Here is a 57,671-nt window from a genome sequence, read left to right on the forward strand (position 1 = left end):
GCAGATCGCGCTCTATAGCGAGATCGCCAGACGGGACATCGTCGCCGCGCGCGCATTCATCGCGGAGCGTGGCTATCGGCCCGTACCCGCGGACATTCGTCTCTGCCGGCAGGAATTGCTCGCCTGCGAGGACGGCATGCCGCTCAAGAACGTGACATTGACATCGGATTTCTTCAGCCTGAGCGACTGCCGCGACCTGCTGTTTCACGGGCAGGAACATCGCATGACACTGCCGCAGATCGAGCGGTTCCTGAAGGATAACGATCTGCGGTTTCTCGGCTTCGATGTCGACGTCGCGACGAAGCGAAAATATCGTCAGCGATTTCCTGCAGACATTGCCATGACCGATCTTGGGTCGTGGCATGTGTTCGAAACCGAGAATCCCTATACGTTCATTTCGATGTATCAGTTCTGGGTTCAGAAGATGTGATCCGTCGGAGCGAATCTCCGACGGTCATCAACGAGATATCCGGACGCTATCGTCCGGATATCTCGCGAGAGGACCGGCGGTGCCTACTTGCCCGGGATCTTGTCGTCGATACCCTTCACATAGAAGTTCATGCCGAGCACCTGGCCGGGGTCCAGCGCGTCGCCGCCCTTGCATTCCACTTCCTTGCCGTCCTGTCCCATGATCGGGCATTTGAACGGCTTCAGCGTGCCGGCGATGATGGCGGCTTCGGTGTCCATCGCCATCTTCTTCACGTCATCCGGCATGTTGGTATAGGGCGCCATCACGACCATCTTCTCTTTCAGGCCGGCCCAGGTGTCTTCCGACTTCCAGGTGCCATCGAGGGCCGCCTTGACGCGCTCGACGTAATACGGGCCCCAGTTGTTGGTGACCGCAGTGAGCTGCGTCTTCGGGCCGAACTTGATCATGTCGGAGTCCTGGCCGAAGGCGAGGGCGCCGCGTTCGGAGGCGACCTGCATGGCCGCCGGCGAGTCCGTGTGCTGCATGATCACGTCGGCGCCCTGATCGAGCAGCGCCTTGGCGGCATCGGCTTCCTTGCCGGGATCGAACCAGGTGTTGACCCAGATGATCTTGATCTTGATGTCCGGATTGATCTTCTGCGCGGCGAGCATGGTGGCATTGATGCCGGAGATCACTTCCGGGATCGGGAACGAGCCGATATAGCCGAGCACGCCCTTCTTCGACATCTTGGCGGCGATCAGGCCCTGGATGTAGCGGCCTTCGAAGAAGCGGCCGGAATAGCTCGACATGTTCTTGTCGCGCTTGAAGCCGGTGGCGTGTTCGAACATCACCTTGGGATTGCGCTTGGCGACTTTGAGCGTCGGGTCCATATAGCCGAACGATGTCGTGAAGATCAGCTGATTGCCGGCGCGCGCGAGCTGTTCGATGGAGCGCTCGGAGTCCGGGCCTTCGCTGACGTTTTCGAGATAGGTGGTCTCGATCTTGTCGCCAAATTCCTTGACGATCATCTGGCGGCCGACTTCGTGCTGATAGGTCCAGCCGAAATCTCCGACCGGGCCGATATAGACGAAGCCGACTTTCAGCTTGTCGGCGGCGACGGCTGCACCCAATCCGAGGCCGGTGGCCAGCAGTAGGGCGGCGGCTGCAAGTGCTTTCCTGTTCATACGCGTCTCCTGTTTGCGAGATAGTCTTGCGAGAATGTCTTTAGCGGTCGGGCACGAATACCGTGCCCAATGCTGCCGGCGCCGTGGAGCCGCCGCTGCGGGTGCGCGAGATCAGCACCAGCACGACGACGGTTGCGAGATAGGGCAGTGCGGACATTAGTTGCGAGGGCACGCCGACGCCCCAGCCCTGCGCATGAAGTTGCAAGATCGAGACCGCGCCGAACAGATAGGCGCCGATCACGAGGCGCCCCGGCAGCCATGAGGCGAATACCACCAGCGCCAGCGCGATCCAGCCGCGGCCGGCGGTCATGCCGGGTACGAAGAACGGCGTATAGGCCAGCGGCAGATAGGCGCCGGCCAGACCCGCGCAGCCGCCGCCGAACATCACGGCGAACATGCGGATCTTGAGCACGGGATAACCGAGCGCATGGGCGGAGACGTGATTGTCGCCGATGGCGCGGAGGACCAGCCCCGCCCGGGTGCGATAGAGGAACCAGGACATTCCGATGATCAGCGCGAGCGAGACGTAGACGAAGGCATCTTCACCGAACAGGATCTTGCCGACGAAGGGGAGCGTGGTCAGGCCGGGAATATACAGACGTGGCGCTGTGCTGATGCGTTCGCCGACAAAGCCGGCACCGATCAGGCCGGACACGCCGATGCCCAGGATGGTCAGCGCGAGACCGGTGGCGACCTGATTGACGGCGAGGCCGAGCGTCATCAGTGCAAACACCAGCGATAGCGCGACGCCGGCGAGAATGCCGCACAGCGCTCCGATGAAGGTCGAGCCGGTGGCCCAGGCGCCGGCAAAGCCGCAGGCGGCGCCGACGATCATCATGCCTTCGACGCCGAGATTGAGCACGCCAGCGCGCTCCACCAGCAACTCGCCAGAGGCGGCGAGCAGCAGCGGTGTCGACGCCGCGAGTACGGCAAGGATGATGGCTTCAAGCAGCTCCATCGGCGACCTTCCGCTGCGGCATGATGAGCTTGATCCGGTACAGGATCAGGCTGTCGCAGGCGAGCACATAGAACAGCAGGATGCCCTGAAACACCTTGGTGATATCGAGTGGGATCTTCATGGCGATCTGCGCTTGCTCCCCGCCGATAAATGTCAGCGCCAGGAAAAGCCCTGCAATTAGTATTCCAACCGGGTTGAGCCGTCCGAGAAATGCAACGATGATCGCGGTGAAGCCATAGCCGGGCGAGATGCCGGGCTGCAGATGACCAACGGGGCCGGCGACCTCGATGATCCCCGCGAGGCCGGCCAGCGCGCCGGAAATTGCGAAAGTCAGCAGCACGAGCTGGTTGGATGAGAAGCCGCCGAAGCGCGCCGCCCGCGGTGCCGCGCCGACCACGCGGATTTCAAAACCCTTGATAGTGCGGCCGAGCAGGACCGCAGCGGCAACAACGATCACCAGCGCGATGACCGCGCCGAGATGCAGCCGTCCACCCTCGAACAGCAGGGGCACGGTGGCGACCGGATCGAATTCGGCCGTGGTCGGGAAGTTGAACCCTTTGGGATCGCGCCACGGGCCGCGGACGAGATAATCGAGCAGCAGGTCGGCCACATAGACCAGCATCAGGCTGACCAGAATTTCGCTGGCGCCGAAGCGCACCTTGCAGAAGGCCGGGATCAACGCATAGAGCGCGCCCGCGATGGCACCGAGCAGCAGCATCGCCGGCAAGACCCAGACGCCGGCATCGGTGCCGTTGGTCTTCACCGCAAGCCAACTGCCCGCCACGGCACCGACGAGGAACTGTCCCTCCGCGCCGATATTCCAGACATTGGCGAGGTAACAAAGCGACAGGCCGATGGCGATCATCACCAGCGGCGCCGCCTTCACCGCCAGCTCCTGCAGCGAATAGGCGTCGGTGAGCGGCGTGATGAAATAGACGTTGAGCGCCGCGATCGGATTCTTGCCGATGATCACGAACAGGATGCTCATGGTTACGATGGTCAGCCCGATGGCGATAACAGGCGATACCAGCGCGATGATGGTCGATCGCTCCGCGCGCTTCTCAAGCACCAACTGCATCGGGCACGTCCTTTGGCGTGAGTGCGCTGCCGCCCATCAACAGGCCCAGCGTTTCCCTGTCGGCATCCGCCGTCATTAACGGCTCGGACAGGTGACCGTGGAACATCACAGCGATGCGGTCGGCGATATCAGCGAGTTCGTCAAGGTCCTGGCTGGTGACAAGGATGGCCGCGCCCGCAGCGGCAAGATCGAGCAGCGCCTGACGGATGACGGCGGCGGCGCCGGCATCGACGCCCCATGTCGGCTGGCTGACCACGAGCACGATGGGATTACGCAAAATCTCGCGGCCGACGATGAATTTCTGCAGGTTGCCGCCGGAAAGGCTGGCGGCTTCCGGATCGCGCTTGGCCTTGCGCACGTCGAAGCTCGCGGTGGCGCGGTCGACGGTCGCGAGCGTTGCCGCCGTATTGATGAAACCGTTGTGCACCATGCCGGATGCGGCGTGGCCGGTGAGCAGCGCGTTCTCCGACAGGCGCATGCGCGGCGCGGTGCCGTGGCCGAGCCGTTCTTCGGGCACGAAGGCGGCGCCGAGCTTGCGGCGCGCGGTGATCGACAGATGTCCGGCTGCGTGACCGTCGATGACAATGGTGCCGGGATCTTTGGCGAGACGCTCGCCGGAGAGCGCCGCGAAGAACTCGTCCTGCCCATTGCCGGCGACGCCAGCGATCCCCAGGATCTCGCCGCCCTTCAGCTCCAGCGAGATGTTTTTCAGATGCACGCCATGTGGTTCGTCGGGCGCGAGGCTGAGATCATTGACCACGAGCCGTGGCACCGTCGTCTGCCGGTTGGCGGCGGCTTTCACCTGCTTGATCTCGGTGCCGACCATCATGCGCGCCAGTGATGCGGCAGTTTCTTCGCGCGGCAGACAGGTCGAGATCTTCTTGCCGCCGCGCAGGATCGTGGCGGTGTCGCAGAGCCGCTTCACCTCGTCGAGCTTGTGGCTGATGTAAAGGATCGCGCGGCCTTCCGACTTCAGGCGCTCCAGCACGACGAAGAGCTGATCGGCCTCCTGCGGTGTCAGCACGGCGGTGGGCTCGTCGAGGATCAGGAATTTCGGATTCTGCATCAGCACGCGCACGATCTCGATGCGCTGACGTTCGCCGACCGAGAGTTGCCAGACCTCGCGCTTCGGATCGAGCGGCAGACCATATTGCTGCGACACCTGTTCGAGCCGCGCCGACATCGCTTTGAAGGATTCCTTGCCGTCGAGGCCAAGGGCAACGTTCTCGGCGACAGTGAGATTGTCGAACAGCGAGAAATGCTGGAACACCATGCCGATGCCGCGCGCGCGCGCATCATGCGGGCCGGCGAGGACCATCTTCTCGCCCTGCCAGAGCATCTCGCCTTCGCTCGGCTGGATCAGGCCGTAGATGGTTTTGACGAGCGTGGATTTGCCGGCGCCGTTCTCGCCGAGCAGCGCGTGAATCTCCTGCGGACGGATCGCGATGTCGATGGCGTCATTGGCGAGGAAACTGCCATAGCGCTTGGTCAGACCGATGGTCTGCAGAAGCACCGTCCCCGAACGCGCGTGTCCCGATCCCGAATCCAACATTCGCTACTCACGCGTGAAAAGGAGGTTTGCGGCAAGTGTGTGCCGGATTGGAATGCAGCGTAAATCTCGAATAAGCGCCAGCGTCTGCCTTATTTTTGGACTGGATCGCTTTCTTGGGCGATTCCTGTCGACGCAATGGCGTGAGGCTCGGTCTTTTCATTGATTGAATGACGTTTATTCGACTTTCGCATTGTATACTTGGTCTGAAGTGTTGCAGTTCTGGTACATGTGCAACGAATTCGAGATCCGGATTTTCTCGTGTGTTGAGAAGTTGGGCAGTGATTTTCTTGCGGTGCAAACGCGGAATCACAGTGTGAATTCACCATCTGAGCTTCGTTCGGAAACCTGCGACAGAACGTCGCAAAATACCAATCTTTACAGTCTCTAAGCGCGTGTCTTACACGCGCTCGCATGGTGTCATTTCACCATCCCGAAAACACGATGCTTCAAGCATAAAATACTGATTTCACTGGGCATCCCTGATGAAATCCGTGGCAACTATTGGAAAAAGTTGAGGCTTCTCACCCGGACTGATTGCAACAACTCTCTCGCGAGAGGCACGCAATCATTGTCAACAGGTGGGGGTAATTCCAATGGCCAATCTTTTCCGCGCAATCGCAGCCGCGACGTTGCTGTCGCTAACAGCCATGGTGCCGACAGGCTCGGCAGGCGCTGCCGACATGGCGGCCATGCCGGTCAAGGCAAAGCCGATCCCGGATCTGCCGTTCTTCCTGCTGATCGATAACCGTTTCACCTATGCCTATCAGTGGGGGGCGGTTGATCCCGGCGTCACCGCCAAGACCACCAAGCAGGTCTTCGCCTTCACCCACTTCGACGTGTGGACCTACGGCACCAACTTCTTCAACATCGGCCTCGAGAAGGCGGGCAAGAGCAGCCCGGCTAATCCGTGCGCCGATCCGCTGCGTCCGATCACGGGCTGCGAAGGCGCAACAGAAATCTACGGCCTGATCCGCAGCACGATCGGCTTCAACGAGGTCTTCAACACCAAGGCCTTCTCGATGGGCCCGCTGCGCAACGTGTCGTTCGTCATCGGTGCGGATGGCAGCACTGAAAACCGGTTCTTCTCCGCATCCAAGCGCGACGTCGTGACCGGTCTGCAATTCGCTTTCGATCTTCCCTACAAGGGCTTCTTCAACGTCAATCCGTTGTTCTATTACGAATTCGCCAACCGCAGCACCTTTACGCAGTGCGGTTACGCCGGCGCTCCCGGTCAAATCCCGGGCGTCTCGTGCAACATCGATGGCAACCGCCAGTTCAACCCGACCTGGGCCGTTGAACTCAATTACTACATGGATCTCGGCTTCCTGCCCCCGAGCATGGACTATTTCGCGATCAGCGGCCGGGCCGGCTTCTACGGGCCGAAAGGTTCGGAGAACGGCCAGATCATCGGCACGGCAACCAAGATGGAGATCAACGCCGAACCGATCCGTCTGACCTTCGACGCCAGCAAGGCGATCTGGGGACCGAAATACACTCACAATGTCGACGTGTGGGTGGCCTATCGGCTCTGGCGGAACAAGTTCGGCTTGGATGAGAATGCCAGCCTGCCGTGCACCACGTTTGCGCCGGGATCGTGCCGCGAGGACTCGCTCTATTCCGGCGTCACCGTCAAGTTCTGATCTGAGCTGACTTCCGGGGCTAATTCTCCAAAGCCAATCTCCAGGCTGATGGCGTCGCGATGTCCTCGCGGCGCCTTCAGTTTTTTGCAAGCTCCAGCGCGCGTGCCGCTAACGCAGCTGCGCCCAGAAATTCTCGTGTTGAGCGGCTGCCTCGTCTTCGAGCAGCGGTCCGACGACCTCGATGCTCTTCTGCCCGGCAGCAAAGACATTGCGGCAAGGCAAATCAAGTGTGGGATTCTCCGGATGTGCGCCGGTGATCGCCTTGAGTCTTGCTTCGCCGAGCCCATAAACCAGCCGTCCAATGCCGACCCAGTAGATCGCGCCCGCGCACATGGCGCAGGGTTCTGCCGACGAATACAGCGTGAAGGTCTTTAGCTCGGTCTCGTCATAGGCAATCGAGGCTTCGCTGCACAGCAGCCGCTCTGCGTGGGCGGTGCCGTCATGAGAGGGCATGAAGGCGTTACCGGCTTCCATCAGGACCTTGCCGTGCGCATCGACCAGGATCGCGCCGAACGGATGGTTGCCGCGCTCCACGGCTTTGCGTGCAGCGTCGAAAGAAAGCCTGAGAAAGGCCTCATCCCTACTCGACGAGTCTTGCTTTGGCATCAGGGGGCTCCTGTCGTCGGCGCGTCGAAATCTGCTAGTTTCCCGCGAGGCCGAGCGCGGATTCGCTTTGGCCCGCTGGCCGCACTAGTATTGACGATCTAAATCGTTCAAGTCCCAGCCGGGTCTGTGGTCTGAACAAAGAAGCATGATTGCGATGGAAGAGAAAGTCGTCGGAGCTTCCGGCCAATCGCTCGGCGGCGAGGTCGTCGAACGCATCAACGCGCTGGCTGCTATTTCGGAAGCGCCGGACAACATCACGCGAATATTCCTTACACCGGAACATCGTGCGGCCGCCGAACTGATCATCGGCTGGATGCAGGCAGCCGGTATGCGGGCGCGCATCGATGCGATCGGCAATGTCTGCGGACGCTATGAAGGCGACCAGCCCGGTCTGCCGTGCCTGATGCTCGGCTCCCATTACGACACCGTGCGCGATGCAGGCCGCTGGGACGGACCGCTCGGGATCATCACGGCGATTTCCTGCGTCGGCGACCTCAACCGCCGTGGCCTTCGTTTGCCCTTCGCCATCGAGATCGCCGCCTTCGCTGACGAGGAGGGTGTGCGCTTTGCGTCGACGCTGCTCGGCAGCCGTGCGGTGGCCGGGACGTTTGTCGAGAGCGTGCTCGGCGGCCGCGACAAAGCGGGCGTCTCGATGCGCGAGGCGATGATCACCTTCGGCCTCGATCCCGATCACGTCGGCGCCGCAGCGCGCGCGCCCGGCGAATTGCTCGCCTATCTCGAACTGCATATCGAGCAGGGGCCCGTGCTTGAAGCGCAGAAGCTTCCGGTAGGGGTCGTGACTGCCATTTCGGGTGCGACGCGGCTTGCTGTCGAGTTGCACGGCATGGCCGGTCATGCCGGCACGGTACCCATGGCGATGCGGCGCGATGCGCTGGTGGGCGCCGCCGAATGTATCGTTGCGATCGAGGAGTTCTGCCAGTCGGACCGCGGCGGTCTTGTCGGCACCGTGGGTTATATCAATGCGATGCCGGGTGCGACCAATGTCATTCCCGGGCTGGTATCGTTCACCATGGATATCCGGTCGCCAAAGGATTCCTATCGCAAGCTCGCCATCACCGACATGGTGCGTGAGATCGAGTCGATCGCCAAAGCGCGCAAGCTCGATCTGCAGATCAACATCACCCATGAGAATCGCACGGTGCCGTGTGCGCCCTGGCTGCAGAAGCAGATCGCCGATGCAATTACTGCCGAGGGTTATCGCGCGTTCGAGCTGCCGAGCGGTGCCGGCCATGACGGCATGGCGATGATCGATATTGCCGATGTGGCGATGCTGTTCGTGCGCTGTCGTGGCGGCATCAGCCACAATCCTGCCGAGCATGTGGACGATGCGGATGTCGAGGTCGGTGCGCGCGTGCTGCTGCGCGTGATCGAGAATTTCAAGCCGAAGGCCTGATGCGATGCCAGATTTCCACGGCGTGTTTCCCTATCTCGTCTCGCCCGCTGACGACGAGGGGCGTATCCGCACCGATGTGCTGGGCCGCTTGTGCGGCGATCTCATCAGCGCGGGCGTGCATGGCCTGACGCCGCTCGGCTCAACCGGTGAATTCGCCTATCTCAACCGCGAGCAGCGCAGGACGGTGGTGCAGGCCACGATCGAGGCGGCAGGCGGGCGCGTGCCGGTGGTGGCAGGCGTGGCATCGACCTCGACGGTCGATGCGGTGGCGCAGGCGAAGTCGTATCAGAAGCTCGGCGCCACCGGCATCCTGGCTATTCTCGAAGCGTATTTCCCGCTCAAGGATGCGCAGATCGAATCCTACTTCCGCGCCATCGCCGATGCCGTCGATATTCCCGTGGTGATCTACACCAATCCGCAATTCCAGCGTTCGGATCTGACGCTCGATGTTGTGGCGCGGCTCGCCGAGCATCCGCGCATCCAGTATATCAAGGATGCCTCCACCAATACCGGCCGGCTGTTGTCGATCATCAACCGCTGCGGCGACAAACTGAAAGTGTTTGCCGCCTCGGCGCATATTCCGTCAGCCGTCATGCTGATCGGCGGCGTCGGCTGGATGGCGGGCCCGGCCTGCGTCGTGCCGAAGCAGAGCGTCGAACTCTACAATCTCTGCAAGGCGCATCGCTGGGACGAGGCCATGGTCTTGCAGCGGCGGATGTGGCGGCTCAACGAGGCCTTCGCGCGCTATAATCTGGCGGCCTGCATCAAGACGGGCCTCGCGATCCAGGGCTATGAGGTCGGCGACCCCGTGGCCCCGCAGCCGGCTTTGACCGCGGACGAGCGCAAGGTGATCGAGGCTGTTTTGCGGGATGTCGGCTGATCGATGTCGTTGCCGCCAGACGCGCAAACGAGCAGCGCTCATGCACATTCTGTCACTCAGCCTTGTGCGGCTGGCCTGTTGGCTCACGCGGTCTTTCTGGGCTAGAAACCATACAGCCCGCCCGTAAGGCTCGCCATTGAAGGACGTCTGATGAACATTCTGCCCGGCAATCTGCGCTTCGGCGCCGGTCTTTCTCCCAAGCGCCTTGAAGATCAAAGACTTCTCACCGGGCAGGGCAAATTCATCGACGACAAGCCGGAAGACGGCGCGCTGTGGCTGCATCTGCTGCGCTCGCCGCATGCCCATGCGAAGATCACCGCGATTGACGTGGCCGCCGCCAAGGCGATGCCCGGCGTCGAGGCGATCTATACCGGCGCGGATCTCGTGGCCGACGATGTCGGCACGCTGCCGACGCTGCCGATCTTCAAGCGTCCCGACGGCTCGGCGGCGACCTTTCCGCCGCGCCGGCTGCTCGCGCACGAGGTCGTGCGGTTCGCTGGCGAAGCGGTGGCGGCAATCGTCGCTACGTCGCGCGCTGCTGCCCAGCTCGCGGCCGAGGCGATCGACATCAGCTATGACGTCCTGCCGGCGGTGGTCGATCCCGTCGAGGCGATGAAGCCCGGTGCGGCGGTGGTCTGGCCGGATGCGCCGGACAATATCGTTGCAGCCACCAGCTATGGCGATCCTGCCAAGGTGGAGGCTGCTTTTGCCGCTGCCAAGCATACGGTGTCGCTGGACATCGTGAGTCAGCGTCTCGTGCCATCGGCCATGGAGCCGCGCTCGACCATCGCTGAAGTCGACAAGAAGTCCGGCAAGCTGACACTGTACGTGCAGTCGCAGACTCCGGCATCGACCCGCGATATCCTTGCCGACGCGGTGCTCAAGCGTCCGAAGGAATCGATCCGCGTGGTGGTGGGCGATATCGGCGGCGGTTTCGGCCAGAAGACGAGCCTGTATCCGGAAGACGGCGTCGTCGCCTATGTAGCCGTGAAGCTGAACAAGACGATCCGCTGGCGCGGCGATCGCACCGACGAATTCGTTGGCGGGACTCATGGTCGCGATCTGACGTCGACGGCAGAACTCGCGCTCGATGCCAAGGGTCGGATCTTGGCCTATCGCGTCCGTTCGATCGGCGGCACTGGTGCCTATATGTCGGCCACCGCTGTCATCATTCCGTTGGTGTTGGGACCGTTCGTGCAGACCGGCGTCTACGACCTGCAGAACGTGCATTACGATATCAAGGCGGTCATCACGAACACCGCGCCGGTGGGCGCCTATCGCGGTGCCGGACGTCCGGAAGCCGTGTTCATCATCGAGCGTCTGATGGATGCCGCCGCACGGCAGATGGGAATGGATCCGCGCGCCATCCGCAAGGTGAATTACATCAAGCCGACGCAGTTTCCCTACAAGAACGCCGTCGGCCAGACCTATGACAGCGGCGCTTTCGCGCACATGCTCGACCGCGCCACCGAATTGTCGGATTGGGACGGATTCGCCGCGCGCAAGAAGGCGGCGAAGAAGAAGGGTCTTCTCTACGGCCGCGGGCTGACCAGCTACATCGAATGGACTGGTGGCCCGGGCACCACCGAGAAGGTCAGTCTGCGCGCCACGGCCAATGGCCGCGTTATCCTGCATTCCGGCACTATGGCGATGGGGCAGGGCCTGCAGACCGCCTATTCGCAGCTCGTCTCTGAAGCCCTTGGCATTGGCATCGACAAGATCGATGTGATCCAGGGCGATACCGACGTCATCGTCGGCATGGGTAGTGTCGGTTCGCGTTCGCTGTTCGTTGGCGGCACTGCCGCGGTGGTGTCGGCCGCCGACATGATCGCCAAGGCGCGCGAGAAGGCGGCCAATATGCTCGAAGCTTCGGTGGAGGACATCGAATATTCCGCAGGCTTCCTCACTGTCGTCGGCACCGACAAGCGCGTTGGCCTGTTCGAGATCGCGAAAGCCGAAGACGGCGAACAGCTCAGCGTCGAGTCCACCGGCGTGGCGGATGGTCCGACCTGGCCGAACGGCACGCATATCTGCGAGGTCGAGATCGATCCGGAGACCGGCATCACCAATGTCGTTCGCTATACCACGGTAGACGATGTCGGCGTGGCGGTGAATCCGATGCTGGTGACCGGCCAGATCCACGGCGGCGTGGCGCAAGGCATTGGCCAGGCGCTGTTCGAGAACGTTTATTACGACGAGGATGGCCAGCTCATCACAGCCAGCTATCAGGATTACTGCATTCCGCGCGCCGGTGACCTGCCACCTCTGTCAGTGACATTGGATGGTTCGGCACCCTGCGTCACCAACCCGATCGGCTCGAAGGGCTGCGGCGAATCCGGCGCGATCGGTGGTCCGCCCTGCATCGTCAATGGCGTGCTGGATGCGCTGCAACCACTGGGCATCACGCAGCTCAATACGCCGCTGTCGCCCATCAAGGTATGGGAAGCGATCAGGAGCGCAAGCGCAGCGCATGGCTGAGACCCTGCAGGATGGGTAGAGCGTCGTCGCGAAACCCATCATGATCGGGTTCTATGCGATGGGTTTCGCTTCGCTCGACCCATCCTGCGGATAACAAGAAACTTCAACCGGGAGAGAAAACATAATGAAGAGCTTCAAGGTTCTCGAATTCAACGAACCGCTCGGCGAGGTCGACGAGCAGACCCCGCAGCCGACCGGCACGCAGGTGCTGATCCGCGTGAAGGCTGCCGGCGTCTGCCACAGCGACCTGCACATCTGGGAAGGCGGCTATGAACTCGGTCATGGCCGTAAGAAGCTGTCGCTGAAGGATCGCGGCATCACGCTGCCGCGCACCATGGGTCACGAGACTGTCGGCGAAGTCATCGCCTTCGGTCCGGATGCGCAGCAGGAAGCCGGCGGCGTCAAGATTGGCGATATCGCATTGGCCTATCCGTGGATCGGCTGCGGCAAATGCGCGGTCTGTCTTGCTGGTGACGAGAATCTCTGCCTCGCGCCGCGCTGCCTCGGCGTACATTGCGACGGCGGTTATTCGGATCACCTCCTGGTGCCGCATCCGCGCTACCTGATCGACCTCAAGGGCATGGATCCGGTTATCGCCGCGCCCTACGCCTGCTCGGGCGTCACCACCTATAGCGCGCTGAAGAAGATCGAGAGCGATCTCGGCAATCCGATCGTGATCTTCGGGGCCGGTGGCCTCGGCCTGATGGCGCTTGAACTGTTGAAGGCGATGGACGGCAAGGGCGCCATCGTTGTCGATATCGATGCGCGAAAGCGCGAAGCGGCGATCAAGGCCGGCGCTCTGGCGGCCGTGGACGGCAATGCGCCCGACGCGCTTGAGCAGCTTGCCAAGGCTGCCGGTCAGCCGATCCTGTCGGTGATCGATCTGGTCGGCACTCCGTCAACGACGCAGCTCGGCTTCGACGTGCTCTCCAAGGGCGGCAAGCTGATCATGGTCGGCCTGTTCGGTGGCGGCGCCACCTGGGCGCTGCCGCTGATCGCCATGAAGGCGCTGACCATCCAGGGCAGCTATGTCGGCAATCTCCGCGAGACCAAGGAACTGTTGGAGCTGGTGCGCACCAAGAAGGTGCAGCCGATCCCGACGAGCCCGATGCCGCTTGCAAAGGCCAATGCCGCTCTGAACGACCTGAAAGACGGCAAGCTAGTCGGCCGCGCGATCCTCACGCCGGCGTAAGCTTGAAGCATTCGTTCTGATATCGAGAAGCGGCCTTCGGGCCGCTTCTTTTTTGTCCCGAAGGCAATTAGCCGGCCGTTACATCCACGAGCTCTTCACCATCCAACACACGCTTCGCCTTGGCATGGTCGAGATCGCCTTCCCATGCGCCGACCACGACGGTGGCAACGCAGTTGCCGATCAGGTTGCCAAGCGCGCGGGCCATGCCGATGAACCAGTCTACCGACAGCACCAGCACGAGGCCGATGGCGGGAATGCTCGGCACGGCATTCAGCGTCGCGGCAAGGATCACGATCGCTGAGCCCGGTACGCCGTGGGCGCCCTTCGACGTCACCAGCGAGACGCCCAGCACCAGCATCAGATCGCCGAAGGACAGCGGTGTATTCGTGGCCTGCGCGATGAACACCACGGCCAGCGTCAGATAGATCGAGAACGCATCGAGATTGAACGAGTAGCCTGTCGGGATCACGAGGCCGACCACGTTGTCCTTGACGCCGAGCCGTTCGAGCTTGCGCATGATCTGTGGCAGCACCGCATCCGAGGACGCGGTGGCGAGCACGATGGTGAGTTCCTCGCGCAGGTAGTTCAGGAATTTGATGATGTTGAGTCCGGCCAGCGCCATGACGCCGCCGAGTACGCCGAACACGAAGATCGCCACCGAGACATAGAACAGCACCACCAGCGAGACGAGTTGCTTCAGCGATCCGACACCGTAGCGTCCGACCGTATAGGCGACAGCGCCGAGCACGCCGATCGGGGCGAGGCGAACGATCAATCCCATGGCGCGGAACAGAACGGTCGATACGGCTTCGATGAAGCTCGAAATCCGCTCGCCCTTCTCGCCGCCGACCAGCGCCAGGCTGGTGCCGAAGAGGATGGCGAAGAACAGCACCTGCAACACGTCGTTGCGCGCCAGAGCGTCAAACGAGGTGGTCGGAATGATGTTGAGCAGGAAACTGCCGATGCCGCCGCCCTGCAGCTTGTGCGCGTTGTCTGCGACCGTCGTAAGTGCCTTGCCGTCGAGCGAGGCCGGATTGATGTTCATGCCGTGGCCCGGGCCGAACAGATAGGCCAGCACCAGGCCGACAACGAGCGCCAGCGTGGTCATGGCCTCGAAATAGATCAGCGCCTTGACGCCAACCCTGCCGACCTTCTTGAGGTCGCCGGCACCCGCAATGCCATGCACCACCACACAGAACACGATGGGGGCCACAATCATGGAGATGAGTTTGAGGAAGGCGTCGCTGAAGACCTTCAGGCCGACGGCGAAGTCCGGCACGGCGATGCCAAGGACGATGCCGAGCAGCAGGGCGACAAGCACCTGCACGAAGAGCGACTGATAGAGAGGCTTGCGGATTGGTTCGACGGCGGTAATCGTAGCTGTAGACATGGTTCGCTCCCCCTGAGGTTCACGAATATTCCAGCAACAACTGTGCCACCGCTAGGTGCAGACCTGCAAAAATCTCGCCGCGGTTACGGCGAGTTCTTTTCGTGTCGAGGGGGGATTGAAATCGAGCCGATCGGCGGCCGGGTCGCTCCGGCGGCCATGCGACGATTACTTCTCTTCGTCGGCAATCGCTTCCATCAGGACGACCATCTGGCGCTGGACCGTCTGGCTCTTGATGCGGCTGTACGCACGAAGCAAGCGGAGGCTGAAAGCGCTATCGAGAAACAGCAAGCTTTCCACTTCGCGGCTCTTGCCATCGCCATCGTAGAAGAAGGTGACCGGCACATCGAGCGCCGTCGCAATCTGCTGAAGACGCGCTGCGCCAACGCGATTGACACCCTTTTCGTACTTCTGAACCTGCTGGAAGCTGACGCCCAGCTTCTCGCCTAAATCCGCCTGCGAAATTTTCTGCTCAACACGACGCAGACGGATCCTCTTGCCCATCTCAATGTCGGGTTTGCCGGCGCTACGTTGCTTCATTCGTCACCATTCAGTTTGTTTGAATAAGGGAGTTTGGTTTTATTTTCTTGTTAGAGCTTCTTAGCCCGAGAGCCCTTAAAGCTAACTTTCAAAGGCATCTCTGTTATACACATCGTCATGACGATTGGGATGGCTGAAATCGTCGCGATGCTCGAATTGATCGACACGTAATCGCGAAGGTCATCCAATCGTACAAAAAACCTTGCGGTATTCCGTTGCTACTTCGCATTGCTTGCAAAACTTCCAACGAATACCGGAACTCAATTTCTATCGATACGGGCCTTGCAGCGGAAGCGAAAGTACAAGTTGGTCATCATGCTATACACATGTGACTTGCCTGACGCACGCAGGATAACTGAGAGTCGTTCGCATTCGTAAGCTGCAAATCTCTGGCATGCAGCATTCCATGCGATTTCCAGCTGCAATTTCGCACTTTACGATCTCCTATGTAGCACCGACGTAATATCACAATTCCGTGGGTGGTTGTTGCTACGTCGCATGCGCACCGGAAGTTTCATTCCAAATTCTCACTGAGAGAGAATTTCATTTGATTCGTGCTGAGCGCGACCGGTGCCTGGTGGCGCGCACCGACTGAGCAATATTGATCATACCGTTCGTTACTAAACATTGCTGTCGGTAATCGCGGAGTAGATCATGGTACGCAGCTCGCGCCGGATCGGATAGGCGCTCGATGGCAACAGCTGCGTCATAAAGATTGCGATCAGCTGTTCGGCCGGATCTATCCAGAATGCCGTGCTCGCCGCGCCGCCCCATGCATACTCACCGGCGCTGCCGGGGATCATGGTCTTGGCCGGATTCATCGTTACCGAAAATCCGAGTCCGAAGCCGATGCCGGCATAGCTCGCTTCGCTGAACATCGACTTCGACATTTCGGTGAGATCGCGGCCGCCGGGCAGATGGTTGCTGGTCATCAATGCGATGGTCTTTGGGGACAGCAAGCGCACGTCGCCAAGCGCGCCGCCATTGAGCAGTGCGCGGCAGAAGGTGAGATAGTCAGCGGTTGTCGAACACAGGCCGCCTCCGCCGGAGATCATCGACGGCGGGGACAAGAATGAACTCGTCGCGGGATCGTCCTGCAAAGTGAGACCGCCCTTGCCATCGGCGGCGTAGCAGGCGGCGAAGCGATGCGCCTTGTCGGAAGGCACAAAGAAACTGGTATCAGTCATGCCGAGCGGATTGAAGATGCGCTCCTGCAGAAACTGTTCGAACGGTTTCCCGGCGATCTTCTCGATGAGATAGCCGGCCACATCGGTCGAGACCGAATAATTCCACGCGTCGCCTGGCGAGAACTCCAGAGGGATTTTGGCGAGATCTGAAATCATTGACGTCAGTGTACCGGATTTCTCGACCTCGCCGATCTTGAGCGCACGATAGGCGGCATCGACATTGGTGCGTTGCTGGAATCCGTAAGTGAGTCCGGATGTGTGACGTAGCAGGTCGATGATCTGCATCGGACGGGCCGGTGGCTTCGTCAGGAATGGTGCCGTCACGCCAGCCTGAAATACGCCGAGATTTGCCCATTCGGGAATATATTTATGAACGGGTTCATCGAGCGCGACGCGTCCTTCCTCCACCAGCATCATGAAGGCCACTGTCGTGATCGGCTTGGTCATCGAATAGATGCGGAAGATCGTATCGTCCTTGACGGGGGCTTTGCGCTCCACATCGGCAAAGCCCTGTGCCGTGCTGTGCACGATTTCGCCGCGGCGATAGACCAGCAGGCGCGTGCCGGGAAGGCGGCCGGCATCGACATAGCGCTGTTTGAGATGCGCTTCGACGCGGGCCAGTGCCATGGTCGACATGCCGACCTGTTCGGGTGACGCAGACGAAAGGCTCAGGCTTTGGGACGACGGCATTGCAACATCACTCCGATGTGTGGACGCGGCTCGTTTCTATGGATGAAAATCGGCGGTTGTCCATATGGGTTTGTAGCGCGGCGAGCTTACGTGAAGCTCTGTTTGGTGTATCCTTAAAGATGTAATCGCGTCGCGTTGCTCAGGATGGAATTATGACCCAATTCAATGACACTGAACTCACTGCGGCCGTCATCCAGAGTTTCGACAAGACGTCCGATCCGCGCACGAAATTCCTGCTGCAAGAACTCGTGACGTCATTGCACGACTATGTTCGCAGGACCGATCTCACCTTCGGTGAATGGGAAGTGGCAATCGACTTCCTGACCCGCACGGGCCAGAAATGCACGCCGATCCGGCAGGAGTTTATCTTGCTCTCTGACGTGCTGGGCGTCTCGATGCTGGTCGACGCCGTCAACCACAGGGAGCGTGAGGGGGCCACACAGACGACGGTGCTCGGACCGTTCTATGTCGGCGAGCATCCTGTGATGGCGCATGGCGCTGATATCTCTCCGGGCCTCACGGGTGAGCGCATGTTCGTGCAGAGCCGCGTCACCGATCTCGATGGCAAGCCGCTGGCCGGCGTGCCGGTTGATATCTGGCATGCCGATGATGAGGGTTTCTACGACTCGCAGAAGGCCAGCTATGCCACGCAGGGCCCGTCGTCGCGCGCGCGCTTAATCACCGACAGCGATGGCCGGCTGTTTTTCCGAACCATTCTGCCCTGCAGCTATCCGATCCCGACCGACGGTCCGGCCGGAGATCTTGTGCTAAAAACTGGACGCCATCCGATGCGTCCGGCGCATGTGCATTTCCTGGTCGCCGCGCCCGGTTATGAGCCGCTGATTACCCACGTCTTCATCGAGGGTGACGAATATCTCGACTCCGATGTCGTGTTCGGCGTGAAGGACGATCTGATCGCCACCGTCGAGAACCGTAGCGATGCCTTTATGCCTGATGGTCAGCCTGCCACGGGGCCGTGGCATCTGATGACCTATAATTTCCGGATGAAGCCGGGCGAGGGCACGGTGCCGCAGCCGATGATGCCGGAAAAGGCCGAGGCGTAAGCGATCCCAGCAGTCTTGCGATCTGCGGTCAGGTCGCGCTCCAGTCGCGTTGCGAGAGTTCCTGCAGCGACTCAAGGAAGAACTGATCGAACAGAAACGGTGCGTCGCCGTGTGCGGCCGATGGCGCGATGAGGGTGACCATGCCTAACAGCGCGCGGCCGAGTTCGCCGATGCGCTCGGCAAACGCCTCGAGCCCGCTGCGATCAGAACTCTCGACGACTGCGTGGAGTGCGTTCTTGGTTTGTGCGATCTGTAGATCGACATCGTCGACGGCGCGATCGAGAGCATCGATATCGACATCCACAGTGACAGCGTTGTCTTTGGTCGGTATCAGCGCGTCCTCAAGGACAGCTTTTCGGAACATATGAAGTTGCCGTGAGACATCCTCGAAATGACCGAACGCTGCCGCCGCATTCGCTTCGAGGTCGCTTTTGCCCTGAGACAGGATCGCTGCCGCGGACACCACGGTCGCCGCCTTCAGGGTGCTGATTGCCTTTCGAAGCGACGAGAGGGCAGGTTCGGTGATCACCGGAATGGTCGGCATGAAGCGGTCCGTTCGCTAGAAATTGGATCCGGTTGATAGCACCGATCCACGGGTCGGCATGCCGATGAAGTCGGCAAAATAGTACCTCACAATTCGCTGCCTATTCCGCGTGCGTCGCACAATAAATGAGCGTCCCGCAAATTTTCGATGCGCGTGGTTCTCTGCGCTGGTCTCGTTGCCTTTAGGTAAGTGACTGCAATTTATCGAAATTTCCATCAGGCAGCGGTTGGCACGAACTTTGAATAGTTCTTAGCGACGCCATTGTAGCCGTCACAATCAATCACCAGCCAGCATTGCCATCATGGGGCTTCCCCCAGACGCGCCGCTATGTCCGTACGCCTTCGACCCAAGGTGCGCTGTGACGAGGGGCCAATGACGGTGCAGGCGATCCGAGGCGCGAAAGGACGACAGCAGCACATGACGAAGTCAGAGACCAACAAGCCGGGCCGCAAGATCAGCCGCCGTCAGCTTCTGAAAGCCGGCGCGGGAACCGCTGCCTTGCTCGCGGCCGCCCGACTGAACTTCCCCGGCGGCGCTTTCGCGCAGGATGCCGGGCCCGAAGTGAAAGGCGCCAAGCTCGGCTTCATCGCGCTGAGCGATGCCGGTCCGCTATTCGTTGCCAAGGACAAGGGCCTGTTCGCCAAATACGGCATGCCCGATGTGGAAGTGTCGAAGCAGGCCTCGTGGGGCACGCTGCGCGACAACATGGTGCTCGGCTCCGAAGGCAACGGCATCGATGGCGCGCATATCCTGACGCCGATGCCGTATCTGATCTCGTCGGGCAAGGTCACCCAGAACAATCAGCCGACGCCGATGTACATCCTTGCGCGTCTCAATCTCGATGCGCAGTGCATTTCGGTCGGCAATGAATATGCCGATCTGAAGGTCGGCCTCGATGTCGCGCCGCTGAAAGCCGCGTTCGAGAAGAAGAAGGCTGCGGGCAAGTCGGTGAAGGTGGCGATGACCTTCCCGGGCGGCACCCATGACCTGTGGATCCGCTACTGGCTCGCCGCCGGTGGCATCGATCCCGACAAGGATGTCGAGACCATCACCGTGCCGCCGCCGCAGATGGTGGCGAATATGAAGGTCGGCACCATGGACGCGTTCTGCGTCGGTGAGCCGTGGCCCGGCCAGCTCGTGCACCAGAAGATCGGCTACACCGCGGTGAACACCGGCGAGATCTGGAACAAGCATCCGGAGAAGTCGCTCGGCATGCGCGCGGCCTGGGTCGACAAGAATCCGAAGGCGGCGAAGGCCATCACCATGGCCATCATGGAAGCCCAGCAGTGGGCCGACAAGATGGAGAACAAGGAAGAGCTCGCCACCATCATGGGCAAGCGGCAGTGGATCAACTGCCCGGTCGAGGACATCCTCGATCGCGCCCGTGGCAAGTTCGACTACGGCACCGGCAAGGTGGTCGAGAACTCGCCGCATATCATGAAGTACTGGAAGGACTTCGCGTCCTATCCGTTCCAGAGCCACGACCTCTGGTTCATGACCGAGGACATCCGCTGGGGCAAATACGAGCCCGGCTTCGACTCGAAGGCGCTGATCGCCAAGGTCAACCGCGAGGATATCTGGCGTGACGCGGCGAAGACCATGGGCGTCGCTGCCGCCGAAATCCCGACTTCGACCTCGCGCGGCAAGGAGACCTTCTTCGACGGTAAGGTCTTCGATCCCGAAAATCCGGCAGCCTACCTCAAGTCGCTCGCCATCAAGCGCGTCGAAGCCTGAGACACACGTTTGGGACCGATGCGGACTAGCTGAAATGACGGAGACAGTGCGATGAACATGCAAGCTATCAAGACGGAGCCGGCAACGGCACTGGCGAAGCCGCCGGTGGCGAGCGTCGCACTGTCTCCCAAGCAGCCGGTAAGTTTCGACAGATACGCCAAGATGGCGAAAGAGACAGCGGCGCGGGTCATCCCGCCGCTGATCGTCGTCCTCCTGCTCGGTGTGATGTGGGAGCTCTTGTGCCGGCGCACCGGATCAACGCTCCCGCCGCCCTCTAAGGTCTACAAGGACACCAAGGAGCTGATCTTCGATCCGTTCTTCGACAATGGCGGTCTGGACAAGGGGCTGTTCTGGCATATCTCGGCCAGTCTCCTGCGCGTGGCCTACGGTTACTCGCTCGCTGCCGTCGTCGGCATCGCGCTTGGCACGCTGGTTGGCCAGTCGGTCTGGGCCATGCGTGGCCTCGATCCGATCTTCCAGGTGTTGCGTACCATTCCGCCGCTGGCCTGGCTGCCGCTGGCGCTCGCGGCCTTCCGGGATGGTCAGCCGTCGGCGATCTTCGTGATCTTCATCACCTCGATCTGGCCGATCATCATCAACACGGCTGTCGGTATCCGGAATATTCCGCAGGACTATCGCAACGTCGCCGCCGTGGTGCAGCTCAATCCGGTGGAATTTTTCTGGAAAGTCATGCTGCCGGCGGCTGCGCCCTATATTTTCACCGGTCTGCGCATTGGTATCGGCCTGTCATGGCTCGCAATCATCGCGGCTGAAATGCTGATTGGCGGCGTCGGCATCGGGTTCTTCATCTGGGACGCCTGGAATTCCTCGCATATGAGCGAGATCATCCTGGCGCTGTTCTATGTCGGCATCGTCGGCTTCGTGCTCGATCGCCTGATCGCCGCCCTCGGCAAGCTCGTCACCCACGGCACTTCAGTCAGCTAACATTTGGGTCAGCTAAGGAGAGATATCATGAAGGCATATCTGAAGCTCGACCACGTCGACAAGTTGTTCACCCGCGGTAAGGTCTCGTCCGAAGTATTGAAGGACATCAACCTCAGCCTCGGCAAGGGTGAGTATATCTCGATCATCGGCCATTCCGGTTGCGGCAAGTCGACGATGCTCAACATCATCGCCGGCCTGACGCGCGCAACGATGGGCGGCGTGATCCTTGAGGATCGCGAAGTCAATTCGCCCGGCCCCGATCGCGCCGTCGTGTTCCAGAACCACAGCCTGCTGCCGTGGCTGACGGTTTATCAGAACGTCCGTCTTGGCGTGGACAAGGTGTTTGCCAAGACAAAGTCCCGCGCTGAGCGCGACGAATGGACAATGCACAATCTCAATCTCGTGCAGATGACCCATGCCAAGGACAAGCGCCCCTCGGAAATCTCCGGCGGCATGAAGCAGCGCGTCGGCATTGCCCGTGCGCTCGCAATGGAGCCCAAGGTGCTGCTGCTCGACGAACCGTTCGGTGCGCTCGACGCGCTGACCCGCGCGCATTTGCAGGACTCGGTAATGGCGCTGCATCAGAAGCTCGGCAACACCATCGTCATGATCACCCATGACGTGGACGAAGCCGTGCTGCTGTCGGACCGCATCGTGATGATGACCAACGGACCATCGGCGACCATCGGCGAAGTCCTCGATGTGCCGCTCGCGCGACCGCGTCAGCGTCTCGAACTGGCGAGTAACCCGGTCTATCTCGACTGCCGCAAGCGCGTGCTCGAATTCCTGTATGAGCGCCACAAGTTCGTCGAGGCCGCGTAAGCATCTTGTTACCTCTTGACTTCCGAGGATAAACCGAATGAATGCGGCTCAGACTTTCCGGATAGCTGCAAATCATGAGTCGTTCGATAGGCCTGACGCGCGAAGAAATCATGCGCGTGCAATCCTCATTCGATCAGATGTGGCCGAACTCCTCGGTCATGGTGGATCTGTTTTATGCGCGGCTGTTCGAGACATTGCCGGAAACACGCCCGCTCTTTCGCGGCGACATGGCGCAGCTCAAGCACAAGTTCATCGCAACGCTTGCGGTGATCGTCGGCAGTCTCGACAACATCACAGGTCTGTTGTCGGTGATCGGCAAGCTCGCGAAAGACCACGTGCATTATGGCGTGGAAGCCGCGCACTACGAGTCTGTCGGCGAGGCGCTGTTCTGGAGTCTGGGGCAGGGGCTTGGCGAGCGCTGGACGCCCGAGGTCGAAGCCTCGTGGCACAAGGTCTACAATTTCCTGGCGGCGCGCATGATTTCTGCGGCCTATCACTAGAACCACATCGCATTTTATCGCGCGCTGAACATTTGCTCACGCGGCGCGACACACAAGCTCACCTTCCACTGCAAGGAGAGTTAGCATGAATGCGTCCGACGTCGCTCTGGTTCAGGATAGTTTCAAGAAAGTCGCGCCGATTTCCGATGTGGCTGCGGAATTGTTCTACGGCCGCCTCTTCGAGGTTGCCCCGCAAGTGAAGCCGATGTTTCGCGGCGACATGAAGGAGCAGGGTCGCAAATTGATGGCGACGCTTGGCGTCGTCGTCACCGGACTGACGCGACTCGAAACTGTATTGCCTGCAGCGAGCGCGCTCGCCAAGCAGCACGTGGCCTACGGCGTAAAGGCCGAACATTATCCGATCGTCGGCGGTGCGCTGCTGTGGACCCTGGAGAAGGGCCTCGGCGACGCATGGACGCCCGAACTCGCCGCAGCCTGGACCGCAGCCTATGGCACGCTGTCCGGCTACATGATTTCTGAAGCCTACGGCACAGCGCAGGCGGCCGAGTAAGGATATGACGTGAGCGAGCCGCTGGTCATCATTGGTAACGGAATGGCAGCGGCTCGGCTCGTGGACGAGCTGGCGAAATGCGCGCTCGGTCGATACGCCATCGCCGTCATCGGAGACGAACCACGGCTCGCCTACAATCGCGTCTTGCTGTCGTCGGTATTGGCGGGTGAGGCGACATCCCAGGAGATCGAGCTGAAGCCTGCTGCCTGGTGGCGCGACCGCGGCGTCACGCTGAAATACGGCGCAACGGCGACTGCCATCGATATGGCCGCGCGCGAGGTTACAACATCGACCGGCAAGCGTGTGCCGTTCTCAAAGCTGGTCATCGCCACCGGTTCATCTGCACTGCGGCTGCCGGTGCCCGGTGGTGATCTCAAGGGCGTGCATGTGTTCCGCGACAGCCGCGACGTGGACCTGCTGCTCGAACTCGCCGCGCAGAAGAAGCGTGTCGTCGTGGTCGGTGGCGGCCTGCTTGGTCTCGAAGCTGCCTATGGTCTCGCCAAGGCGGGCGCCGACGTCACACTGATCCATCTGATGGACCGGCTGATGGAACGTCAGCTGGATGCACCTGCAGCGAACCTCCTGAAGACGCTGGTCGAGCGCAAGGGCGTCAGGATTTTGCTCAATGCCAATACGGCGCGTATTCATGGCAGCGATTGTGTCGAGAGCGTCGAACTGGCCGATGGCCGCACGCTTGATGCTGATGCGGTGATCTTTGCGGCCGGCATTCGGCCCAATACATCGCTTGCCAGGGAAGCGGAAATCCCGGTCAATCGCGGCATTGTCGTCAACGACCAGATGGCAACCGGTACCGACGACGTCTTCGCACTCGGCGAATGCGCCGAGCATCGCGGAACCTGCTATGGCCTCGTCGAGCCCGCCTATGAGCAGGCCAGGGTGTTGGCGCGCCATCTCGCGGGCAAGGCCGCTGCCTATACGGGCAGCGTGCTCTCTACCAATCTCAAGGTCTCCGGCGTCAGCGTGTTCTCCGCTGGAGATTTCATGGCGGGCGAAGGCAGCGAGACGCTGCTGCTCAATGATGTTCGCCGCGGCACCTATAAGAAGCTGGTGATCGCAGATGGCGCGCTCACTGGTGCCGTGCTGGTCGGCGATACGCAGGATGCGCTGTGGTATCTCGAATTGATCCGCAGCGGCGCTGATATTTCCGATATCCGCGCCGAGATGATGTTCGGCCGCGCACTCGCCGTCCGCGCGGAGGCGGCGTGATGAACGCGGTCGATCCGCATCTGCACGCCACGCGCACCACATGCCCTTACTGCGGCGTCGGTTGCGGCGTGCTGGCGACGCCGGACGGCAACGGCGGCGCAGCGATTGCGGGTGATCCTGCGCATCCCGCCAATCTCGGGCGGCTCTGCTCGAAGGGATCGGCGCTCGGCGAAACGCTGAGCCTCGACGAGCGCCTGCTGCATCCGATGATGCGGGGCGACGATGGCGAGATGGTGCAGGTCGCCTGGGGCGATGCGCTGGATCATGTCGCCGAGGGATTTCGGAAGGTCGTCGCCGAACATGGGCGCGGTGCCGTAGCGTTTTATCTTTCCGGCCAATTGCTGACCGAGGATTACTACGTCGCCAACAAGCTGATGAAGGGCTTTCTCGGCAGCGCCAATGTCGATACCAATTCGCGGCTCTGCATGGCCTCATCCGTGGCTGGCCACAGGCGTGCGTTTGGCGCCGATACGGTGCCGGGGTGCTACGAGGATCTCGACCAGGCAGATCTGCTGGTGCTGGTCGGCTCCAATGCCGCCTGGTGCCATCCGGTGCTGTATCAGCGCATGCTGGCCAACAAGCAGACGCGGGGCGCGCGGATCGTCGTGATCGACCCGCGCCGCACCGACACGGTTGGCGATGACGATCTGTTTCTCGGCCTGAAGCCCGGCACTGATACCGCGTTGTTCAGCGGGCTGTTCGCCTATCTTGCCGATAACGGGGCGCTCGATCGCAGCTATATTGATGAGCATACGTCAGGCTTTGACGACGCGCTGGCGCGGGCCAGAACCATCGCTGGCAGTGTGGCGGCGACAGCAAAGGCGACCGGACTCGACGAGATCGATGTCGCGACCTTCTTCCAGATGTTCAAGGCGACGCCGCGCGTGGTCACGCTGTATTCGCAGGGCGTCAACCAGTCGGCGCAGGGCACCGACAAGGTCAATGCGATCCTCAACTGCCATCTGGCCACCGGCCGCATCGGTAAGACCGGCGCGTCGCCGTTCTCGCTGACCGGCCAGCCGAATGCCATGGGCGGCCGCGAGGTCGGCGGCCTCGCCAACCAGCTCGCAGCCCATATGGGCTTCACGCCTGTCGATATCGACCGTGTGCGCCGGTTCTGGAAGGCACCGCATATCGCCACCCATGAAGGCCTCAAGGCCGTGCAGATGTTCGAAGCCATCGGCCGTGGCGAGATCAAGGCGTTGTGGGTGATGGGTACCAATCCCGCGGTGTCGCTCCCGGATGCCGATGCCGTGCGGGCGGCGCTGAGCAAGCTCGATCTATTCGTGGTGTCGGAGAATGTGCGCTCCAATGATACCGTGAATGCCGGTGCGCATGTGCTGCTGCCCGCGCTGGCTTGGGGCGAAAAGTCCGGCACGGTGACGAATTCCGAACGCCGCGTGTCGCGGCAGCGCTCGTTTCTGCGCGCGCCTGGCGAGGCACGGCCGGACTGGTGGGCGCTGAGCGAAGTCGCCAAGCGCCTGGATTATGGTGCGTCATTTGCCTACACATCGGCTGCCGAGATTTTTCGCGAGCACGCCGCCCTTTCGGCCTTCGAGAACAACGGCAATCGCGATTTCGATATCGGCGGGTTGATGAAAGTCTCGGATGAGGCCTTCGACACCATGGCCCCGGTGCAATGGCCGGTGCGTCAGGGCACGACGAAGCCGCAGGCGCGCTTCTTCGCCGACGGCCAATTCTACGCCAATGACCGGCGCGCGCGTTTCATCGCGCCGGAGGCGCCGGAGCTGCGCACGCAGGTGTCGATCGAGCGGCCGCTGCGTTTGAACACTGGCCGCGTTCGCGATCAGTGGCACACGATGACGCGTACGGGCCTCAGCCCGCGGCTCGGCCAGCATATTCCGGAGCCCTTTGTCGAGATCCATCCGGACGATGCCGCGCAGTTCGGGATCGTCGATGGTGGCCATGCGCGGCTGACGACCGACTATGGCGAATGCGTGCTGAAAGTCATTGTCAGCGAACGCCAGCAGCGCGGCATGCTGTTCGCGCCGATCCACTGGAACGACGAGACCGCAGGATTCGCGCGTGTCGGTGGACTTGTCGCGCCGATCACCGATCCATTCTCCGGTCAGCCCGAGAACAAGGCGACGCCGGTGGCGATTGCACCTGCGGTGTTTGCACAGCGTGGTTTCGTGCTCTCGCGTAGTCCGCTGGAGATGCCGTTCGGCGTGCAATGGGCGCGCGTCGCAGTCACGGGCGGCGTCGGCTATCTGCTCTCGGACAATACCGATGTCGAGACCTGGCAGAACTGGCTGAAGCCGTTGCTGGGCGATGATGCCGCTGAATACGAAGACGCGGGCCAAGGTGTGTATCGCGCGGTGTCGTTCAAGGATGACGGGATCGAGATCTGTCTGTTCATCGGCCCGACGGAAGGGGCGCTCTCCTGGGATGCCGTGAAGGAATTGTTCGCGGCCGAGGCCGTGAGCGACGACCAGCGCCGTACGCTGCTCTCCGGAAAGTCCGCAGATGGTGCTGCGAGTGCAGGACCCATCGTCTGTGCCTGCTTCGGCGTCGGCCGCAACACGATCTGCGATGCCATCGCAGCCGGTGCGGGGACGGCAGCGGAGATCGGCGCGAAGCTCAAGGCCGGCACCAATTGCGGCTCGTGCATACCGGAGCTCAAGCGCCTGATTGCCGCGAGCGAAACTGCGCCCGATGAGCAGCGCAAGGTTGCTGCAAGTTAACTCGTCACTTCACCGCGCCCGCGGTCAGTCCCGCCACAATCTGCCTTTGTGCAAACATCGTCAGCAGCAGCACCGGCAACGTCACGATCAGGGCGGCCGCCGCCAGCGGCCCCCAGCTCAACTGATCGAACGAGATCATGTTGTAGACCGCGACCGGCAGTGTCCGCGTTTCCCGTCCCGCCAGTACGATGCCGAACACGAAATTGTTCCAGGAGAAGATCACCGAGAGGATGAAGGCAACGGCGATGCCGGAGCGCGCGATCGGCAGCGCGACGTGACGGAACACCTGCCAGCGGGTGGCACCGTCGATGATGGCGGATTCCTCGAGCTCCATCGGCGTCGTCTCGAAATAGCCGATCATGATCCAGATCACGATCGGCACGGTGACCACGAGGTGGATGATGATCTGCGGCCACAGCGTGCCGAGCAAGCCAAGCCACTGGAACAGCAGGAATAGCGGGATCAAATAGGACAGGCCGGGCGTGATGCGCGCGATCAGGATCACGATGGCCGATTTGCGCGCGCGCATGCGCGCGATGCCGTAACCGGCAGGCACGCCGATGATGAGAGCGAACAAGGTCGCCGAGCCGGTGACGATCAGCGTGTTGAAGAAATAGGTCATGAATCGCTTCGATTCGATGACGGCAGCGTAATTGCCCCAATTGATGCGGTCGGGGATGAAGACCGGCGGATAGGAGGCGTTGTCGATCTCGAATTTCAGCGATAGCGACAGCATCCAGAGGAAGAACAGCACCGCCGGCGAGACGATGACGATGAAGGCGAAGGTCAGGCCGAGTTTGTTGAGAAAGTCCCGCATGATCAGGCGCTGCCTCCGGCTTCGTTCCAGTGGGTGCGCTGACGCAGATGCAAGAGCGCGCCGGCGAGCGCGACGATGAGCGCGAAGAACACCACCACGATCGCGGAGGCGTAGCCGACGTCGTAATAGACGAAGGCGACGCTGTAGAGATACAGGTTGATGGTTTCCGAGGCGCTGCCGGGGCCGCCTTGCGTAATGGCGAAGATGATGTCGAAGCTCTTCACGGCGTCGATCATGCGGATCATCGCCGCAATGAACAGGAACGGCATGATCATCGGCAGCGAGATGTAGCGGAAGGTCTGCCACGGGGTCGCGCCGTCGATCTGCGCGCTTTCATAGGGCTCGGTCGGAATGGCGCTGAGGCCGCCGAGCACGATCAGCATGACCAGCGGCGTCCATTGCCACGTCTCCACCAGCACCAGCGACGGGATCGCGGTGGCGGGATGGAACACCCAGAGCGATGGCGGCAGGCCGAACAGCGACAGCAGATAGTTCAGCACGCCGAGCTGCGGGTGGAACATCATCGTCCACACCAGGGCGATGGCGACCGGTGTCGCCATCATCGGCAGGATGAAGAGCCCGCGGAAGAAGCCGCGCAGCGGAAACTTGTTGTTGAAGATCACTGCCGCCAATGTGCCGAGGATCAGCGGCAGCGCGACTGACAGCGCCGTGTAGACCAGGGTGTGCCCCACGGATTCCACGAAACGCGCATCGCTTGGCAGCCTGAGATAATTGGCGAAGCCGACGAAGGTCGGCGCTTGGCCGACCTTCCATTCGTGCAGGCTCATCCAGATCGTATAGACCCACGGGAAGATGATGACCGCCATGACGACGATCATCGCTGGGATCACGAACGGCCAATAGGAAATTGGCCGCCACTCGTTCTTTCCGGCCGTTGCCGTTTCGGCCGCGACCGTTGCGGTCGTTTTGGCGACTGCCTTTCCCGCTGTCAGTTCGCTCACGATTTTTCGCTGCGCTCCAGGATTGGCCGGAACTGTTCGTGGGCTTTCTTCAGCTCGGTAGCCGGATCTGCGCCTGCCAGGGTCGCGGTGACGGCGGCACCGACAAGATCGCGGAATTCGGCGACGGGTACGATGACCGGCAGGCCGAGCTTGCTGATCTTGGCCGAGGCGATCACCGAATCCAGCCACTCCTGGTTCTTGACGCCCTTGCGCACCGTCTCGTCATTGAGGATCGAGTTGCGGAACGGCACGCCGCCGCCGCTCTGCAACAGCCGGGCGCCCATGGTCTTCGACACCGCCCATTGGCAATAGAGATAGGCGGCTTCCTTCTTGGTACTGGTCTTGGCGATGCCGATGCCGTCGCCATAGGCGGCGGAAAATTGCCCCTTCGGCCCGGCGGGCACGACGGTGTAGCCGATCTTGCCGACCACGCGCGACGCATTGGGATCCTCGATCGGCGGCGCCCAGCCGACGCCGTCGATCCACATGGCTGCGCGGCCCTGTGTCAGCGACGCCATCGACTCCATCCAGTTGAAGCCGGCGACGCCGGGAGGTGCTGTTTTGGTGAGAAGGCGCTGATACATCTTGGTCGCTTCGATTGCCTCGGGCCCATCGGTCAGAATATTGCCCTTGGCATCGAGGAATTCGCCGCCATAGTTGAGGAAGAAGTTGGTCCACAGCGTCATGTTGGCGTTGCGGAGGCCACGCCCAGTGAAACCGTAGATGCCGTTGGCGGGATCGTTGAGCTTCTCGGCAGCCGCTGCCATCTCATCCATGGTCTTCGGAACTGCGACGCCCTTCTTCGCGAACATCTCCTTGTTGTAGTACAGGATGAAATAGTCCACCGACCACGGCAGCGAGTGCATCTCGCCCTTGTCGTTCTGGGCGAATTGCAGGCCGCCGGCGGAGAAGTCTTCCACTTTCAGGTCCGGCGCGGTCAGGTTCGGATCCTTCATGAAGCCGGTGAGATCGGCGAGCCAGCCGGCCTTTTCGAACTGGCGCTTCTGGACGTGGTAGCTGACATGCACGACGTCGAAGCTGGGCTTGCCGGAGGTGAGCTCGATCACGGCCTTCTGGCGCTGCTGCTGCTCCGGGATCACTTCGGACTCGACCTTGATGCCGGTCAGTTCCGTGAATTCGGAGGCGTATTTCTGCAGCAGTTCGCCGCGCGGACCCTTGATCAGATTGGCTTCAATCGTGGTGCCTGCATACTTCTTCCAGGCGGGATCGGCGAAAGCTGGAATGCCGGTGAGGCCAAGCGCGCTGGTGGCGAGCGCCCCCTGCACAAAGGCACGACGTGTCGGGCCGTAAAGAGCCATGTGTCATCCTCCCTCGAGCCGCCTTGACCGGCGGTGATTTTATGGTCGCTCCCCGTGGACCGGAGATGCGCCTGAGGGATCGTAACACGATGGACTGGGGCGACAAGGCCACGCGTCGGGTTGTCAGACAACTTTGCACGCTGCACGCATCTTACGCAGATTGCTGCGCTGCTCAGTCCTTGACGTCGCGGCCGAGCCGACGCGAGATCGCATTGGTGCAATCGAGCAGGGCGCTGGCGATTGGGCTGTTCCAGTTGACGTCGAACGTCCCGACCGCGCCCATGGCGGTCACGGCTAGGACCACCGCGCCGCTATGATCGAACACCGGTGCGGAGAAGGCATTGACGCCGCGCAAGGGCTCGCCGACGGCGCGGGCCAGCCCGCGCGTGCGAATGTCAGCGAGGATCTTGTCGATGGCCGGGCCTTTTATCTTCCGGTTCGGGTCGTAGCCGATCGACAGCCGATCGAGATCCTCGGTGAGCGCGGCATTGATGGTTGCAGGTGGCATGAATGCTGCGAATATCCGCCCTGTCGCAGTCTCGAGCAGCGATACCGTGGAGCCCACGCGCATGGCGATGTGCACGGGATGACTGGGCTCCTCCATGCGCACCACGGTCGGTCCATGGGTACCCCAGATCGCCAGCGAGACGGCGTGGTCGATGGTGCCGGCCAATGCCGTGATGGCCGGCGTTGCCACGCGGACGGCCGACAGGCGACGCAGCGTCACAATGCCGAGTTCGAGGGCGAGCGCACCGAATTCATAGCGACCGGTGGAGGGGTCCTGCTCGATCAGGCCGATGCGGGAGAAACTGGCAAGATAGGGATGCGCCTTGGCTGGTGACATTCCGGCCTCGCGCGCCAGATCCCGCAGCATCATCGGTTCACCATTGCGCACCAGCGCTTGCAGCAATTCACCACCGACCTCGATCGATTGTATGCCGCGACTCTCTTTAGCCATGCTTGCCCCAAACCAGTGCCGCGACACTACACGGCCAGGAAGCCTCCATCCACTGGCAAGGTGACGCCCGTGACATAGGACGCCATGGGGGAGGCAAGGAAGACGACGGGGCCGATCAGCTCATCGGGTTGGCCGACGCGGCCCAGCGGCGTGCGGCCGAGGAAGCCCGCCAATCGTGCGGGATCGTTGCGTGTCGCTTCGGTCATGGCCGTCTCGATCACGCCGGGCGCAATGGCGTTGACGCGCACGCCGTCTTTGGCGACTTCGCGCGCCAGCGCTTGCGTCAGCAGCTTCACGCCGCCCTTGGACGGCGAATAGCCGAGCGTATCGGCGACCCCGACGAAAGAGGCGATGGAGGCAAGATTGATCACGCTGCCACGCCGGGCGCGTAAGGCCGGCAGGAAGGCATGGGTGACGTTAAACACGCCGTTGAGATTGACGTCGAGTACGCGCCGCCAGTTCTCAACCGCGTGCTCGGAGTCGATGCCCTCGCGAATGATGATGCCGGCATTATTGATCAGGATCGAAATGTCGCCGGCACTCGCTTTGACGGTCTGTGCAAGCTCTCGGCAGGCATCGACGTCCGTGACGTCGAGATGGTGATGCCACGATCGCCGCCCTGTGGCCGCAATATCGTTGGTCGTCCGCGCAACACCGTCGCGGTCGATGTCGGTGACAACGACATCGGCGCCATGTGCAGCCAGACCCAGCGCAATCGCACGACCGTTGCCAGCGGCAGCACCCGTTACAAGCGCCAATTGACCCTTCAGCAGATCGGGTGCGAAGCTGGTCATCATGCTGCCTTTACCGGCGTGCCGGCGAGATGGCGGCCGGCGATATAGCCGAAGGTGAGCGCGGGGCCGAGCGTGATACCCGCGCCGGGGTAGTTGCCGCCCATGATGCTCGCCATGTCATTGCCGGCCGCATAGAGGCCGTTGATGACCTGACCGCCGGCATCGAGCGCGCGTGCCTGCGCATCGGTCCTGATGCCGGCATAGGTGCCGAGATCGCCGATCACCATCTTGATGGCATAGAACGGCCCTTGTTCGATGGGTGCAACGCAGGGGTTCGGCCCATGGTTGGCATCGCCCTGATAGCGGTTATAGGCGCGTGAGCCCTTGCCATAGGCGGGATCGCGGCCTTCGGCGGCAGTGTTGTTGAATTGCGCGACAGTGGTGACAAAGCCGCCGGCGTCGATGCCGGCCTTGCCCGCGAGTTCCTCGAGCGTATTACCTTTGATGAGATAACCGGAATTCAGATACTGGCCGATCGGCATCGGGAATGGCGGCACGGCGCCGAGCCCGTATTGCCGCAGCGCGCGATGATCGCAGACGAGCCAGGCCGCGATCTCCTCGCCGGGCTTCGCTGCCTTCATCATCTGCTGAACGAAGGCGTGGTAGGAGTTTCCTTCATTGGCGAAACGGGCGCCATCGCGCATCACGGCGATTACGCCGGGTTTGGCGCGATCGATGAAGTGCGGCATCACGCCCTTGCTGCCATCCTTGCGGTGGGTGACCGACACGGGGACCCAGGCAGCGGCATTCGGTAATGAATCCTCGACATGGGCGCCCACGGACTCGGCAAGACGAAGACCGTCGCCGGTATTGCCGGTCGGGCCGGGCGAATAGTGCTCTCGGCCGGTCGGCGCATGCGGAAACATCGCCTTGCGCCTTTCGATGTCGTGCGGGAAGCCGCCGCATGCGAGCACTACGCCGCGGCGTGCGAAGATGCGGATGCGCTTGCCGTTGCGTTCGATGATCGCGCCGCGGACCGCGCCGTTCTCGATGATCAGTTCACGCACCGGGGACGACAGCCACAGCGGAATCTTGAGGTCGAAGGCCGATTTGGCGAGCCGGCCGGCGAGGGCGTTGCCGTTGGTCAATGTCATGCCGCGGCCATAGCGCAGCACGTTCAGGAAATGCTTCGACAGCCGCTTGGCCACATAGACCGCCGAGGTCAGTGACTTTGTCGCGCGCATGAAGTGGATGATGTCCTTGCCGGAGCCAAGCATGATGCCGAACACCGTCAGTTCGGGCAGCGGCGCACCGATATCCTTGATGTGGTCGCCGAGTTCGCGTCCGTCGAACGGCCGGGCCACCATGGAGCGGCCACCCTGCTTGCCGCCGGGCGCCTCCGCATCGTAATCGGGAAAGGTCAGCGGCATGTCGAAGCGCACCGCCGTCTTGCTGGTGAAGAAGTCGATGGCTTCGGGCCCTGCGGCGAGAAACGCATCGACACGCGCGGCGTCATAGCTGTTGCCAGCCTCATGACGCAGATAGGTGCGCGCCTCATCAGGACCTTCATTGATGCCCCAGGCGCGCGCCAGTGACGTGCCGGGAATCCACAGCCAGCCGCCGGAACGCGCGGTCGTGCCACCAAACCGCGGCTCCTTTTCGACGATCAGAACATCGAGCCCGCTATGCTTGGCGGTGATCGCCGCCGACATGCCGGAGCAGCCGGAGCCGGCGACCAGCACGTCGCATTCGTAGAGCTCGATATTCGCTTTGGGATCAATAGCCATGAGACCTTACTTCTTCAGCAATGGGCATTTCGATTCAGAGATGGGCCGGAAGGCGTCATCGCCCTTCACGGTCTTGATGATGTCGAGATAGTCCCAAGGCTCTTTGGATTCCGACGGCTTCTTCACGCGGGCCAGATACATGTCGCGAATGACGCGGCCGTCTTCGCGCAGCTTGCCGCCATGCACGAAGGTGTCCTCGATCGGCAGCTCGCGCATCTTGGTCATTACCTTGGCCGGATCGTCGGTGCCGGCAGCCTTGATGGCCTGGAGATAGTGCAGCACCGAGCCATAGACGCCGGTCTGGATCATGGTCGGCATCACCTTGGTGCGTTCGAAGAATTTCTTCGACCATGCGCGCGTCTTGTCATCCATGTTCCAGTAGGACGCGGTGGTGAGGTAGGTGCCTTGGGCCGCCTCCAGTCCGATTGCGTGAACGTCGGTGTCGAACATCAACAGGCCGACCAGTTTCTGGCCACCCTTGACGAGGCCGAATTCACCGGATTGCTTGATCGAATTGTCAGTGTCCTGGCCGGCATTGGCGAAGGCGACGACTTCAGCCTTCGAGTTCTGCGCCTGCAGCGCGAAGGACGAGAAGTCGGCGGTATTGGTCGGATGGCGAACGCCGCCCAGCACCGTGCCGCCACTCGCTTTGATGAAGCGCGTCGCGTCCTGTTCAAGCTGATTGCCGAAGGCGTAGTCGGCCGTGATGAAGAACCATGACTTTCCACCGCCGGCGACCACAGCAGAGGCCGTCACCTTCGCAAGCGCATAGGTGTCGTAGGTGAAGTGGACCGTGTTGGGGCTGCACAGCTCATCCGTGAGCGTGCTTGCGCCGGGGCCAGACAGCAGCGCGATCTTGTTGCGGTCCTTCGCCAGATTATGAACCGCGATGGCGATGGCGGAGTTCGGGATATCGACCACGGCATCGACCTTGCCGGCATCAAACCAGTTGCGCGCGATCTGGATGCCGACGTCAGACTTCATCTGATGATCGGCGCTGATGATCTCGATCGGTTTCCCGAGAACGGTCGGGCCGAATTCGTCGAGCGCCATCTTCGCGGCTTCGACGGAGCCGGGGCCGCTGTTGTCGCGCCCCCAGCTTGAGAGATCGGTGAGAACGCCGATGCGAACGACGTCGTCGGAGACCTGAGCGGAGGCGGTGGATGTCCAAAGCGTGAGCGCGGCTGCGCACACCAGGAACTGGCGTGTCATGTGTTTCTCTCCCCAATGCGGCCTCGTGTCGGGCCATTCGTTCTCTGTTTTTCAATAATTAGATATTGGCGAAAAGGTTTGTCAATAGCGAATTCTCGCGTGGAAAGGTGCGAGCACGCGCCGCGATGCCGCGCGTGCGGTGCAGTATCAGACTGATCGAAGCAGCGGTCGAACTACGCGACGATCACGTCGCGGCTATTGCCGTCTGTGGCTCGCATTCACCGCAATTGCCGCAGCCGCGGTACGGTTCTCGACGCCAAGTTTGGCGTAGATCTGCTCGAGATGCTTGTCGACGGTGCGCGGTGAGAGGCCGAGTATCTGCGCGATATCGCGGTTGCTCTTGCCCTTGCTGAGCCAGGACAGCACTTCGCCCTCGCGGCCGGTGAGGCCAAGCTCCTTGCTGAATTCGGCGGGAGCAGTCGGCGCGTTTTCCTTGGCGAGCCGCAGCAGGAATTCGTCGGAACCGACTTTCCCCATATATTGCAGACGCAGCAGCTCGTTGCTCGGAAAGCCCGATGACGGTGCCGGTTTGGCGCCCGGCCGCTGCATTTGCTCAAGCCACTGCATCATGACCGGTGGCAGCAGCAATTCATCATTGGGGGCGGCGATCAGGTGATCGCTGAGCAATTTCTGCGCCTGCGGTGTGGCCCACAGGATATTGCCCTTGTTGCTCACGGCAAGGAGGAAGCGCCCGGAGACATCGAGCGCGGTGCGCGCACTCTGCGTCAGCCGCGCATTGGCGAGATGCACGCGGATACGCGCCAGCATTTCCTCGATGATGATCGGCTTCGTGACGTAATCGACGCCGCCGGCCTCAAGTCCGCGCACGATGTGTTCGGTCTCGGACAGCCCGGTCATGAAAATCACGGGCACGTCGCCAAGGCCCGCGTCGCGCTTCAGCCGGCGACAGGTTTCGAAGCCGTCGATTCCCGGCATGACGGCATCCAGCAGGATGATGTCCGGCGTGATCTGTTCGACGATGCGCATCGCTGCAGCGCCGTCCATGGCCACCATCACGGTCATGCCGGCGCCGTCCAAGGCATCAGTCAGCAGCCGCAATGTTTCCGGTGAGTCATCGACCACCAGCGCGACGTCGCGTTTTTTTGATTCAGTGGTCATAGGTGTACAGCGTCTTCAAAGTGGCCATGTATTGATCGAGGTCGAAGCGATCGATCAGCGAGCGCATCTGCGCGACGAAGTCGGCATGTTCGGGGTGTTCATTGCCGATCTCGTCGAGCTTCAACTGGATGGCGCGAATGTGCCCCATCTGCCCGAGGCTAATGAGTTCCTCTACATGATGCACGGGCGGCCGGGCGCCGCTATTCGGCGTCCATTGCGGCAGCGGAGCCACTTCGTCGCGTTCGTATTGCCATTCGATCTTCAGGAGCTGGCCGATCTGTTCCAGCAGCCGCGGCAGTTCGATCGGCTTCATGAGGTAGCCGTCATGGAATGGCTGGGCGAGCGGCGTGCCATGGGCTTCCAGCGCGCTGGCCGAGACCATCAGGATACGCGCCTGATGATGGCCCGACGACCGTAGCCTTTCGGCGACGGTCCAGCCGTCCATGCCGGCCATGGAAATATCCAGCAGGAACAGATCGGGCCGGCAGTGCTGGGCGAGGCTGAGGCAGGCCTGGCCATCGGGCGCGCTCAGAAGAATGAAGCCCAGCGGCGTCAGCACCTGACGCAAGAGGTCGCGCTGCGTCGGATCGTCGTCGGTGACCAGAATGGTCTTTCTGATACCGTGATAGCCATAGATCGGCGCGTCCACCGGCGCGATACGCGTCGGGTTGGTCACTTCGGACAACAGCATCTTGACGCGGAACGTGCTGCCGGTGCCGACCTCGCTGCTAACGCGGATATCGCCGCCCATCACACCCGCAAGCAGTTTCGAGATCGTGAGACCCAGGCCGGTGCCCGTATGCGGCTGCGCCGCGCCGAGCGCGCCACGCTCAAACGGCGCGAAGATGCGTTCGAGATCATCCGGCCGGATGCCCGGGCCAGTGTCGATGATCTCGAATTCGGCGACCGGGCTGCGATAATGGATCACGAACTGCACGCTGCCTTGTTGGGTGAATTTGATAGCGTTGGAGAGCAGGTTGATCAGGATCTGCCGCAATCGCTTCTCGTCGGCATAAACCACGGTCGGCAGGATGTTCGGCCGCCGGAACACGAAGTCGATGCCCTTGGCCGCGGCCTGCAGCCGGAACATGCCGACGAGCTGATCGAGGAAATCGGTGAGACGGACTTCGTCGCGCGAGAGATACAGGCGCCCCGCCTCGATCTTTGAAATATCCAGAATGCCGTCGATCAGGCCGGAGAGATGGTCGGCGCTGCGCTTGACGACGCGAACCTGATCCCGCGGGCGCGTCTGCAGGCTCTCGTCCTGCTCCAGGAGCTGCGCATAGCCGCTGATCGCATTCAGCGGCGATCGCAGCTCGTGGCTCAGGCCCACTACATAACGGCTCTTGGCGAGGTTGGCGGATTCCGCGACCTCCTTGGCGCGCTGCAGTTCTGCATCGGTGCGCTTGTGCGCGTCGATTTCCTGCATCAGCAAAGTAGTCTGCCGCTTGGTTTCGGCTTCCGCCGCGCGACGGCTTTGCTTGGCCAGCACGAATAGCCATGCCACCACGCCGATGATGATCGCCAGCGCGAAGAACACTTTCCACAGCACTTCCGAGACCTGCGCACTGTCTCCCGGCGATGCGGCGGAGGTTTGCAGATAGATCAGTCCGAGCGTCAGGCCGACGAGACCGGCAGCGATCATGAACACGCCAAGATAATGGCCGAGCTGCGAATTGAGCCGGGCCAGGATCGGCTCTGGCAGCAATTTGCCGAACGTCGCCGACATCTGTGCGTCGATCCGCGCATGAGGCTTGCAGAGATCGTGGCAACGCGCATCGAGCGAGCAGCACAGTGAGCAGATCGGGCCGGCATAGGCCGGGCAGTGGGCCATGTCCTCGGGCTCGAACGAATGTTCGCAGATACAGCACTGGATCGCTGCCATGTTCTGCCAGGCGCGCTTCGGCTTGCGGGCGATGTAATATTTTCCGCCGGTCGCGAAGGCGATGATGGGGGCGGTCACAAGCGCGGTAAGCAAGGCTACGAACGGCGACAGTGCCTTGGCTGTGGGGCCGAACAGGCCGTAGAAGGCGCTGACCGACATTACGGTGGCGGCCAGCATGGCGCCGACGCCGACCGGGTTGATGTCGTAGAGATGTGCGCGCTTGAATTCCATCTGCTGCGGACGCAGCCCGAGCGGCTTGTTGATGACGAGATCGGCGACCAGCGCGCCGACCCATGCAATCGCAACGTTCGAGTACAGCGCCAGCGTCTGCTCCAGCGCCTTGTAGACGCCGATTTCCATCAGTAGCAGCGCGACCAGCACATTGAACACCAGCCAGACGACGCGGCCGGGATGGCTGTGGGTGAGGCGCGAGAAGAAGTTCGACCAGGCGATCGAGCCCGCATAGGCGTTGGTGACATTGATCTTGAGCTGCGACAGGATCACGAAGGTTCCTGTCAAAGCGAGCGCCAGATCAGGCTGCGACAGCACATAGCGAAACGCTTCGAGATACATATGGGCGGGCTCGGCGGCGTGCTCGGCCGAAACGCCGTGGGTCAGTGCGAAATAGGCGAGGAACGAGCCAGCCAGCAGCTTGATCGCGCCGACAATGATCCAGCCCGGGCCCGCGCACAGCAGCGCCACCCACCAGCTCGCACGCGAGCTGCGGCGGTCGCGCGGCAGGAAGCGCAGGAAGTCGACCTGTTCGCCGATCTGCGCGACCAGCGAGAATACGACCGAAGCGGCCGTGCCAAACAGCAGGAGATCGAGATGACCGGCGGCGCTGCCGTGGTCGCCCGGAAATTTGGTCCAGGCCACGAAGGAGTCACGGCTGGCATAGGCGATGGCCGCGAAAGGCAGCAGGTTGAGCACCAGCCAGATCGGCTGGGTCCAGAGCTGAAAACGGCTGATTAGCGTGATGCCATGGGTCACCAGCGGGATGATGACCACGGCCGATATCAGGTAGCCGATGGGGCGTGGAATATCGAAACACATCTCCAGCGCCGAGGCGAGAATGACCGCCTCGATGGCGAAGAAGATGAAGGTGAAAGACGCATAGATCAGCGAGGTAACAGTCGAGCCGATATAGCCGAAACCGGCACCGCGGGTGAGGAGATCGATATCAATGCCGCATTTTGCGGCATAATACGCGATCGGCAATCCGCAGCAGAAGATGATGACGCTGACCACCAGGATCGCTGCCGTGGCGTTGGTCATGCCGTAATTGATGGTGATGGTGCCGCCGATGGCCTCGAGGGCGAGAAACGAGATGGCGCCCAATGCCGTGTTGGCGACCCGCGCGGCGGACCAGCGCCTGGCGCTCTTCGCCGTGAAGCGGAGTGCGTAATCCTCCAGGGTCTGGTTGGCGACCCATTGATTGTACTGGCGTCTCACGCGGTCGATACGCTGCCGCCCTGCCACTACTCCGCTCCTGACCCTGTCAAACTACGCATGTTTGCGTGATGCAAAAACCTACGTCGGCATTTTGCGGTGCAGTATACGCGATCTCGCGTATCCGTGCACCGCACAAGTTCAGCAATGCTTGCCTCACCAATAGGCGTACTCGAACCAGTGGGGTTGAAATGTCAGACGAGAAGAAACCGGGCTTGCACTCGCCATTGCGGCGTAAACTGCTGATGGGCATGGCGGCTTTGCCGGCAATGTCGCTGCTTCCGCGCACATCTTTTGCGCAGGCGCCGGCTACTTCGGCCATCAATACCACCGGCCTTGCGGTTACCGATACGGAAGTCACCGTCGGCATTCTGCATTCCGTCACCGGCACCATGGCCATCTCGGAAACCGGCTCGGTGCAGGCTGAAAAGCTCGCCATCGACCAGATCAACGCCATGGGCGGCGTGCTCGGCCGCAAGATCAAGTTCATCCAGGAAGACGGTGCCTCGGACTGGCCGACCTTCGCTGAAAAGGCCAAGAAGCTGCTGGTCAACGACAAGGTCGCCGCCATCATGGGCTGCTGGACCTCGGCCTCCCGCAAGGCCGTGCTACCGGTCATGGAGCAGTACAACGGCATGCTGTACTACCCGACCTTTTATGAAGGTCTCGAGCAGTCCAAGAACGTGATCTATACCGGTCAGGAAGCTACCCAGCAGATCCTCGCCGGCCTCGACTGGGTCTCCAAGACCAAGAACGGCAAGAGCTTCTATCTGATCGGCTCGGACTATATCTGGCCGCGCACGTCGATGAAGATCGCCCGCAAGCACATCGAGGGCAAGCTCGGCGGCAAGGTGTCGGGCGAAGAATACTTCCCGCTCGGCCACACCCAGTTCAACTCGGTGATCAACAAGATCAAGCTGACCAAGCCGGACGTGATCTATGCCGCGGTCGTCGGCGGCTCCAACGTCGCCTTCTACAAGCAGCTCAAGGCGGCCGGCATCGACCTGTCGAAGCAGACCATGCTGACCATTTCGGTCACCGAGGACGAGATCGACGGCATCGGTGGTGAAAACATCGCGGGCGCCTATGCCTGTATGAAGTACTTCCAGTCGCTCGATAATCCGAACAACAAGGAATTTGTCGCCGCCTTCAAGAAGATGTGGGGCGAGAAGACCGTGATCGGCGACGTGACGCAGGCCGCCTATCTCGGCCCGTGGCTCTGGAAAATGACGGTCGAAAAGGCCGGCTCCTTCGATATCGACAAGATCGCACCTGCGTCTGCCGGTATCGAATTCACCAAGGCGCCGGAAGGCTACGTCAAGGTCCATCCGAACCACCATCTGTGGTCCAAGGCCCGCGTCGGCCAGGCCCAGCTCGATGGCCAGTTCAAGGTCGTCTACGAGACGCCCGAACTGATCGAGCCGGATCCGTTCCCCAAGGGCTACCAGTAAGCCTTCCTCCTCAAGCGCGGAGCGTGCCTCCGCGCAGCTTCTCCCTGGCGCGGACGACCTATCCGCGCACGACAACCCCGCGTCGCGTCTCATCGCGCGGCGCGGGACCCTTTCCCTGACGGAGGACGGATCGATGTTCGGCGACTATTCGATTGGCGACCTTGGCGCCATCTTTGCAATGCAGGGCTTTGCCGGCCTGATCCTGTTCTCGGTCTATGTGCTGATGGCACTCGGCCTCGCAATCATCTTCGGGCAGATGGGCGTCATCAACATGGCGCATGGCGAATTCATGATCCTCGGCGCCTACGTTACCTGGCTGACGTCGAGTTTCTTCCAGTCGCACCTGCCGTCACTGTTCTCCGGCTACTTCTTTGTCGCCATGATCCTCGCCTTCATCGCCTCCGGTGCGCTGGGGATGTTAGTCGAATGGGGGCTGATACGGCATCTCTACAAGCGCCCGCTCGATACGTTGCTGGCGACCTGGGGTCTCAGCCTGATCCTGCAGCAGGCCTATCGTTCGGTGTTCGGTGCGCGCGAAGTCGGTGTCGAACTGCCGCAATGGATGATGGGTTCCAAGCAGGTCACCGATACGATCGAAGTGCCGATCAACGGCATCTTCGTGATGGTGTTGACGCTGGGGATCACCATGGTGGTCGCCTACATCATGTACAAGTCGCGCTGGGGTCGTCAGGTTCGCGCCGTGGTGCAGAACCGTGTGATGGCTGGCGCCGTCGGCATCAATACCGAGAAGGTCGACCGCTACACCTTCGGCCTCGGCTGCGGTATCGCGGGGATCGCGGGCTCCGCCTTCACCATGATCGGTTCGACCGGCCCGACCTCCGGCCAGCTCTACATCGTCGACACGTTCCTCGTCGTGGTGTTCGGCGGCGCGGCCAGCCTGTTCGGCACCATTGCCTCGGCCTTCACAATCTCCCAGGCGCAGTCGACCATGGAGTTCTTCATGTCCGGCTCGATGGCCAAAGTGCTGACGCTGCTCACCATCGTCGCGATCCTGATGATCCGGCCGCAGGGCCTGTTCGCCCTCAAGGTCCGCAAGTAAGCGCGTGTAGTACAGACAGAGCAGGGCAATCATCACATGATCAATTCACGCTTCTTCAACCGCTCGGAGCTTCTCGGTTTCCTGTCGCTGCTGCTGCTGCTCGCGGTGATCCTGCCGCTGTTTCTCGATGTGTTTCGTCTCAACCTCGTCGCCAAATATCTGACCTATGCCTTCGTCGCCTTGGGCCTTGTGATGTGCTGGGGTTATGGCGGCATCCTAAGCCTCGGGCAGGGCGTGTTCTTCGGCCTTGGCGGCTACTGCATGGCGATGTTCCTGAAGCTGGAAGCCTCCAGCGTCGCCAACACTAAGATCCAGTCGACCCCCGGCATTCCGGATTTCATGGACTGGAACCAGATCACGGCGCTGCCAATGTTCTGGAAGCCGTTTCACTCGCTGACGCTGACCATCATCGCCATCCTCGTGGTACCGACGCTGCTGGCCTTCATCATCGGCGCGGCGATGTTCAAGCGGCGCGTCGGCGGCGTCTATTTCGCCATCATCACCCAGGCCATCGCGGCGATCGCAACCATCCTGATCATCGGCCAGCAGGGCTATACCGGCGGCATCAACGGCATGACCGACCTGCGCACGCTGAACGGATGGGATATCCGTACCGATCACGCCAAGGTCATCCTCTACTTCTTCGAAGTCTTCGTGCTGTTCGCCTGCATCATCACCGCGCAGTTCATCCGGCTGACCAAGCTCGGCCGCATCCTGGTGGCGATGCGCGAACAGGAGGACCGCGTCCGCTTCTCCGGTTACAGCGTCGCCAACTTCAAGATCTTCGCCTTCTGTGCCGCGGCGATGTTCGCGGCGATCGGCGGCGCCATGTTCACGCTGCAGATCGGCTTCATGTCGCCCTCTTTTGTTGGCATCGTACCGTCCATCGAGATGGTGATCTACACGGCCGTGGGTGGCCGCATGTCCATCTTCGGCGCGGTCTACGGCACGCTCTTGGTGAACTACGCCAAGACGATGCTGTCGGAATCCTTCCCCGAGCTCTGGCTGTTCGGCCTCGGCGGCTTGTTCATCGCCGTGGTGCTGTTCTTCCCCAATGGCCTGTCCGGCATCTGGCGCGATCACGTGGCGCGCCACATCGATCGCCTGATCGCCATGCGCTCGTCTAAATCCAAGAAGGCTTGGGCCATCAAATCCGCCGCCGACGGCGCGCCGGCCGAGTAAGGGGACATCATGCTCATCGGACATCAGCCCAAGGAATTTTTGCTCGCGGTCGAAGGGCTCACCGTTTCCTTCGACGGCTTCAAGGCGGTCAACGATCTCTCCTTCTATGTGGAGGAGAACGAGATCCGCGTCATCATCGGCCCCAATGGCGCGGGCAAGACCACCGTCCTCGATCTGATCTGCGGCAAGACCAAAGCCACGTCGGGCTCGGTGCAGTTCCGTGGCACGGAGCTGACCAAGCTGAAGGAAAACCAGATCGTGCAGGCCGGCGTCGGCCGCAAATTCCAGACGCCGTCTGTTTATGACGACCTCACGGTGTTCGAAAATCTGGAGATCTCCTATCCGCGCGGTCGTTCCGTGTTCGGCTCGCTGATGTTCAAGCGTGACGCCGCGGTGCGCGAGCGCGTCGAGGAGGTCGCCGAGATGATCTTCCTGAAGGATCGTCTCAACATGTATGCCGATGTGCTCTCGCACGGCCAGAAGCAGTGGCTCGAGATCGGCATGCTGCTGATCCAGGATCCAGACCTGCTGATGCTCGACGAGCCCGTCGCCGGCATGAGCGTCAGCGAGCGCGTCAAGACGGCGGAGCTGCTCAATACGATCATCAAGAACCGCTCGGTGCTGGTGATCGAGCACGACATGAAATTCGTCGAGGACATCGCCCACAAGGTGACCGTGCTGCATCAGGGACAGATCCTGTCCGAAGGCACCATGGAGAAGGTTCAGAACGATCCCAAGGTCATCGAAGTCTATCTGGGTCATTGAGGAGATCATCATGCTCGCGATCAACGATCTCCACGTCGCTTACGGCCAGAGCGAAGTTCTGCATGGCCTCAATGTCTCGGTGCAGCCGAACGAGATCGTGGCCATCATGGGCCGTAACGGTATGGGCAAAACCACGCTCATGAAGTCGCTGATGGGCATCGTGCCGACCAAGTCGGGCTCGGTGACCATGGAAGGCAAGGAGCTCGGCGCGCTGAAGAGCTATGAGCGCGTGGCGCGCGGCCTCGCTTACGTGCCGCAGGGCCGGATGATCTTCTCCCACATGACGGTGAAGGAGAATATCGAGACCGGCCTTGTCGCCTCCGGCGAGAAGGAAGTGCCCGGCGATCTCTATGAGCTGTTCCCGGTGCTGCTGGAAATGAAGGGGCGCCGCGGCGGCAATCTCTCCGGGGGCCAACAGCAGCAGCTCGCCATCGCCCGCGCACTCGCCACCAAGCCGAAGGTGCTGCTGCTCGATGAGCCCACCGAAGGTATCCAGCCGTCGATCATCAAGGACATGGCGCGGACCCTGAAGCACATCCGCGACACCAAGGGTCTGTCGATCATCGTCTCCGAACAGGTGCTGAGCTTCGCGCTCGATGTCGCCGACCGTGTCCTCGTCATCGAGAATGGTGAGATCGTTCGCGACGAAGCGCTCGAAGGTATCGATGCCGCGCAGATCGCCAAATACCTGTCCGTCTGACCAGTCTTACGTTCAACCACCAAGACCAGTAACCGAAGGGGAGCATTGAATGCCAGATACACTGATCAAGGTCGACCTTACGCAGTCGGCCTACGACAACGACATGATTCACAACCGCTGGCATTCGGATATTCCCATGGTCGCATGGGTCAATCCCGGCGATGACTTCATCGTCGAGACCTATGACTGGACCGGCGGCTTCATCAAAAATAACGACAGCGCGGACGACGTACGCGATATCGATCTGTCGATCGTGCACTTCCTGTCCGGCCCGATCGGCGTCAAGGGTGCCGAGCCCGGTGATCTGCTCGTGGTCGACCTGCTCGATGTCGGCCCGATGAAGGAATCGCTGTGGGGCTTCAACGGTTTCTTCTCCAAGCAGAATGGCGGCGGCTTTCTCACCGATCACTTCCCGGAAGCGCAGAAGTCGATCTGGGACTTCAAGGGCATGTACACCTCGTCGCGTCACATCCCGGGCGTGAACTTCGCCGGCCTGATCCATCCCGGCCTGATCGGCTGTCTGCCAGATCCGAAACTGCTCGCCACCTGGAACGAGCGCGAGACTGCACTGATCGCGACGAACCCGACCCGCGTGCCCGGCCTTGCCAACCCGCCGTTCGGCCCGACTGCCCATATGGGTCGGCTGAAGGGTGAGGCGAAGGAGAAGGCTGCGGCCGAAGGCGCGCGCACCGTTCCGCCGCGCGAGCATGGCGGCAATTGCGACATCAAGGACCTGTCGCGCGGCTCGAAGGTCTATTTCCCGGTCTATGTCCCCGGTGGCGGTCTCTCGATGGGCGATCTGCACTTCTCGCAGGGCGACGGCGAAATCACCTTCTGCGGCGCCATCGAAATGGCGGGCTGGCTGCACATCAAGGTCGATGTCATCAAGGACGGCGTGTCGAAATACGGCATCAAGAACCCGGTGTTCAAGCCGTCGCCGATGACACCGAACTACAACGACTTCCTGATCTTCGAAGGCATCTCGGTCGACGAGCAGGGCAAGCAGCATTATCTCGATGTGCACATCGCCTATCGCCAGGCGTGTCTGAATGCGATCGAATATCTGAAGAAGTTCGGCTATTCGGGCGCCCAGGCCTATTCGATCCTCGGCACCGCGCCGGTGCAGGGCCACATCTCCGGCGTCGTCGACGTGCCCAATGCCTGCGCCACGCTATGGCTGCCGACGCAGATCTTCGACTTCGATATCAATCCGTCATCGGCGGGCCCGATCAAGCACATCAAGGGCGACATCCAGATGCCGCTCTCGCCGGACAAGTAACGCGGTCAACTCTGCTGCGGGGTTGGCGTCACGACCCCGCAGCCCCTTTTTCTTTCGCTCACTCTCCGCCGTCATTGCGAGGAGCGAAGCGACGAAGCAATCCAGTCTTCCCTCGCTTGCGGCTTTCTGGATTGCTTCGCTTCGCTCGCAATGACGGGGAGAGGGCATTGTCTCACAATGGATCATCCCATGCCGGTCTATGAATATCTCTGCGACGATTGCGGTCCGTTCACCGACATGCGGCCGATGGCCGAATGCGATGACCCGCAGAACTGTCCGCATTGCGCGACGCAGGCGCCGCGCGTGATCCTGACTGCGCCCGCCTTCTTCTGCATGCCCTCCGACAAGCGCAAAGCCCACGCCACCAACGAGCGCAGCCGCAATGCGCCGAAGACATCGGCGGAGTACAAGGCGTCGCATGGGGCCGGTTGCGGCTGCTGTTCCGGCAAGAAGCCGTCGCGGCTGGTGAAGCAGACTCGCTCGGGCGCCAAGAGCTTCCCGACGGCGCGGCCGTGGATGATCAGCCACTGACTCCTCTGAATTGATGCGCTAAAGTCCACTCCCGTGTGCCTCATTGCCGCGGGAGGCGGAGGCGCACCATGCGACACAATCCATTCGGCCAAACCACGCGCGACGTCTCAGTAATCGGGCAGGGCACCTGGTATATCGACCACAGTGACCGCGCTGCGGCGGTCAGGGCGCTGCAGGCCGGCCTCGATGCCGGCATGAGCCATATCGACACGGCCGAAATGTATGGCGATGCCGAGCTCGTGATTGCAGAGGCCATCGCCCGCCGTCGCGACGAGGTGTTCCTGGTCTCCAAGGTGCTACCGAGCAACGCGTCGCGGAAGGGCACCATCGCCGCCTGCGAGCGCTCGCTGAAGCGGCTGGGTACCGACCGGCTCGATTGCTACCTGCTGCACTGGCGCGGTCAGGTGCCGCTTGCCGAGACCGTTGCTGCCTTCGGAGAGTTGAAGGCCGCCGGCAAGATTGCCTCCTGGGGCGTCAGCAATTTCGATGTCGACGATCTCAACGAACTGTCGAAACTCGCAGGCAAGGGCGCCATCGCCTGCAATCAGGTGCTCTATCATTTGCAGGAGCGCGCCATCGAACACCGCGTAATCCCGTGGTGCGAGAGCCATGGCGTCGCTGTCGTGGCCTATTCGCCGTTCGGTCATAATGATTTCCCGTCGACGCGCTCGCCGGGCGGCAAAATCCTGCAGCAGATCGCCGATGCCCATCTGGCCACGCCGCGGCAGGTGGCGCTGGCTTTCCTGATCCGTCAGCCAACGGTCTTCGCAATTCCGAAGGCGTCTTCGGCCGCCCATGCGGCGGACAACGCGGGGGCGAGTGCATTGACGCTCAGCGCGGCCGAACTGGCTGATATTGGAAAGGCGTTCCCGCTCGGCCGTGAGCCTTCCAGTCTGCCGATGCTGTAGGGGATGCGGTAAAATCGATGCTGCGCTGCACGCTGGCCGCTGATGCGTCGGCCGGCATAGGCTTTTTTGCCGCGTGCATATCCGTGTCCTGATATCGGCAGTTGTCCCGGCCTCGTGATCGTCGTTTTGTGAACTTTATTCGATTCGGCTCGCATGCACCGACGAGCCCGCATATTGGTCCCCGCTCGTGACAAGCCATGTTCCGCCGCCGAAGACTGCTGCCCCTGTATCGGCGCATCGCCATACCGACCGGCCGCTGCACGGCATTCTGATGATCATTTGCTCAACGGCGTTTCTGGCGTCATCGGACGCGATGGCGAAATATCTGTCGCGCACGGGCATGCCATCGGTGGAGATCGCCTGGATCCGCTTTCTGGTGTTCGTCGTGATCCTGCTGCCGATCGTGTTGGCGCCGGCCTCGGGAAATCCGATGCGCTCGACGCGGCCGCTGCTGCAGGTATTTCGCGGGCTGGGCCTGTTATGTTCGTCGATCTTCTTCATCATGGCGCTCGGTTATCTGCCGATCGCGGAAGCGACTGCGACTGGCTTCATCTCGCCGCTATTCGTCACCGGGCTATCGGTTCTCTTCCTCGGCGAAAAGGTCGGTCTGCGCCGCTGGACCGCCACCATCGCCGGGCTTCTGGGCGTATTGATCATCGTGCGGCCGGGTACCGCGGCGTTTCAGCCCGGTACGATCTTTCCGATCATTTCGGCGCTGGGCTGGGCGACCGCATTGGTGCTGACGCGCAAAATCAGCGGGGCCGACCGCGCCATCACCACGATGGCGTTCTCGGCGATCACCGGCTTTCTCGTGCTCAGTGTCATCGTGCCGTTCTACTGGATCGTGCCGAGCTGGACGCAGATCGCGCTCGGTGTTGGTATTGGCGTTGCCGCTACTGTCGGCCACTGGATTGTCGTGTTGGCCTTCCGCTATGCGGATGCATCGGTACTGGCACCGTTCTCCTATGTGCAGCTGGTGTGGGTGACGCTGATCGGCTTCTTCCTGTTTGGCGAAGTGCCCGATGCTGTTACTTTCGCCGGTGCTGCAATCATCATCGCCAGCGGTGTCTACACCGCACATCGCGAACGCGTGCGCCGCGCGCAGGTCACCGCACCGGCGGAACCTTATCCGAGCGCCTAATGATGAGCTGTTGATAGAGACAGGTCGTCCCCATTGCTCGATTTTCCCCTGAGCCATGGCGCTTGCGGTGGGTACATCCGAATGTGTTGCATATTTTTCCGCAAACATGGACGATGATACCCGGCATATTTCGGGCTTTATCGCGGCTTAAGAATAACAGCTCTTCTGTGCAATTTTTCCGTGAGTTTTAAACATTCCGAACGTTGCACGCGCTATGCTTCGATATCTCGTCATATGTTGGTATCTTTATGCTACGAGTCTGGAATTGCATCGAGTTGCAGCATGACTGGCGGCAGATCCTGCTGGCGGCAGCGGTGTGTTTTCTCTCCAGCCTTGCTGCCGTCAACCTGTTCACGCGTGCGCGCACCGCATTGCCCGACACGCGCCTTGCGTGGTTGATTACCGCAGGCGCGGTCACCGGCTTCGGCACGTGGGCGACGCATTTCATCGCGATGCTCGCATACACGCCTGGTTTCGAACTCCACTACGACCTCCTCATCACCGCCTGTTCGCTCGTCGCCTCTGCAGTGATGACCACGGCCGGATTCGCCATCGCGCTGTTTAATCGAACCAAACGGAACGCGCTGGCCGGCGGCGCGGTGATCGGCCTCGGCATCGCCTGCATGCACTATATGGGCATGGCGTCGCTGCGTATCCCCGCCATCATCCAGTGGATGCCGGACCTCGTGACGGTGTCGGTCGTCGGCGGCATGGTGATTGCCGCGTTGGCGATCCTCGTCGCCCAGACCGCCGACCGGCCCGGCAAGCTGCTCGTTGCCGCACTGCTTCTGACGCTCGCGATCTGCGTACATCACTTCGTTGCCATGGGCGCGATAGATCTGACCTACAATGCCGCAGCTGCTGAGAACCAAAGTCTGCTGTCGCCGATCGAACTGTCGCTGGCTATTGCGGCCTTTACCGCCGCCGTGGTGATCGCGGGCCTCGTCGTTGCCGTAACAGATCAGCGCACCCGCCGCAGCATGAGCAAGCGCAATCTCCAGCTCGATGCGGCGCTCAACAATATGGAGCAGGGCCTATGCATGTATAGCGCCGATGGCCTGCTCGAATTGTGGAACGAAAGCTACATGCGCATGTACAATATCCCGCCGGCGAAAATGTTCGCTGGCACGACTGAGGATCAGGTGCTGGCAATTCGCGCGGCAGCTGGCACGCTGTTCGTCGATATGGATAGTTATGAGATGAAGATGCGGACGGCGCTCGCGGATCGCGTGCCGAGCAGCCAGACCGCCGAGCTGCCGGACGGGCGCGCCATCAACGTGCGCTACCGGCCGATGAAGAATGGCGGCTGGGTCGCGACCCACGCCGACATCACCGACCGCAAACTCAGCGAAGCGCGGATCGTGCATCTCGCGCGGCACGATCCGATCACCGATCTGCCCAATCGTGTTGCCTTCAACGAACATTTGGCCCGCGTCTTCAAAGAGGCCTCGGCGGGACACGGCTCGTTTGCGATCGCGCGGATCGATATCGACCGCTTCAGAGAGACAAATGATGTATACGGCCAGGCCACCGGAGACGCCGTACTGGCCGAACTGGCGAAGCGGCTGGCGCAAGCCTGCAACGGCGCATTTCTGGCACGGCCGAGTGGCGATATCTTCTCGATCGTGTCTCATCTCGGCGCGGAGCCGCAAACAGCGGAAGATCTCTGTGCGCGGTTGTCGAGCATTCTCGATAATACGTTTCAGATCGACGGCCAGCACGTCAATGTTCGCTGCAGTATAGGCATCTCCGTCTATCCGCAGGACGGCCAGGATATCGAAGCTCTCATTGCGCATGCGGATCTGGCGCTCGACCGCGCCAAGGCCGAGGAACGCGGCACCATCCGCTTCTTCGAGGCTGCGATGGATCAGCACATCCGCGAGAAGCGACTGCTGCAACGTGATCTCGTGGTGGCGGTCGAGAACAAGCAATTCCAACTCTATTTTCAGCCGCAGGCGACCACCGAGGGCGCTGTCGTCGCCTTCGAAGTACTGCTGCGCTGGCGGCATCCCGAGCGCGGCATCATCTCGCCGACGGTGTTCATTCCGCTGGCGGAGGAGAGCGGTCTGATAGGCGCCATCGACGAGTGGGTGGCGCGCGAGGCCTGTCGCGAGGCGGCGACCTGGGTCAATCCGCTGTCGATCGCCATCAACCTGTCGCCAGTCAACTTTCAGCGTGGCGATGTACCCGGGATGCTCGCCGCCGTTCTGGCGGAAACCGGTCTCTGCCCAAAGCGTGTCGAGATCGAGATCACCGAAGGCGTGCTGATTGACGATTTTGCTGGTGCCATCGCAATCCTGCACGCCGTCAAGGAACTGGGCGTTCGCGTCGCTATGGACGATTTCGGCACGGGTTATTCGAGCCTGAGCTATCTGCAGGCTTTCCCCTTCGACAAGATCAAGATCGACCAGACCTTCGTGGCCAATCTCGAGGACAATCCGCAGTCCGCGGCTATTGTTCACGCTATCATCGGGCTCGGCCGCTCGTTGAAGCTCCCGGTGATCGCCGAGGGCGTCGAGACCGTCGCCCAAATGTCGTTTCTTGCGAGCGAAGGCTGTGCGGAAATCCAGGGTTTCCTGATCGGCCGCCCGCAGCCGATTGCGCATTATCAAAGCGTCGTCAGCGCCCCGGGTGGTGCCGCCGCCGCGGTGAAGCGAGCCAGCTAGCTCTGGGCCCTCACACCGGCAGTGCGATCGAATACTTCACCTGGCTGAGGGCGAAGCTGGATTCGATCGAGGCGATGCCGTCGAGCCGGGTCAGCTTGTTCTTCAGGAATGCCTCGTAGGACGACAGATCCGCCGCGACGACGCGTAAGAGATAGTCGCGGTTGCCGGTCATCAGATAGCATTCCAGTACTTCCTCCCATTTCGAGATCGCTTTCGCGAAACGGTTGAGATCTTCCTCCTTCTGCCTGACAAGCTTGATGGAGATGAAGACGCTGACTGGCAGCCCGATCGATTTTTGATCGACCAGCGCCATGTAGCGGGTGATGACGCCGCGCTCTTCCAGCAATTTCACCCTGCGATGGCACGGCGAGATCGAGAGCCCGACCTTCTCGGCGAGCTCCTGCATGGTGATGCGGCTGTCGATCTGCAGCGCGGCGAGAATCTTGCGGTCGATTGCGTCGAGGGCTGACATTGGGAAAATTCCATGAAATTGGAGCCAGAACAATTCGTCTATCCCAATATGGCCGTGGTTGTCGCGATGAATTGAGAAAATCCCTTTGAGGCGCCTGCTAGAATGGCGACCTCATCACGAACCAGCGCAGCTGGCCGACGCGGGAGCCCACCATGCCGATCGATCATCATCGCCTGCAGACCCTGACCGCATTGGCGCGCAAGGTGCTCTGGCTCTCGTCATGGACCATCCATAACGCCAACCACATCCGCCCCAATACCGACGGCCTCAAAGTCGGCGGCCATCAGGCCTCGTCGGCGTCGCTGGCGACGATCATGTCGGCGCTGTATTTCGCCGTGCTGAAGCCGGAAGACCGCGTTGCGGTGAAGCCGCATGCGAGCCCGGTGTTCCACGCCATTCAGTATCTGTTCGGCAACCAGACACGCGAGAAGCTCGAGAACTTTCGCGGCTTCAAGGGCGCGCAGAGTTATCCGTCGCGCACCAAGGACATCGACGATGTCGATTTCTCCACCGGCTCGGTCGGCCTCGGTGTCGCGCAGACGCTGTTCTCATCGCTGGTGCAGGACTACGTCTCGGCTCACGGCTGGATGAAGGACCGCCGCGAGGGCCGCATGATCGCGCTGGTCGGCGATGCCGAGATGGACGAGGGCAATATCTTCGAAGCTTTGCTTGAAGGCTGGAAGCACGGGCTGCGCAACACCTGGTGGATCGTCGACTACAACCGCCAGAGCCTCGACGCCGTAGTGCGCGAGGGTCTGTGGGAGAAGTTCGAATCCATGTTCCGCAATTTTGGCTGGGACGTGGTGATCGTGAAGTATGGCCGGCTAATGCAGACGGCTTTTGCCGAGCCCGGCGGCGCCGCGCTGAAGACCTGGATCGACAACTGTCCGAACCAGATCTATTCGGCTTTGTGTTTCCAGGGCGGCGCAGCGTTCCGCAAGCGACTCAATGATGAGATCGGCGATCAGGGGCCGGTGTCGCGCCTGATCGAGGCGCGCAGCGACGAGGAGCTGCTGGCACTGATGTCCAATTTGGGCGGCCACGACATGGCCAGCATGGTCGAGGCTTTCGAAGCCATCGATCACGATCGTCCGGTGTGTTTCATCGCCTATACGATCAAGGGCGTCGGCCTGCCGTTCCAGGGCCACAAGGACAACCATGCCGGCCTGATGACGCCGACCCAGATGGAGACCTGGCGCGCGGCGCAGAACATCCGGCCCGGCCATGAATGGGACAAGTATGAAGGCCTGACGCAGGACGCTTTGATGCTCGATACGTTCCTCACGGACGTGCCCTTCGTGCAGCAGGGCACGCGGCGCCTGAGCGCTCCGGTGATCGACGTTCCCGCGCATCTGTCGTTCAAGTCGTCGCCGGAAATGTCGACGCAGCAGGGTTTCGGCCTCGTGCTGCATGAGCTGGCACGCGGCGATACCGAACTGGCGTCGCGCATTGTCACCGCGTCGCCCGATGTCACCGTGTCGACGAACCTCGGAGCCTGGGTCAATCGCCGTGGGCTGTTCGCACGCGCCGAGAAGGCCGATCACTTCCGCAGCGAGAAGATTCCCTCGACCTTCAATTGGGATTTCTCGCCGAAGGGCCAGCATCTCGAACTCGGCATTGCCGAGGCGAACCTGTTCATCCTGATGTCGGCCTTGGGCCTGTCGAGCAGCATCAACGGCGTCCGCCTGCTGCCGGTTGCGACGCTGTACGATCCCTTCATCGAGCGTGGTCTCGATCAGCTTAATTATGCCTGCTATCAGGATGCGCGCTTCATGGTGGCGGCGACGCCGTCGGGCATTACGCTGGCGCCAGAAGGCGGTGCTCATCAGTCGATCGCAACGCCGCTAATTGGCATGGCGCAGGACGGTCTTGCATCGTTCGAGCCGGCTTTCGTCGATGAGCTCGCCGCCATCATGCGCTGGGGCTTCCAGCACATGCAGCGCGACGTGGGCACCGATGAGGCCGGCCAGCGCGCCGGCGGCTCGGTCTATCTGCGGCTGTCCACGCGCACCATCGAGCAGCCGCAGCGCATGATGACGCCGGAGCTGCAGCAGGGCATCACCGATGGCGCCTATTGGCTGCGCAAGCCCGGCGCCAATTGCGATCTGGTAATCGCCTATACCGGCACGCTGGCGCCGGAGGCGATCGAGGCAACGGGATTGCTCGGCGACAGCCATCGCGACATCGGCCTGCTGGCGATCACGTCAGCCGATCGTCTCCATGCCGGCTGGACATCGGCGCGAAAGATCCGCCGGGACAGGCGCAACCCGCAGCATCTGAGCCACATCGAGAAGCTCCTGCAGCCGCTGCCGCGCGACTGCGGCATCGTCACCGTGCTCGACGGCCATCCGGCGACTTTGGGCTGGGTCGGCAGTGTGTGCGGTCATCGTATGGAAGCGCTGGGCGTCGAACAGTTCGGCCAGACCGGCACCATCGGCGATCTCTATCGCCATCACGGCATCGACGCGAATGCGATCGTCGATGCGGCGGAGGAGCTGAGCGGCGTGCCCGTGCTGCATCGGAAGATGGCGGTGTAGGTCTCTTAACCTCTCCCCGCTTGCGGGGAGAGGTCGCCGCGTCTTCGCGGCGGGTGAGGGGCATGGCACGACGTCGCCATATACTCGCAATTCGCGGATCGGAATCTGTGCGACATGCCCAGGGTGAATTGGAACGGCTATTGTGCCTCGCCCCTCATCCCACCCTTCTCCCCGCGCAGAGCGGGGAGAAGGAGCGCACGGCCGGTGCGTTTCTCAAAACGCCTTGAACGTAATGATCGTATGCGTGTCCTGGATGCCCGGGATGGTCTGAACCTTCTCGTTCACGAAATGGCCGATGTCGGTGGCGTTATCGACGTAGAACTTCACCAGCAGGTCGTAATGCCCAGCGGTGGAATAGATCTCCGAGGCGATTTCGGCTTCGGCCAGCGCGTTGGCGACGGCGTAGGACTGGCCAAGCTTGCACTTGAACTGGACAAAGAAGGGGACCATCGGGATTCTCCGGAAACGGGCGATTTTAGAGATCATCAAGCCCAAAACAGGGGGCGGCGCAAGCCGCCAGCATGTCGCCACCTTGTCGGTCCGGCAATAGAGGGCTAGGACTGAGGTGCCCGCTTATCCCTTGATCTCGTGCGAGTTTTTCCGATGTCCACACCCGTTGCGCTGACCATTGCCGGTTCGGATTCCTCGGGTGGCGCCGGCATCCAGGCCGACCTCAAGACCTTCGCGGCGCAGGGCGTCTACGGCGCTTCGGTGATCGCAGCGCTGACCGCGCAGAACACCAAGGGCGTCACCGGCATCCATCAGGTGCCTGCGGAGTTCGTGAGCGAGCAGATCAATGCCGTGTTCGTCGATCTCGCAGTCGGCGCGGTGAAGATCGGCATGGTCGCGCAGCGCGATGTGATCGAGGCCATCGCCGCGGGCCTTGCGACATGGCAGCCGAAACATGTGGTGCTCGATCCCGTGATGGTGGCCACGTCAGGCGATCGCCTGCTGGCGCCGGAGGCCATCGAAGCGCTGCGCAGCGCGTTGATCCCGTTGGCCCAGATCATCACGCCAAATCTGCCGGAGGCAGCCGCGCTGCTGGATGAACCAATGGCGGAGGGCGATGCGGCCATCGAGGCGCAGGGCAGGCGTCTGCTCAAGCTCGGCTGCAAGGCTGTGCTGATCAAGGGCGGTCACGGCCATGGCCCGGAGAGCACCGACTATTTTATCACCGCCGACCGCGCCATCGCATTGCCGGCGCTGCGCGTGGCGACAAAGAACACCCATGGTACCGGCTGCACGCTGTCATCGGCTATCGCCGCCGGTCTCGCCAAAGGCGAGACGCTGGAAGCCGCGGTGCGTTCGGCGAAGGCTTATGTCACAGCGGCTATCGGCGTTGCCGATCGGTTTACAGTCGGACACGGTCATGGGCCGGTGCACCATTTCCACGCATTCTATTAGGCGTGTCATGTCGGCTCAAACCAACCTCGGCGCACCCAACCGCCTGAGTATCGGTCCGCGCACGAGCCTGTTGCATCTCATGGCATATGACGAAGGAGGGTCGTGTGCCGCTCACGAACCGTCGCGACAGACGCTCACCATGTAGATTGTAAGTTCATTCGTGCCGATGAGGCTGTAGGGATCCTCGACCCCCTGTTCGCGTAGCCATGTCATCTGAAGATCATAGGCTTGGCGTTCGTGGGCTGCCACACACGGAGCCTCGACGTTGTTGGCCCGTTGCACGTGATGCACGAGCTCGTGTAGCAACGCGCTCTTCTGTCGTAAATTGACCGGTTGCCATTCGTGGGGCAGGTAGATCGCGCCTTCTTCGCGACTGTAGAGTGCTTGAAATTCGAGCCCGCCATTTTCCGGCGCACCACTTAGTACAGCCATTTTTGCTGACGTTACGAAATGGATTGGCGGGTGAGCCGGAGGGACGAAGCCGGTTTGGGCGATGATCCATGCGATATAAGTGGCGATCAGAGCGTTCACGTAGCGACCTCATGCGGATATGGCCTGCGGAGAATTGGACGCTTCAGTTTGCGCAACCGTGGCGCGGATCAGAAAAGGCCCGAGCTCAAATCCAGGCCGTAAGTGAGCGAGAGTACGAACACCAGAATTCCGGCTCCGCAGAAAAACAGAAAATGCTTGAGCACATCGGCTCCGGTGATCGAACGAATCGCGCGGGACATCGCGCTCGCGATTGCAGTCATGTCAGCCTCACGATTGTTGCCGTCCATTGATGATTGATGCTTCTTCTCCTGCCGCAGTCAGTCGCCCCAAGCCGCTATATTCACAGGGCGACTGTGCTCGGGCGCCGCCCGTGCCAGGAGGACGCCGCCAATCACGTGCACAACGCCGAAGCCGATAAGGATCAGGATGATCAGGTGCGTCTCGCTCAGTCGTCTCACGTTTCTTTTCCTTTCACTGTTCTGTATCTGACGACCGCGCATTTTCGCGTCTGGCGCTGGAATGGGCTTGCCAAGATTGGCTTCGACGCTGTCGGAGATGAGATGCTGGTAGCGATGAATGACGTTGATTGCCTGTCCGCGACGTGATTCATGAAGTGCGCCGACAATCATCGAAGCCCCCACAGGTGCTAGAGACGGCGCCGGAAAGTCGGTCTTCATCGCTCTTTTCCTGATACTTCACGGGATGATGCAGGTGAGCTTGCTGACCGCTCGGCCCGCCTGACACCCTTGAAATTTGCACTGAAACTTCGCTGTGCTTGCTGGCATTGGCAGCGATGCTACCGCGGCGTTGGCTTTGTTCGCCTACGGTAGCGGCAAGCTCGACATGTGGTATGTGACGAAATCATCGGAAGCGAGGTCAGGCTGATCGGCTTGGGGCCTTTGGCTCGTTGCAGCCAAAGCAATCAACAAAATCGAGCCATAGAACGCGATCACTCCAGTTCTCCATCTCGCGACGACTCGTCGTTCGTCTTCAGTTGAGAGAAAGGCATACGATCGCGCTCGTAGTTGCGCGGTATTGGTCAATGCGACCTCCTGCTTGATGGCTACTTCGAAATCGAACTGAGATCAGTCGCCTCCGAAAAGGAGGGGTGAGACGGGAGGCGTGGCGTGCGAAGCCGCCCTGGCTTTCGGAGCAGCCAGGGAAGTCAGCGCCACATCAACTCCGGCGAGGATCACGGTCAGGGTAGCGACGACTGCAATGATGTGACGCGTGCGCATGACGGCTTCCGGGTGAAGTTGCTCTGCGCCGAATGCCATTCGCATCTCGTCGCATTTTGACTTGAACCCGCCGCCGTCTCACCGGCGTTAGTCAGCCGTCATCGCTGCGTTAATACTGCTCGCAAAGTTGCCAATCTGAGTTAAATGTATATTCAGAGGACGCATTTGTTCAAAACTTGGAAGTAGCCGACAGTGTGCCCAAAATTTAATCTTTCGCTTTTGGGACGCGTCGTGCTCACCGGGCCGAACGGCGTGGTCGGCTTGCCAAACAAGAAGCTCTCGGGATTGCTTGCTTATCTGGCTTGCACGGCACCGGAGCCTCAGCCGCGCGAAAAACTGTCGACCCTGTTCTGGGG

51 protein-coding genes (2 of these 51 only partly in view) are annotated in these 57,671 nt (G+C 61.4%); 27 read left to right on the plus strand and 24 right to left on the minus strand.

The features are described 5' to 3' along the window. Positions 1-430: the 3' portion of a tetratricopeptide repeat protein gene (locus AB7951_RS06390; protein WP_439061825.1), read on the plus strand. 1,886 nt of this gene lie to the left of the window's left edge; 430 of the gene's 2,316 nt are visible here — the last part of the coding sequence; its start codon lies beyond the left edge, outside the window; the stop codon is at positions 428-430. Positions 431-513: 83 nt separating this feature from the next. Here AB7951_RS06390 and AB7951_RS06395 read toward each other — a convergent pair whose 3' ends face one another. From AB7951_RS06395 to AB7951_RS06410, 4 genes are read right to left on the minus strand one after another with little or no spacing between them, the layout of a single operon-like run. Then, positions 514-1,593 (minus strand): BMP family ABC transporter substrate-binding protein, encoded by a 1,080-nt coding sequence (locus tag AB7951_RS06395; protein WP_120291483.1) that lies wholly within the window; start codon positions 1,591-1,593, stop codon positions 514-516. A gap of 40 nt (positions 1,594-1,633) precedes the next feature. Further along, positions 1,634-2,551 (minus strand): ABC transporter permease, encoded by a 918-nt coding sequence (locus AB7951_RS06400; RefSeq protein ID WP_120291481.1) that lies wholly within the window; start codon positions 2,549-2,551, stop codon positions 1,634-1,636. Next, on the minus strand, positions 2,538-3,629 hold the full coding sequence (locus AB7951_RS06405) for an ABC transporter permease (RefSeq protein WP_120291479.1): 1,092 nt from the start codon (positions 3,627-3,629) through the stop codon (positions 2,538-2,540). The genes AB7951_RS06400 and AB7951_RS06405 overlap by 14 nt, the downstream gene beginning before the upstream one ends. Continuing rightward, positions 3,613-5,181 carry an ABC transporter ATP-binding protein gene (locus AB7951_RS06410; protein ID WP_089265259.1) on the minus strand — a complete coding sequence of 523 codons (1,569 nt, stop codon included), beginning with the start codon at positions 5,179-5,181 and terminating at the stop codon, positions 3,613-3,615. The genes AB7951_RS06405 and AB7951_RS06410 overlap by 17 nt, the downstream gene beginning before the upstream one ends. Positions 5,182-5,774: 593 nt before the next feature. Between AB7951_RS06410 and AB7951_RS06415 the strand changes: the two genes are divergently transcribed. Continuing rightward, positions 5,775-6,821 (plus strand): hypothetical protein, encoded by a 1,047-nt coding sequence (locus tag AB7951_RS06415; protein ID WP_120291477.1) that lies wholly within the window; start codon positions 5,775-5,777, stop codon positions 6,819-6,821. Positions 6,822-6,929: 108 nt separating this feature from the next. Here AB7951_RS06415 and AB7951_RS06420 read toward each other — a convergent pair whose 3' ends face one another. Next, a complete protein-coding gene (locus AB7951_RS06420) occupies positions 6,930-7,427 on the minus strand; it encodes a nucleoside deaminase (protein ID WP_120291475.1) in 498 nt (165 codons plus the stop codon). A 145-nt stretch (positions 7,428-7,572) separates the two neighbouring features. Here AB7951_RS06420 and AB7951_RS06425 point away from each other — a divergent pair, with 145 nt between their 5' ends. The 4 genes from AB7951_RS06425 to AB7951_RS06440 all read left to right on the plus strand — a co-directional run bounded on the left by AB7951_RS06425 (position 7,573) and on the right by AB7951_RS06440 (position 13,391). Then, positions 7,573-8,841: an allantoate amidohydrolase gene (locus AB7951_RS06425; RefSeq protein WP_120291473.1), complete on the plus strand. Its 1,269-nt coding sequence runs from the start codon at positions 7,573-7,575 to the stop codon at positions 8,839-8,841. Positions 8,842-8,845: 4 nt separating this feature from the next. After that, entirely contained in the window at positions 8,846-9,721 is an 876-nt protein-coding gene (locus tag AB7951_RS06430) for a dihydrodipicolinate synthase family protein (protein WP_120291471.1), read from the plus strand. Between the two features lie 150 nt (positions 9,722-9,871). After that, a complete protein-coding gene (locus tag AB7951_RS06435) occupies positions 9,872-12,199 on the plus strand; it encodes a xanthine dehydrogenase family protein molybdopterin-binding subunit (RefSeq protein ID WP_120291469.1) in 2,328 nt (775 codons plus the stop codon). Between the two features lie 124 nt (positions 12,200-12,323). Next, positions 12,324-13,391, plus strand: coding sequence for an alcohol dehydrogenase (locus AB7951_RS06440; protein WP_120291467.1), 1,068 nt, complete (start codon positions 12,324-12,326; stop codon positions 13,389-13,391). A gap of 67 nt (positions 13,392-13,458) precedes the next feature. On the opposite strand, the gene AB7951_RS06445 is transcribed toward AB7951_RS06440, so the two are convergent. The 3 genes from AB7951_RS06445 to AB7951_RS06455 all read right to left on the minus strand — a co-directional run bounded on the left by AB7951_RS06445 (position 13,459) and on the right by AB7951_RS06455 (position 17,195). Next, entirely contained in the window at positions 13,459-14,781 is a 1,323-nt protein-coding gene (locus AB7951_RS06445) for a dicarboxylate/amino acid:cation symporter (protein ID WP_120291465.1), read from the minus strand. 165 nt (positions 14,782-14,946) lie between these two features. Then, complete coding sequence (locus AB7951_RS06450) at positions 14,947-15,318, minus strand: helix-turn-helix domain-containing protein (protein ID WP_089265251.1); 372 nt, start codon at positions 15,316-15,318, stop codon at positions 14,947-14,949. Positions 15,319-15,938: 620 nt separating this feature from the next. After that, a complete protein-coding gene (locus tag AB7951_RS06455; RefSeq protein WP_120291463.1) occupies positions 15,939-17,195 on the minus strand; it encodes a serine hydrolase domain-containing protein in 1,257 nt (418 codons plus the stop codon). A gap of 152 nt (positions 17,196-17,347) precedes the next feature. On the opposite strand from AB7951_RS06455, the gene AB7951_RS06460 reads away from it, so the two are divergent. Continuing rightward, entirely contained in the window at positions 17,348-18,259 is a 912-nt protein-coding gene (locus tag AB7951_RS06460; RefSeq protein ID WP_120291461.1) for an intradiol ring-cleavage dioxygenase, read from the plus strand. Positions 18,260-18,287: 28 nt separating this feature from the next. Here AB7951_RS06460 and AB7951_RS06465 read toward each other — a convergent pair whose 3' ends face one another. Beyond that, positions 18,288-18,803, minus strand: coding sequence for a hypothetical protein (locus AB7951_RS06465; RefSeq protein WP_120291459.1), 516 nt, complete (start codon positions 18,801-18,803; stop codon positions 18,288-18,290). A 417-nt stretch (positions 18,804-19,220) separates the two neighbouring features. Between AB7951_RS06465 and AB7951_RS06470 the strand changes: the two genes are divergently transcribed. The 7 genes from AB7951_RS06470 (at position 19,221) to AB7951_RS06500 (ending at position 27,247) form a co-directional block, all read left to right on the plus strand. Continuing rightward, complete coding sequence (locus AB7951_RS06470; RefSeq protein ID WP_089265247.1) at positions 19,221-20,537, plus strand: CmpA/NrtA family ABC transporter substrate-binding protein; 1,317 nt, start codon at positions 19,221-19,223, stop codon at positions 20,535-20,537. Between the two features lie 51 nt (positions 20,538-20,588). After that, positions 20,589-21,482, plus strand: coding sequence for a nitrate ABC transporter permease (gene ntrB / locus AB7951_RS06475; protein WP_093756668.1), 894 nt, complete (start codon positions 20,589-20,591; stop codon positions 21,480-21,482). Between the two features lie 27 nt (positions 21,483-21,509). Further along, complete coding sequence (locus AB7951_RS06480; RefSeq protein WP_120291457.1) at positions 21,510-22,304, plus strand: ABC transporter ATP-binding protein; 795 nt, start codon at positions 21,510-21,512, stop codon at positions 22,302-22,304. Between the two features lie 74 nt (positions 22,305-22,378). Continuing rightward, positions 22,379-22,804 (plus strand): globin family protein, encoded by a 426-nt coding sequence (locus AB7951_RS06485; RefSeq protein ID WP_089265244.1) that lies wholly within the window; start codon positions 22,379-22,381, stop codon positions 22,802-22,804. 85 nt (positions 22,805-22,889) lie between these two features. Further along, a complete protein-coding gene (locus AB7951_RS06490; RefSeq protein ID WP_120291455.1) occupies positions 22,890-23,315 on the plus strand; it encodes a globin family protein in 426 nt (141 codons plus the stop codon). 9 nt (positions 23,316-23,324) lie between these two features. Continuing rightward, positions 23,325-24,542 (plus strand): FAD-dependent oxidoreductase, encoded by a 1,218-nt coding sequence (locus tag AB7951_RS06495; protein WP_120291453.1) that lies wholly within the window; start codon positions 23,325-23,327, stop codon positions 24,540-24,542. Then, complete coding sequence (locus AB7951_RS06500) at positions 24,542-27,247, plus strand: nitrate reductase (protein ID WP_120291891.1); 2,706 nt, start codon at positions 24,542-24,544, stop codon at positions 27,245-27,247. Before AB7951_RS06495 ends, AB7951_RS06500 begins: the two co-directional genes overlap by 1 nt. A 4-nt stretch (positions 27,248-27,251) precedes the next feature. Here AB7951_RS06500 and AB7951_RS06505 read toward each other — a convergent pair whose 3' ends face one another. The 9 genes from AB7951_RS06505 to AB7951_RS06545 form a co-directional block, all read right to left on the minus strand. Continuing rightward, the gene (locus AB7951_RS06505; protein WP_172980293.1) at positions 27,252-28,064 is read right to left on the minus strand and encodes a carbohydrate ABC transporter permease; all 813 of its coding nucleotides are present in this window, start codon (positions 28,062-28,064) and stop codon (positions 27,252-27,254) included. Between the two features lie 2 nt (positions 28,065-28,066). Continuing rightward, on the minus strand, positions 28,067-29,026 hold the full coding sequence (locus AB7951_RS06510; protein ID WP_439061824.1) for a carbohydrate ABC transporter permease: 960 nt from the start codon (positions 29,024-29,026) through the stop codon (positions 28,067-28,069). Continuing rightward, positions 29,023-30,345, minus strand: coding sequence for an ABC transporter substrate-binding protein (locus AB7951_RS06515; RefSeq protein ID WP_089265241.1), 1,323 nt, complete (start codon positions 30,343-30,345; stop codon positions 29,023-29,025). The genes AB7951_RS06510 and AB7951_RS06515 overlap by 4 nt, the downstream gene beginning before the upstream one ends. Before the next feature lie 172 nt (positions 30,346-30,517). Then, the gene (locus AB7951_RS06520; RefSeq protein WP_120291451.1) at positions 30,518-31,303 is read right to left on the minus strand and encodes an IclR family transcriptional regulator; all 786 of its coding nucleotides are present in this window, start codon (positions 31,301-31,303) and stop codon (positions 30,518-30,520) included. Positions 31,304-31,329: 26 nt separating this feature from the next. Further along, the gene (locus AB7951_RS06525; RefSeq protein WP_199712100.1) at positions 31,330-32,100 is read right to left on the minus strand and encodes a glucose 1-dehydrogenase; all 771 of its coding nucleotides are present in this window, start codon (positions 32,098-32,100) and stop codon (positions 31,330-31,332) included. Next, positions 32,097-33,824 (minus strand): FAD-dependent oxidoreductase, encoded by a 1,728-nt coding sequence (locus AB7951_RS06530; RefSeq protein ID WP_120291449.1) that lies wholly within the window; start codon positions 33,822-33,824, stop codon positions 32,097-32,099. Before AB7951_RS06530 ends, AB7951_RS06525 begins: the two co-directional genes overlap by 4 nt. Before the next feature lie 6 nt (positions 33,825-33,830). After that, entirely contained in the window at positions 33,831-35,036 is a 1,206-nt protein-coding gene (locus tag AB7951_RS06535) for an ABC transporter substrate-binding protein (protein WP_120291447.1), read from the minus strand. A gap of 195 nt (positions 35,037-35,231) precedes the next feature. Beyond that, positions 35,232-36,155, minus strand: coding sequence for a response regulator (locus AB7951_RS06540; protein WP_089265236.1), 924 nt, complete (start codon positions 36,153-36,155; stop codon positions 35,232-35,234). Beyond that, positions 36,145-39,519 (minus strand): ATP-binding protein, encoded by a 3,375-nt coding sequence (locus tag AB7951_RS06545; protein ID WP_120291445.1) that lies wholly within the window; start codon positions 39,517-39,519, stop codon positions 36,145-36,147. The genes AB7951_RS06540 and AB7951_RS06545 overlap by 11 nt, the downstream gene beginning before the upstream one ends. 161 nt (positions 39,520-39,680) lie before the next feature. Between AB7951_RS06545 and urtA the strand changes: the two genes are divergently transcribed. From urtA to AB7951_RS06595, 10 genes are all read left to right on the plus strand, one after another. Beyond that, positions 39,681-40,940 carry an urea ABC transporter substrate-binding protein gene (urtA, locus tag AB7951_RS06550; RefSeq protein WP_089265234.1) on the plus strand — a complete coding sequence of 420 codons (1,260 nt, stop codon included), beginning with the start codon at positions 39,681-39,683 and terminating at the stop codon, positions 40,938-40,940. 133 nt (positions 40,941-41,073) lie between these two features. Then, complete coding sequence (urtB, locus tag AB7951_RS06555) at positions 41,074-42,000, plus strand: urea ABC transporter permease subunit UrtB (RefSeq protein ID WP_089265233.1); 927 nt, start codon at positions 41,074-41,076, stop codon at positions 41,998-42,000. A gap of 36 nt (positions 42,001-42,036) precedes the next feature. Then, complete coding sequence (gene urtC / locus AB7951_RS06560; protein WP_120291443.1) at positions 42,037-43,182, plus strand: urea ABC transporter permease subunit UrtC; 1,146 nt, start codon at positions 42,037-42,039, stop codon at positions 43,180-43,182. Between the two features lie 9 nt (positions 43,183-43,191). Further along, positions 43,192-43,947, plus strand: coding sequence for an urea ABC transporter ATP-binding protein UrtD (gene urtD / locus AB7951_RS06565; RefSeq protein WP_068735525.1), 756 nt, complete (start codon positions 43,192-43,194; stop codon positions 43,945-43,947). A gap of 10 nt (positions 43,948-43,957) precedes the next feature. After that, the gene (gene urtE, locus AB7951_RS06570; RefSeq protein ID WP_120291441.1) at positions 43,958-44,647 is read left to right on the plus strand and encodes an urea ABC transporter ATP-binding subunit UrtE; all 690 of its coding nucleotides are present in this window, start codon (positions 43,958-43,960) and stop codon (positions 44,645-44,647) included. 49 nt (positions 44,648-44,696) lie between these two features. Beyond that, the gene (gene fmdA / locus AB7951_RS06575) at positions 44,697-45,926 is read left to right on the plus strand and encodes a formamidase (protein WP_089265231.1); all 1,230 of its coding nucleotides are present in this window, start codon (positions 44,697-44,699) and stop codon (positions 45,924-45,926) included. Between the two features lie 189 nt (positions 45,927-46,115). Further along, positions 46,116-46,457 carry an FmdB family zinc ribbon protein gene (locus AB7951_RS06580; protein ID WP_120291885.1) on the plus strand — a complete coding sequence of 114 codons (342 nt, stop codon included), beginning with the start codon at positions 46,116-46,118 and terminating at the stop codon, positions 46,455-46,457. Positions 46,458-46,525: 68 nt separating this feature from the next. Further along, positions 46,526-47,365: an aldo/keto reductase gene (locus tag AB7951_RS06585; protein WP_120291439.1), complete on the plus strand. Its 840-nt coding sequence runs from the start codon at positions 46,526-46,528 to the stop codon at positions 47,363-47,365. Between the two features lie 187 nt (positions 47,366-47,552). Beyond that, entirely contained in the window at positions 47,553-48,506 is a 954-nt protein-coding gene (locus AB7951_RS06590; RefSeq protein WP_439061823.1) for a DMT family transporter, read from the plus strand. Positions 48,507-48,754: 248 nt separating this feature from the next. Beyond that, positions 48,755-51,172 carry a bifunctional diguanylate cyclase/phosphodiesterase gene (locus AB7951_RS06595; RefSeq protein WP_439061822.1) on the plus strand — a complete coding sequence of 806 codons (2,418 nt, stop codon included), beginning with the start codon at positions 48,755-48,757 and terminating at the stop codon, positions 51,170-51,172. Positions 51,173-51,182: 10 nt separating this feature from the next. Here the strand turns inward: AB7951_RS06595 and AB7951_RS06600 are convergent, their stop codons facing one another. After that, positions 51,183-51,644: an Lrp/AsnC family transcriptional regulator gene (locus tag AB7951_RS06600; protein ID WP_175366591.1), complete on the minus strand. Its 462-nt coding sequence runs from the start codon at positions 51,642-51,644 to the stop codon at positions 51,183-51,185. 152 nt (positions 51,645-51,796) lie between these two features. On the opposite strand from AB7951_RS06600, the gene AB7951_RS06605 reads away from it, so the two are divergent. Further along, positions 51,797-54,181 carry a transketolase gene (locus AB7951_RS06605; protein WP_439061821.1) on the plus strand — a complete coding sequence of 795 codons (2,385 nt, stop codon included), beginning with the start codon at positions 51,797-51,799 and terminating at the stop codon, positions 54,179-54,181. A gap of 213 nt (positions 54,182-54,394) precedes the next feature. Here AB7951_RS06605 and AB7951_RS06610 read toward each other — a convergent pair whose 3' ends face one another. After that, positions 54,395-54,631 (minus strand): Lrp/AsnC ligand binding domain-containing protein, encoded by a 237-nt coding sequence (locus AB7951_RS06610; RefSeq protein WP_068735543.1) that lies wholly within the window; start codon positions 54,629-54,631, stop codon positions 54,395-54,397. 153 nt (positions 54,632-54,784) lie between these two features. On the opposite strand from AB7951_RS06610, the gene thiD reads away from it, so the two are divergent. Then, the gene (thiD, locus tag AB7951_RS06615) at positions 54,785-55,585 is read left to right on the plus strand and encodes a bifunctional hydroxymethylpyrimidine kinase/phosphomethylpyrimidine kinase (protein WP_439061820.1); all 801 of its coding nucleotides are present in this window, start codon (positions 54,785-54,787) and stop codon (positions 55,583-55,585) included. Between the two features lie 111 nt (positions 55,586-55,696). Here the strand turns inward: thiD and AB7951_RS06620 are convergent, their stop codons facing one another. The 4 genes from AB7951_RS06620 to AB7951_RS06635 all read right to left on the minus strand — a co-directional run bounded on the left by AB7951_RS06620 (position 55,697) and on the right by AB7951_RS06635 (position 57,354). Further along, a complete protein-coding gene (locus tag AB7951_RS06620) occupies positions 55,697-56,116 on the minus strand; it encodes a DUF6647 family protein (RefSeq protein ID WP_439061819.1) in 420 nt (139 codons plus the stop codon). Positions 56,117-56,184: 68 nt separating this feature from the next. Next, positions 56,185-56,364, minus strand: a complete 180-nt coding sequence (locus AB7951_RS06625) for a hypothetical protein (RefSeq protein ID WP_175366484.1) — start codon at positions 56,362-56,364, stop codon at positions 56,185-56,187. A gap of 30 nt (positions 56,365-56,394) precedes the next feature. Next, entirely contained in the window at positions 56,395-56,754 is a 360-nt protein-coding gene (locus AB7951_RS06630) for a hypothetical protein (RefSeq protein WP_439061818.1), read from the minus strand. Between the two features lie 408 nt (positions 56,755-57,162). Continuing rightward, positions 57,163-57,354 carry a hypothetical protein gene (locus AB7951_RS06635; protein WP_120291429.1) on the minus strand — a complete coding sequence of 64 codons (192 nt, stop codon included), beginning with the start codon at positions 57,352-57,354 and terminating at the stop codon, positions 57,163-57,165. Between the two features lie 192 nt (positions 57,355-57,546). On the opposite strand from AB7951_RS06635, the gene AB7951_RS06640 reads away from it, so the two are divergent. After that, positions 57,547-57,671: the 5' end (the start) of a BTAD domain-containing putative transcriptional regulator gene (locus AB7951_RS06640; RefSeq protein ID WP_439061817.1), read on the plus strand. It continues 1,819 nt past the right edge of the window; the window shows 125 of its 1,944 coding nt (coding positions 1-125); the start codon lies at positions 57,547-57,549; the stop codon falls past the right edge of the window.

Source organism: Tardiphaga sp. 285_C5_N1_2, from assembly GCF_052076065.1.
GTDB classification, from domain to species: domain Bacteria; phylum Pseudomonadota; class Alphaproteobacteria; order Rhizobiales; family Xanthobacteraceae; genus Tardiphaga; species Tardiphaga robiniae.

Excerpts from the sequence above, each read along its gene's own strand:
- AB7951_RS06605 (WP_439061821.1), top strand. The coding sequence starts at position 51,797 with ATGCCGATCGATCATCATCGCCTGCAGACCCTGACCGCATTGGCGCGC.
- AB7951_RS06430 (WP_120291471.1), top strand. The coding sequence starts at position 8,846 with ATGCCAGATTTCCACGGCGTGTTTCCCTATCTCGTCTCGCCCGCTGAC.
- AB7951_RS06515 (WP_089265241.1), bottom strand. The coding sequence starts at position 30,345 with ATGGCTCTTTACGGCCCGACACGTCGTGCCTTTGTGCAGGGGGCGCTC.
- AB7951_RS06535 (WP_120291447.1), bottom strand. The coding sequence starts at position 35,036 with ATGACACGCCAGTTCCTGGTGTGCGCAGCCGCGCTCACGCTTTGGACA.
- AB7951_RS06395 (WP_120291483.1), bottom strand. The coding sequence starts at position 1,593 with ATGAACAGGAAAGCACTTGCAGCCGCCGCCCTACTGCTGGCCACCGGC.
- AB7951_RS06420 (WP_120291475.1), bottom strand. The coding sequence starts at position 7,427 with ATGCCAAAGCAAGACTCGTCGAGTAGGGATGAGGCCTTTCTCAGGCTT.
- AB7951_RS06480 (WP_120291457.1), top strand. The coding sequence starts at position 21,510 with ATGAAGGCATATCTGAAGCTCGACCACGTCGACAAGTTGTTCACCCGC.
- AB7951_RS06490 (WP_120291455.1), top strand. The coding sequence starts at position 22,890 with ATGAATGCGTCCGACGTCGCTCTGGTTCAGGATAGTTTCAAGAAAGTC.
- AB7951_RS06540 (WP_089265236.1), bottom strand. The coding sequence starts at position 36,155 with ATGACCACTGAATCAAAAAAACGCGACGTCGCGCTGGTGGTCGATGAC.
- AB7951_RS06525 (WP_199712100.1), bottom strand. The coding sequence starts at position 32,100 with ATGATGACCAGCTTCGCACCCGATCTGCTGAAGGGTCAATTGGCGCTT.
- AB7951_RS06630 (WP_439061818.1), bottom strand. The coding sequence starts at position 56,754 with ATGAAGACCGACTTTCCGGCGCCGTCTCTAGCACCTGTGGGGGCTTCG.
- AB7951_RS06445 (WP_120291465.1), bottom strand. The coding sequence starts at position 14,781 with ATGTCTACAGCTACGATTACCGCCGTCGAACCAATCCGCAAGCCTCTC.
- AB7951_RS06530 (WP_120291449.1), bottom strand. The coding sequence starts at position 33,824 with ATGGCTATTGATCCCAAAGCGAATATCGAGCTCTACGAATGCGACGTG.
- AB7951_RS06595 (WP_439061822.1), top strand. The coding sequence starts at position 48,755 with ATGCTACGAGTCTGGAATTGCATCGAGTTGCAGCATGACTGGCGGCAG.
- AB7951_RS06440 (WP_120291467.1), top strand. The coding sequence starts at position 12,324 with ATGAAGAGCTTCAAGGTTCTCGAATTCAACGAACCGCTCGGCGAGGTC.
- thiD (WP_439061820.1), top strand. The coding sequence starts at position 54,785 with ATGTCCACACCCGTTGCGCTGACCATTGCCGGTTCGGATTCCTCGGGT.
- AB7951_RS06580 (WP_120291885.1), top strand. The coding sequence starts at position 46,116 with ATGCCGGTCTATGAATATCTCTGCGACGATTGCGGTCCGTTCACCGAC.
- AB7951_RS06610 (WP_068735543.1), bottom strand. The coding sequence starts at position 54,631 with ATGGTCCCCTTCTTTGTCCAGTTCAAGTGCAAGCTTGGCCAGTCCTAC.
- AB7951_RS06635 (WP_120291429.1), bottom strand. The coding sequence starts at position 57,354 with ATGGCATTCGGCGCAGAGCAACTTCACCCGGAAGCCGTCATGCGCACG.
- urtE (WP_120291441.1), top strand. The coding sequence starts at position 43,958 with ATGCTCGCGATCAACGATCTCCACGTCGCTTACGGCCAGAGCGAAGTT.
- AB7951_RS06410 (WP_089265259.1), bottom strand. The coding sequence starts at position 5,181 with ATGTTGGATTCGGGATCGGGACACGCGCGTTCGGGGACGGTGCTTCTG.
- AB7951_RS06625 (WP_175366484.1), bottom strand. The coding sequence starts at position 56,364 with ATGGACGGCAACAATCGTGAGGCTGACATGACTGCAATCGCGAGCGCG.
- AB7951_RS06415 (WP_120291477.1), top strand. The coding sequence starts at position 5,775 with ATGGCCAATCTTTTCCGCGCAATCGCAGCCGCGACGTTGCTGTCGCTA.
- AB7951_RS06505 (WP_172980293.1), bottom strand. The coding sequence starts at position 28,064 with ATGCGGGACTTTCTCAACAAACTCGGCCTGACCTTCGCCTTCATCGTC.
- AB7951_RS06520 (WP_120291451.1), bottom strand. The coding sequence starts at position 31,303 with ATGGCTAAAGAGAGTCGCGGCATACAATCGATCGAGGTCGGTGGTGAA.
- AB7951_RS06435 (WP_120291469.1), top strand. The coding sequence starts at position 9,872 with ATGAACATTCTGCCCGGCAATCTGCGCTTCGGCGCCGGTCTTTCTCCC.
- fmdA (WP_089265231.1), top strand. The coding sequence starts at position 44,697 with ATGCCAGATACACTGATCAAGGTCGACCTTACGCAGTCGGCCTACGAC.
- ntrB (WP_093756668.1), top strand. The coding sequence starts at position 20,589 with ATGAACATGCAAGCTATCAAGACGGAGCCGGCAACGGCACTGGCGAAG.
- AB7951_RS06450 (WP_089265251.1), bottom strand. The coding sequence starts at position 15,318 with ATGAAGCAACGTAGCGCCGGCAAACCCGACATTGAGATGGGCAAGAGG.
- AB7951_RS06455 (WP_120291463.1), bottom strand. The coding sequence starts at position 17,195 with ATGCCGTCGTCCCAAAGCCTGAGCCTTTCGTCTGCGTCACCCGAACAG.
- AB7951_RS06465 (WP_120291459.1), bottom strand. The coding sequence starts at position 18,803 with ATGCCGACCATTCCGGTGATCACCGAACCTGCCCTCTCGTCGCTTCGA.
- AB7951_RS06585 (WP_120291439.1), top strand. The coding sequence starts at position 46,526 with ATGCGACACAATCCATTCGGCCAAACCACGCGCGACGTCTCAGTAATC.
- urtC (WP_120291443.1), top strand. The coding sequence starts at position 42,037 with ATGATCAATTCACGCTTCTTCAACCGCTCGGAGCTTCTCGGTTTCCTG.
- AB7951_RS06425 (WP_120291473.1), top strand. The coding sequence starts at position 7,573 with ATGATTGCGATGGAAGAGAAAGTCGTCGGAGCTTCCGGCCAATCGCTC.
- AB7951_RS06400 (WP_120291481.1), bottom strand. The coding sequence starts at position 2,551 with ATGGAGCTGCTTGAAGCCATCATCCTTGCCGTACTCGCGGCGTCGACA.
- AB7951_RS06600 (WP_175366591.1), bottom strand. The coding sequence starts at position 51,644 with ATGTCAGCCCTCGACGCAATCGACCGCAAGATTCTCGCCGCGCTGCAG.
- urtA (WP_089265234.1), top strand. The coding sequence starts at position 39,681 with ATGTCAGACGAGAAGAAACCGGGCTTGCACTCGCCATTGCGGCGTAAA.
- urtB (WP_089265233.1), top strand. The coding sequence starts at position 41,074 with ATGTTCGGCGACTATTCGATTGGCGACCTTGGCGCCATCTTTGCAATG.
- urtD (WP_068735525.1), top strand. The coding sequence starts at position 43,192 with ATGCTCATCGGACATCAGCCCAAGGAATTTTTGCTCGCGGTCGAAGGG.
- AB7951_RS06500 (WP_120291891.1), top strand. The coding sequence starts at position 24,542 with ATGAACGCGGTCGATCCGCATCTGCACGCCACGCGCACCACATGCCCT.
- AB7951_RS06460 (WP_120291461.1), top strand. The coding sequence starts at position 17,348 with ATGACCCAATTCAATGACACTGAACTCACTGCGGCCGTCATCCAGAGT.
- AB7951_RS06485 (WP_089265244.1), top strand. The coding sequence starts at position 22,379 with ATGAGTCGTTCGATAGGCCTGACGCGCGAAGAAATCATGCGCGTGCAA.
- AB7951_RS06405 (WP_120291479.1), bottom strand. The coding sequence starts at position 3,629 with ATGCAGTTGGTGCTTGAGAAGCGCGCGGAGCGATCGACCATCATCGCG.
- AB7951_RS06470 (WP_089265247.1), top strand. The coding sequence starts at position 19,221 with ATGACGAAGTCAGAGACCAACAAGCCGGGCCGCAAGATCAGCCGCCGT.